The sequence below is a fragment of the Salinibacterium sp. NSLL17 genome, assembly GCF_015864935.1.
Classification (GTDB): domain Bacteria; phylum Actinomycetota; class Actinomycetes; order Actinomycetales; family Microbacteriaceae; genus Rhodoglobus.
The window spans coordinates 1,024,623-1,082,293 of record NZ_JADYWH010000001.1; the positions used below are offsets into that span (position 1 = coordinate 1,024,623).

Consider the following 57,671-nt stretch of genomic DNA (forward strand, 5'->3'; position numbering starts at 1 on the left):
GTCGGCGCCCAATTGCTTGGAGCCCATGACGATGTAGGCCCCGCCGTACGCCTTGCGAGTGATGACGGTGACGAGAGGCACTGTTGCTTCGGCGTAGGCGTAGAGGAGCTTGGCGCCACGGCGAATAACGCCGGTCCACTCCTGGTCGGTGCCCGGCAGGTAGCCGGGAACGTCGACGAGCGTGAGGATCGGGATGCTGAACGCGTCGCAGAAACGCACGAAGCGCGAAGCCTTCTCGCCAGCCTCGATATTGAGGGTTCCGGCCATCGCCTGCGGCTGGTTCGCAACGATGCCCACCGAGCGACCTTCAACGCGACCGAAACCGACCACGATGTTGGGGGCGAACAGCGGCTGGGTTTCCAGGAAGTCCCCGTTATCGACAATGTGCTCAATGATCGTCTTCACGTCATAGGGCTGGTTGGGGCTGTCGGGAATGATCGAGTTGAGTTTGCGGTCCTCATCTGTGATCTCGAGCTCAACTTCACTCTCGTAGATGGGAGCATCCGACATGTTGTTGTCGGGCAGGAAGCCGACGAGGGTGCGGGCGTAGTCGAGGGCATCCTCTTCATCGCTCGCCAGGTAGTGGGCAACGCCCGACACCTTGTTGTGGGTGAGCGCGCCGCCGAGCTCTTCCATGCCGACGTCTTCACCCGTAACGGTCTTGATGACGTCGGGGCCGGTCACAAACATTTGGCTGGTCTTGTCGACCATGATCACAAAGTCGGTGAGCGCGGGGGAATACACGGCGCCACCGGCGGCCGGGCCCATGATGATCGAGATCTGGGGGATGACACCCGAAGCCTGAGTGTTGCGGCGGAAAATCTCGCCGTACTTGCCGAGAGCAACAACACCCTCCTGGATGCGAGCTCCACCGGAGTCGAGCATGCCGATGATCGGAACGCCGGTCTTCATGGCGTGATCCATGACCTTGATGATCTTTTCGCCGGCAACCTCACCGAGCGAACCACCGAAGATCGTGAAGTCTTGGGCATACACGGCAACTTGGCGGCCGTGAATGGTGCCGACACCCGTGACGACAGCGTCACCGTATGGACGCTTCTTTTCCATGCCGAACGCGTGGGTGCGGTGGCGAACGAACTCGTCGAGTTCCACGAACGAGCCGTGATCGAGCAACTGCTCGATGCGCTCGCGGGCGGTCATCTTGCCCTTAGCGTGCTGCTTTTCGATGGCCGCATCACCGCTGGCGGTCACGGCCTCGTGATAGCGGTTCTTAAGATCGGCGATCCGGCCGGCGGTCGTGAACATGTCTGGAGTCGAGTTGTCTTCGGTCACTGTGTCACTTTACCCACCCATCCACCGCTTGTGTGGTTGGCGGAACCCACAAGTTTCAGGCCGGTTTCATTGAGGAAACACTAGAGACGGCATCCGCAGGCGCCTCGGCGCTCTACGCTGAAGCGATGCACTTGCCATTGAGTACCGCCGTTCTGCCGCTGCTTGAGCATGTTGATGAAATCGGCTCGACCAACCAAGAACTCTTGGCGCGCGCCACCCGGGGCGAGACTGAACACCTTTCGGCTCTCGTGACCGCCAATCAGACGGCCGGTCGCGGACGCTTGGGGCGAGAATGGGTGGCCCCTCCGGGGAAAACATTCGCCGTTTCAGTGCTGGTGGCGCCCGAGAATGCGCCCATTGAAGCACTGTCCTGGATGCCCCTCATCGGCGGGCTGGCGATGGCCCGCGCCGTGCGCAGCTTCGTCACCGACCGCGAGGTGACCCTCAAATGGCCCAATGACGTGCAGATCGAGGGTCTGAAAGTGTCGGGGTTGCTCTCGGAACTCGTGGCGGGCGGCACCGGAGTGATCGTGGGAGCGGGATTGAATCTCACCATCGAGCGCGACGAGCTGCCGACATCCGTCTCCAGTTCTCTTGTGTTGGAAGGCGCCGAGCCTAGCCTCGATGAGGCGCTGAGTCGCTATTTGGCCGAACTCGCCCAACTTGTCGAACAATTTATCGCTGCTGGACTCGATCCGGTACGAAGCGGTGTCGCGGATGCCGTGCGGGCCGAGTGCGGAACTATCGGTCGTCGAGTGCGTGTCGAGTTGCCCGGCGGCGCCCGAATCTTTGGGACCGCCGAAACCGTCGACGATCAGGGCCGACTCGTGGTTAAGGATGATGCGAACGGGCTGCTGCAGCACGTCGCGGCAGGTGACGTCACTCACCTGCGGTATGAATGATCTATGCCGAATGAGATGAGCGTTCAGCGCGAGGCTATTGTTGCCCGCGTTCGCTCTCACGCGCGTGCACTGACGTTCCCCGGCATCATTTTTGTGGCGACGGCGGGTACTCTCGGCTATTTCTTCGGCAGTTTCCCAGAGGATTGGCAGAATCTCGCGCTCCTCACCGCTGGGCTGCTCCTCATTGTCGTGGCGTGGTTCTTGCCCTTCTTCGGCTGGCTTGCCCGCAACTACACGATCACGACGCGGCGCGTGGTGCTCTCGAGCGGAGTCTTTGTGCGCATCCGGCAAGAGCTCTTGCACAGTCGTGGCTACGACGTCACCGTGCGTCAGTCCTGGATTCAGCGGATGTTCGGCAGCGGTGATCTGCTCATCAACGCCGGTCACGATCACCCCGTCGTGCTGCGCGACATTCCATCTGTCGCGCTCACGCAAGCAGCCCTGCACGACCTTATGGAGAACAACCAAAACGTGGTTTCGCTGCGTCGGCAACGGGAAGAATCGCAGCCGTCTGACGAGACCGCCGTGTGGGGAACCCGCTAAAACGCAGCCTTTGCGGCGACGTTAGCGCGGCATCCTCGTGAGCAAGTTACTCGGCGTCAACTCTCATCAGATAGGCTGCCCGGCGTGAAGATTTCTGTAATCGGTTGTGGGTATTTGGGCGCCGTTCACGCGGCATCGATGGCAAAGCTTGGTCATGAGGTTGTCGGTATCGACATTGATGCGGCAAAAGTCGCGTCTCTGTCGCAAGGACTAGCTCCTTTCTATGAACCCGGATTGCCGGAGTTGCTGAGCGAGACCGTTGCTGCTGGCTCGCTCGAGTTCTCAACGGAGATGTCTCGCGCTGGTGATGCGCTCGTGCATTTTATTGCGGTGGGAACGCCGCAGAAGGCTGACTCCAACGCGGCCGATCTACGTTTCGTCGATGCAGCTTTTGAAGCATTGTTGCCGTTCATCGGTCCGGGTCACGTTGTTGTGGGCAAATCGACTGTTCCCGTGGGCACCGCCCAGCGACTGGCCGATCTGGTTGAAGCCACCGGCGCACGCCTCGCCTGGAATCCAGAGTTCTTGCGTGAAGGCTTCGCCGTCCAAGACACGATTGCACCCGATCGACTCGTTTACGGCGTTCGTGACGGCGACGAAGCGACGGCGAATGTTCTTGATGAGGCATATTCCTCCATTCTGGAACGCGACACTCCCCGAATCGTGACCGACTTTGCAACAGCGGAACTCGTCAAAGTGGCCGCCAATGCATTCCTCGCCACCAAGATTTCGTTCATCAACGCGATGGCTGAAGTGGCCGAAGTCGTGGGCGCCGATGTCACTCAGCTCGCTGACGCCATCGGGCACGACCAGCGCATCGGCCGTCGTTTCTTGAACGCCGGCCTCGGTTTCGGCGGTGGCTGCCTGCCTAAGGACATCCGTGCTTTCATGGCGCGCGCGTCAGAGCTCGGTGCTGGCGAGGCCCTCAGCTTTTTGGGCGAGGTCGACGCGATCAATCTTCGCCGCCGCGAACGCATGGTCGATCTGTGCCGCGAAGTGCTCGGCGGAACCATCAAGGGCGCACGAGTCGCCGTCTTGGGGCTCGCCTTCAAACCGGATTCCGATGACGTGCGTGATTCGCCCGCGCTCGATGTTGCAGCCAAGCTCGCGGAGCTGGGTGCTCACGTGCGGGCCACTGACCCTCAAGCAATCGAAACCTCGCGTCGAGTACGTCCCGGTCTTGACTACGTCGAGACCGTGGAAGAAGCGGCGAAGGATGCCGATGTCGTTCTCGTACTCACCGAATGGCCCGAGTACCGTGCCATTGATCCGAGCACGCTTGACTCAATCGTTTCGGTGCGCGCGATCCTCGATGGGCGAAACTGCCTGGACCCGGTGCAGTGGCGAGCGGCCGGCTGGACCTACCGCGCGCTCGGTCGTCCCTAGCGCGGCGTCTGCCGCGGCATCCACTGCGATGTGAGCGGCATGGGTTGCGGCTCGTGCTGACTGCGCGGCGGCGTGCTCGGCAGCAAGAACACCGCGGCTGGGGCTGAATACCCACCAGCGGTAGAGCGCAAAACGGAATACCGCACCGAGAGCGAGACCGACGACGTTGGTCGCGATGTTGTCGGCGAGCAACGATGTGAAGCCGAGCACGTAGTGCGACACCCACAGGCACAGCAGGCCGATTCCCATTCCGGCGACGCTCACTACCGCGAACTCAGCACCTTCGCGCGTGGCGCCAGTGCGGCCGGTCGTGGCGAATGTCCAGCGACGGTTACCGATCCAGTTCGCGCCGATGGCGAGAGTGGTGGAAATCACTTTGGCGACCACAGGGCCTTCGTGCAGCACATCAGGTGAGAGAATTGTGAGCCGCAACAGATTGAATACTGCGACATCGATCACAAGCCCACCGAGGCCCACTACGCCGAAACGTAGAAACTGGCCGAGCAGCTTTCGCATGTGATCTCTCCAGTAGACAAGAATGGGGCAGGGCGGTTGGAAGTCTAACGCGCCAACCTAAGCCCGAAACTGGGCATCATCTTAGATAGTGCAGGAGTCACGAATGCGACCTATCGTCGGCGTCATTGGCGGAGGCCAGTTGGCCAGAATGATGATCCCGCGTGCCATCGAGCTCGGTTTCGAGCTGCGCGTACTGGCAGAGACCGAAGGAATGTCGGCCTCCCTCGCCGCCACAGCGGTCGGCGATTACACGGATGCCGCCACGGTTCTTGAGTTTGCCCGCGACGTTGATGTGATCACCTTCGACCACGAGCACGTGCCTCAGGATGTGCTTGCTGCTCTCGTGGAGGCTGGCGTTGCCGTGCACCCGGGGCCCGCTCCGCTCGCTGTCGCTCAAGACAAGATTCTGATGCGCCAGGAGCTGACGCGCTTGGGGTTGCCGGTTCCGGTCTGGGCCAGTGTCTCGAACGCTGCCGAGCTCGACACTTTTATTGCGGATAACGGTGGTCGCGTCATCGTGAAGACACCGCGTGGCGGATACGACGGCAAGGGCGTCCGCATCGTGGCCGCAGCCTCCGAGGTGGCTGACTGGTTCGAGGCGGGCAACCCGCTGCTGGCCGAAGAACTTGTCTCGTTCACTCGCGAGCTTGCCCAACTGGCTGCTCGAAGCCCCAGCGGAGAAGTAGCGCTCTGGCCTCTCGTGGAGTCGATCCAACTCGATGGCGTCTGTGCCGAAGTGATTGCACCGGCTCCCCGAGCACAAGCGTCCCTCTCCGAAGCCGCCGCCGCCATTGCTCGCGCGGTCGCTGAGAAACTTGGCGTCACGGGTGTGCTTGCCGTGGAGCTCTTCGAAACGACCGACGGTGAATTGCTCATCAACGAACTCGCAATGCGCCCGCATAACAGTGGACACTGGACGATGGATGGCGCGATCACGAGCCAATTCGAACAGCACGTGCGTGCCGTGCTCGATCTTCCTCTCGGCGCGACAGCCGCGCGCTCACCGTGGACGGTCATGATCAACGTTCTCGGCGGCCCCACTTCGGGCACTATCGCCGAGCGTTACCCGCTCGCTCTCGCCAACCAACCGACAGCAAAGTTCCACGAATACGGCAAAGCGCCGCGCCCCGGCCGCAAGGTGGGGCACGTAAATGTGAGCGGCGACGACCTCGACGACGTCATGTACCGAGCGCGTGCCGCAGCAGCATTTCTGAAGGATTGAGACCTAGCATGGGTTCCGTGACTCAACCGCAAGTAGCTGTCGTAATGGGATCAGACTCCGACTGGAAGGTCATGGTCGACGCTTCGGCGGCGCTCAAAGACTTCGGGATCGAGCACGAGGTCAGTGTCGTTTCGGCGCACCGCAGTGCTGAGAAGATGATTGCGTTCGGCAAAGAGGCTGCTAGTCGCGGCATCCGGGTGATTATTGCCGGTGCTGGTGGGGCAGCTCATCTTCCGGGCATGCTCGCTTCGGTCACGACGTTGCCGGTGATTGGTGTTCCTGTTCCGCTGTCGCGTCTCGATGGCATGGATTCGCTGTTGTCGATTGTGCAAATGCCTGCCGGTATTCCGGTGGCCACGGTGTCCATCGGTGGAGCGCGCAATGCGGGCATCCTCGCCGCTCGCATTCTTGGTTCAGGCGATGCCGAACTCACGACGAAGCTTGCGGACTACGCTGCCGGGCTTGAAGCCATGGTGGCTGAGAAAAACGCTGCATTGAACGCGAGCCTGTGAGCGCAACAAGTTCCCTTCGTCAGCCCGCCGATCGCTCAGCGGCCACGATGACGAAGCGCGCGTGGTGGTTGCTCGGGCTCAACATTCTCATTCCCGGTTCGGCCCAATTGTTGGCCGGAAACCGCAAACTTGGGCGCTTTGGTGTCGTCGCCAGCTTGATCTTTGTGTTGCTGGTAGTGGTGGGGCTTGTGCTCTCGGTAGCGTCACCGGGCACGCTTTTCACGATCGGCAGCAGCACGATCGGTCTCTGGGCGATTGCTCTGGTCCTCGTCTTTTATGCCGTGTTGTGGATCGTGCTGACTCTCAACGCGTGGAGTATTTCTGGACTTGGTCGCGCGACGCCGAGTGGTCGCGCGATCGTTGCCGCCTTCAGCGCGCTCGTGCTCGTCGCCATCGCCGGGACCGCAGGCTACGGCGCCTATGTTGCGACCACGGCGAGCACTTTCTTGAGTGATGTCTTCGTCGCAGCGCCGACCAAAGAACCCATCGATGGGCGCTACAACATTCTCTTGCTCGGCGGAGACGCCGGAGCAGACCGCGACGGGCTTCGACCTGACAGCATCACCCTCGCGAGCATCGACGCCGAAACCGGCGAAGCGGTACTGATCGGTTTGCCCCGCAACATGGAACGCACCCCGTTCGTTGAGGGGTCGCCGCTGGCGGCTAAGTATCCAGACGGCTACGGAGTCTACGGCTGCGACGTCGACGTGTGTCTGTTGAATTCGGTCTACACCGAGGTTGAACTCAACACCCCTGAGTTATATCCGGATGCCGTAGCGAACGGCAGCACGCCCGGAATCGAAGCAATGCGAGACGCTGTCGAAGGCATCACCGGTCTCAGCATCCAGTACTACGCCCTCATCGATATGCAGGGCTTCTCAGACCTCATCGATTCACTTGGCGGAGTCACGATCAATGTCGAAGAGGCCGTGCCGATTCATGCGGATGCGGAATTCACGATCGTTGCCGAATGGATCCCCGCTGGCGTGCAAGTCATGGACGGCTATCACGCCCTCTGGTACGCCCGCTCGCGCCACGACACCACCGATTACGACCGGATGGAACGCCAGCGTCAGTTGCAGCAGGCAGTCGTCGAGCAGTTCACGCCGTCGAATGTGCTCACCAAGTTCCAGGCCATCGCGTCGGCGAGTTCGCAGGTCGTCACGACCGATATCCCGCAGGGAAGTCTGGGCTACTTTGTGAACCTGGCCTCTAAGACGCGCTCGCTGCCGATCGGTTCGCTCGAGTTGGTTCCTGCCAACGACATCGACCCCGAATACCCCGACTTCGAGTACGTGCGCGAACTCGTTGCCGGTGTCACCACCTCGAGCGTGCCTGAGGAAGGCACCGAGTAGCGAGCGCTACTCAGCGGCGTCGTGTTGTGCGGCCCTTAGAGGTCAGCGTGGAGCTGCCAGACCTTCTCGGCTGACATGCGCCAGCTGAAGGCCCGCGCGCGGTCCTGGCCGGCGTAGAACAAGCGCTCAGCGAAGGGGGCATCGTTGAGCACTCGGTTGATTCCCTCGGCGAGAGCTTCGGGGTATCCCTCGGCTGGTTCGCGCTCGATAACCACTCCCGCATCGGCGGCGAGTTCGAGCAGAGCGGGCGCATCGGAATGTACGACAGGGATGCCGAACGAGAGTGCTTCAAGCACGGGCATGCCGAAGCCGACATCGAGATTGGGGTAAACGAAGGCCGCGGCGTGGTCGAAAATCACCGAAAGATCGTCGTTGCTCACGGTTCCCATGCCACGAACACGTTCGGGGCTGATCTTTTCGGCGGCGAGAAAGTCGGCGATGCTTTCGTCATCGGGCTCAGGGCCCACCAGGAGCAGCACAACGTCTTCATCGATTTCTCGGAGGCCCCGGATGAGGTGGTCGATTCCGCGGTGCGGGTCGAGGCCACCGATCGCCAGCAAGAATCGCTGCGGGAGGTCGAGTTCGTTGGCGCGTTCGTCGATGTTCTCGGGAATGCGCAGGCTTGCGCTTGCTGCACCGCTGATGACGCGCACGCGGTCACCAAAGTTGGCAATTCCTTCGAGTTGCTGCGCGACGGTGTGGCTGGGCACCACGATCGCGTCGGCATACTTTTCTGCGCGCTTGAGCATTGCGCGGGCCCACCCGGCTTGCCTGCTGCCGAGAGATTCGGGACGCGTCCAGGCGACAACGTCATGCACGGTGACGGCGATTTGTTCGCCACGGTTAAGGCGGTCGTGGCGGCGTAACGGAGCCATCAGGCTGGGGGCATGCAGCATCCCGTGGCCGGGAATCTTCGTGAAACCGTGATGCCACGACGCGCGCAGCTCTCGGCGACTGAGGGCACTCTTGTGCAGTTTCGCCAGATTGGGGAGGCGGTCAGCGATGAGGTCATACTCGGTCTCGGTCGACGCTGAGACGAACGCTTCAACCGTGCAGTTGGCGGGGGCGACGTTGATGAGTTCTCGAGTCAACTCTTCGGTGTACCGGGCAACACTGCCGGGGGTCGGCGAGAGCATCTCATCGATGATGACGCGGAGAGTGGTCATTCGGCAGTCAACGCTCCTGATTCAAAGGCGGCTTTAAGGGCCTGCTTCCAATCACGCATCGGCTCGATCCCCGCATCGAGCCATGCATGGTGACTCAAAACAGAGAAGCCCGGTCGCGGAGCAGGCCGCGTGAAAGCTGAACTGTCGGTCGGCTTGACCCTATCAGGATCGAGCCCAGCACAGACGAATACGGCTTGAGCAAGATCGAACCAGCTAGCGCGGCCCGAGTTGGTGCCGTGGAAGATGCCAGCGGGCGTGCCAGCGTCGACGAGAGTAACAAGTTGAGCGGCGAGATCGCCCGTCCACGTGGGTTGGCCGTGCTGATCGTTGACTACCTCAAGAGTGTCGCGGTCAGCGGCCAGCTTCAGCATGGTGCGCGGAAAGCTGGAGCCGTTCTTGCCATACAGCCATGCCGTGCGCACGATTGCCGTGCGACCAGGGTTGTGCTCGAGTGCGAGCAACTCGCCGGCCGCCTTCGTGCGACCGTACGCCGATACCGGATGCCTAACCGCGTCTTCGGCGTAGGGCTCAGTAGCCGTGCCGTCGAACACGTAATCCGTGGAGAGCTGCACGAGGCGTGCTCCGTGCGTTGCCGCGGCGAGGGCAAGATTGTGGGGGCCGACAGCGTTGACGAGGTGAGCGTTCTCTTCGTCAGCTTCAGCGTCATCCACCCGGGTGTATGCGGACGCGTTGATGATGACATCGAAACCGCCCAGTACATCGAGGGCTGCGGCAGCATCGGTGATGTCGAGTTCGGCTCGCGTGAATCCGGTTGCATCGTGCTGCGCGAGAGCGAGCATGAGGTCGGTGCCGAGCATTCCGCCCGCACCGACAACAGCAACTCGGGTCACAACGCAGCCTTTTCCTTGAGGGGTTCCCACCACTGGCGGTTATCCCGGTACCACTGCACAACGTCAGCGAGGCCCTGTTCGAACGGCACTTGGGGTGCGTAGCCGAGCTCTGACTGGATCTTGGAAATATCGACGCTGTAGCGCAGATCGTGGCCGAGGCGGTCCTCAACGCGATCAACCGACGACCAGTCAGTGCCGGTGTGGTCGAGCATCATCTGAGTGAGCTCCTTATTGGTGAGCTCAGTGCCGCCGCCAATGTTGTAAATTTCACCTGCGCGGCCGCCAGTGACGACGAGCGCGATGCCGCGGCAGTGGTCGTCGACGTGCAGCCAGTCACGGATGTTGTTGCCCTCACCGTAGAGAGGCACGTGCTTGCCGTCGATCAAGTTTGTGACGAACAGCGGGATCAACTTTTCAGGGAAGTGATACGGGCCGTAGTTGTTCGAGCACCGTGTGATCGACACGTTGAGACCGTGCGTGCGGTAGTAGCTGCGCGCCAACAAATCGCTGCCCGCTTTCGACGCGGAATACGGGGAGTTGGGCTCGAGCGGCTGGAGTTCATCCCAGGAACCTTCGGCAATCGAGCCGTAGACCTCATCCGTCGACACATGAACGAATCGAGGCGTCTTCGCGCGGAGTGCAGCGTCGAGCAGGCGTTGGGTGCCGAGAACGTTGGTCTCGACGAATGCGCTCGCATCGCGCACCGAGCGGTCAACGTGAGACTCGGCAGCGAAGTGAACGATCGCGTCGATGTCGCCGAGAAGAGTGTCAAGAAGGTCGGCATCACGGATGTCGCCCTCGACGAAGCTGAAGCGAGGGGAATCGGCGACAGGAGCAAGATTTTCTAGGTTGCCGGAATAGGTGAGGGCATCGAGCACCACAACATCGGCGCCAGCGAGCCCGGGGTACTCATCCTGAAGGGTGCGGCGAACAAAGTTCGAGCCAATGAATCCGGCGCCGCCGGTCACGAGAAGCTTCATGAAGGGTTCCTGTCGTTTGAGGGCGTGGAGCCAGTGGTGGATGCCGAAGCGCCCCTGTGGGGAAACTCCGACGCGAGCGTGCGCTTGAGCGCATCTTGCAAGGAGTACGTCGCCGTATAGCCAGAGCTGCGCAACCGATCGGTGTTCACCGTGGTGTCGGCCGCAAACTTACGAATACGCACCGCACTGATCGGAAATGTGCGTCGGGTGATCTTAGCCGCAGCATCGAAGACATAGCCTGCAGCTATCCCCAAGGGCAGTGGCAAGCGCAGACCGCTCGCGGCGTGAACGTCCATTTCGTCGCGCAGGATCGAGATGAGTTCCTTGGTCGAGAGGTCGGGCTTGTCAGCAAAGTTGCGGATCTCGATGCCGGTCGGCGCCTCAAGGCGGCTCGCGATGTACCCAACGATGTTGCCGACATACGACATCGACTTCTTGTTGTCGCCCTTGCCGACCATGATGAAACGGCCAGACGAAACCTGCTTAGCGAGGTTGTACACGTTGCCACGGTTGCCTTCGCCGAAAACAACGGAGGGGCGCACGATCGCCAAGGAGCGTGCGGCATCCGCGTTCGCCCAAGTGCTGAACACACCTTCGGCGGCCAACTTGGAACGGCCGTATTCGTTGAACGGTTCCGGCACAGAATCTTCGGCTGCATCATTCTTATCGAGGCCATATAGCGCAACGGTGCTCGTGAAAACGATGCGCTGGATGCCATTAGCTTCCGCGGCAGCGACGAGGGCGTGCGCGCCTCCGACGTTCACCTCGGTGTAGAGGCTCAGCGGGGAGACATCGTCACGGTGTTCGGCGGCGAGGTTGATGATTGCATCGTGACCGACACTGGCTGCCGTGAGTTCATCCGCCGAGCGAACGTCGCCCGTGACGGACTGTTCAGGAAAACGCGCAGATACCAGGCGGTCGAAGTTCGTGAATTGGTGCCCTTGCTCGTGCAAGGTTTCGAGCAGGCGAGTGCCGATAAAGCCACTACCGCCGACGACGAGAATCTTCATATTGTTGCTTTCTCTCTTTGCGACAGATTGTTTGTTCACCAGACACCCGAGCTGATCAACAGCGCAATTATCCACTGATCTCTTGGGCGTCGCCTGAGTTGGGACGCGCGGCGTGCCAGAGCATAGCGGGCTCGCAGGTTTGTTTTTTCGACCAGCTCACTCATCCGTTCGAGTTCTGGGCGATGAGCGTCGTCAGCTACGCGGAGGGCGATGCTCGCCAAAAGCCGCGCTTGACCGCGGTGCCACTGCTCGCGCACGAGTGCTAGACGAGAGAATGCGGAACGCGCACCGACGTTGGCGCCCATGACGTTGGCGTCGTGCTGGCGATACTCCACGGTTGGCACCGCATCGATGTGCCAGATCCAGCCCTTGGCTCGGGCCACAACGTAGAGCAACCAGTCGTGATACTGCGGCAGCGGGCCCGCGCCAGCAATGTCGGCAGCATCGAGCAGCTCACGCGTCACGGTAATGAGGCGGTTCGACATCAGAAATGTGGAGCCGGGGCCGGGGCTTTCGAGGAGGTAGTCGAAACGGCGCTGCGGAAAGTCCTTCTTAACAAGGCTACGTTCGCCCTCGGCCGTAAACGACGTGACGTTCGACGAGACTCCATCGGCACCCAACTCTTGGCTCAGGCGCACGTGGGTCGCAAGCTTCGTAGGAACCCAAATGTCATCTTGATCGCAGAATGCGTAGAACTCGCGGTCGGCGGGGGCCAGCTGTACGAGGCGGTAGAAGTTCGCGGCGGCACTGCCCGACGCGCCGTCACTCGGGATGACGGTCAGGCGCGGATCGGACGCGGCGCGTTCAGCGAGCCACTCGGCGGTGCCATCCGTTGAGGCGTCATCGCGGGCGAATACTTCGACCTCGACACCCTGTTGTGCGAGCACACTATCGAGCTGCTCGGGAAGCCAGCGACGACCATTGTGGGTCGCCAGCAGTACTGCGACGCGGGGGAGCACCCCTGGGGTGAGATCGGCAGGCATAACTCACCAATGATAGTTGGCTTGGCGCTGCGCGCTACTGCAGGCGGCGCACCTTAAGCTGGAGCAATGAGCGCGCCTGAGCCAACCCCCAGCATCTCGGTGGCCCTGTGCACCCACAACGGCGCCGCTTATATCGAAGAACAACTCGTCAGCATCCTGGAACAACAGCCAGCGCCGAAGCAACTTGTTGTGTCGGATGACGCCTCAAGCGACGACACAATTGCTCGTGTTCGACACACTGCAGCCCGCTATCCCGCTGTGCAGCTCGTGGTCTTCGAGAACACTCCGCCGCTGGGAGTGACTAAGAACTTTGAGCAGGCGATTCGGGCGTGCACCGGGGATCTCATTGCGTTGAGCGATCAGGATGATGCTTGGCACACTGGTCGGCTTGCGCTCTTTGCCGCTGAGTTTGCGGCGCATCCGGCCGTGTCTCTGATCCACAGTGATGCACGTCTCGTCGATGGGGGGCGAGCCCCGCTCGGGCACACACTGTCGGGAGCGCTCGGAGTGAGCGGTGGCGAAGTGGCGAGCATCCATTCTGGTGACGCATTTTCGGTCTTGCTGCGGCGAAATCTCGTGACGGGCGCCTGCACCGTTTTTCGTCGAAGCCTCGTGGAATTTGCAGCACCCTTCCCGCCGTCGTGGGTTCACGACGAATGGCTCGGCATTATTGCGGCAGCCGTCGCCTCGACAGACTTCATTGAGCAGCCCACTATCGACTACCGGCAACACGGCGCTAACCAAATTGGCGCGACCAAGCTGACCCTGTCGGGAAAGTTCGGGCGCATGATGGAGCCCCGTCGCGACCGCAATGCCCGCCTCGAGACCAACATGACTGTTCTCGTCGATCGCTTACAACGGCTTGGAACGCGGGTGAGCGACGACAAAGTCAATCAGGCGATAGCCAAGCTCGAGCACGAGCGGATGCGCAATTCGCTGCCCGAGGGCCGCCTGCGCCGCATTCCTTTAGTGGCCCGCGCCTTCGCTGCTGGCCAGTACGGCCGCTATTCGCGCGGCCCGCTCGACGCCGTGCGAGACGTTCTTCAACCCGTCGACTAACTCTCTGAGCATCCTGAACCGCCCGCTAAGGCTCGCCGGGTAGGATTCCGGGTGTGCAGATACGTGAACTCTCGGTGCCTGATTCCTACGAAATCACCCCTAAACAATTCGCTGACGACCGCGGCGTTTTCTTGGAGTGGTACCGCTTCGACAAGCTTGAAGAGGTAGTGGGGCACCCGCTCGACCTTCGGCAGGCCAATACTTCGGTCTCTCAGCGTGGCGTTGTGCGGGGCATCCACTATGCGGACGTTCCTCCCGGGCAAGGCAAGTACGTCACGGTCACGCACGGCCGCGGCATCGATTTCGTGGTCGACATCCGCGAAGGATCGCCGACCTTTGGCCAGTGGGACTCGGTCATCCTCGACACCGTCGACCGTCGTGCCGTTTATGTGGCTGAGGGCCTTGGCCACGCGTTCATTGCACTCACCGACGATGCCACTCTCACCTACCTCGTGAGCGACGTGTACAAGCCAGGAGCCGAACACGACATCAACGTGCTCGACCCGGAGATCGGCTTGGTCTTCCCGCCCGAGCTCGGTGACCTCGTTCTCTCACCCAAAGACAAGATTGCGCCCACCCTTGCCGAGCGTCTCGCCGACGGCTCCCTGCCGTCGTACGCGGCCGTCAAGGAGTACTACGAGGCGAACCGAAAGGAACGCAACTAATGCGCGGAATCATTCTGGCCGGCGGTAGCGGAACGCGCCTCTGGCCCATCACCAAGGGCATTTCCAAGCAGCTCATGCCCATTTACGACAAGCCGATGGTGTACTACCCCTTGTCGACGTTGATGAGTGCGGGCATCCGCGAAATTTTGATCATCACGACTCCGGATGACCAAGCCCAGTTCCAGCGCCTCTTGGGCGATGGCAGCGAGCTTGGCATCGAACTGTCCTATGCCGTGCAGCCCTCGCCGGACGGGCTCGCGCAGGCGTTCATCATTGGTGAAGAGTTCATCGGTGATGAAAAAGTTGCCCTCGTTCTGGGTGACAACATCTTCCACGGCATGGGGCTCGGTTCGAACCTTCGCCAGCACAATGACATCGACGGTTCGCTGATCTTCGCGTACCACGTGCGCAATCCGCGGGCTTATGGCGTTGTCGAGTTCGACGAGAACTTCATCGCCCAGTCGATCGAAGAGAAGCCCCTCGAGCCGAAGAGCAACTACGCCGTTCCCGGCCTCTACTTCTACGACAACTCGGTCATTGAGATTGCCAAGTCGATCACGCCGAGCGCGCGCGGCGAACTCGAAATCTCGACCATCAACGAGCACTACCTCCATCGCGGTCAGCTCCAGGTCAACGTACTTGACCGTGGTACCGCGTGGCTCGATACGGGAACCTTCGAGTCGATGGTTCAAGCCACCGAGTTCGTGCGCGTCATCGAAGACCGTCAGGGTTACAAGATCGGCTGCATCGAAGAGATCGCGTGGCGCGCCGGCTGGATTTCGGATGACCAGCTCGCCGCCCTCGCCGCACCTCTCGTCAAGAGTGGCTACGGCGTCTACCTTGAAGGACTGTTGGCGGCAACCAAGTGACTCGCGTACTGATCATCACGGGTGACCCGATTGGTCCCCGGATGGCCGGCCCTGCCATTCGCTCGTGGAACATGGCTCTCGCGCTCGCCGAAGCGGGCAACGAGGTCACGCTCATGACCACGACGAAGCTTCAGCCGGTGGATGCTCCCTTCGAGCTCACGCTCGTGACGCCGGGGGAGAACGACGCCTTCGCGAAACTTGAACAGTGGTGCGACGTTGTGGTCTTCCAAGGCCACGCGATGCGCCAGTTCGAGGTGTTGCGTACGACAGACAAGATCACCGTCGTCGATATTTACGACCCCATGCATCTCGAAATGCTCGAGCAGGGACGCGAACTTGCGCGCGCCACATGGGAGCTTCGCGTCACGACCGCTACCGAGGTGCTCAACGAGCAGCTCGCGCTCGGCGACTTCTTCATGTGCGCCTCCGAGCGCCAGCGCCTCTTCTACTTCGGCCAGATGGCCGCCCTCGGGCGCCTCAGCCCCACCACGTACGAAAACGACCCGCACCTCGAGGGCCTCCTCAGCGTTGTGCCGTTCGGGCTCGAAGGCACCCCTCCCGCCCACGAGCGCGACACCCTCAAGGGTGTTCTGCCGGGCATCAATGCCGACGACAAGCTCATGATCTGGGGCGGTGGGGTCTACAGCTGGTTCGACCCCAAGACTCTGATCCGCGCTGTTGCGAAGCTGGCCGAAACGCGCGACACAGCCAAGCTCTACTTTCTCGGCACCCGGCATCCGGGAGTCGACCAGATGGGCATCGTGCGCGAATCACACGATCTGGCGAGCGAACTCGGCGCACTCGACACCTCGGTGTTCTTCAACGAGGAGTGGGTCGACTATGCCGACCGCCAGAACTACCTGACCGAAGCGGATGCTGGCGTCAGCACCCACATGTCGCATATCGAGACGACGTTCTCGTTCCGCACCCGCATCCTGGACTATCTCTGGGCTGGCCTGCCCATGGTGGTTACCGAGGGCGACAGCTTTGCTGACCTCATCGAGACCGAGGGCCTTGGCCTTACTGTTCCCGCCCGGGACGTGGATGCTCTCGCCGCAGCCCTCGACCGGGTGCTGTACGACGACGCCTTCATCGCCGAGTGCAAGCGCAACGTCGCGCGCGTTCGTGAAGACTTCTACTGGAAGCGCACCCTTGAGCCTTTGGTGAATTTTGTGGCGAACCCGCAGCACGCCGCAGACCACGCCGAAACGCGTCGTCGTGGGGTGGCACTCGGGGGCAAGGTTCGCAAGCCCTACGGCCTGCGGCACGACCTGCGGATGGCGTGGCATCATTTGCGTCACACCGGCGTAAAAGCGACGGTAGACAAAGCTGTCGCACGAGTGAGGCGCTAGCGCGTGCTCACAGCACTCTCCGGGTTTATACGCGTTAGCTTTGTCCCATGTTGACTGGTCTGCGTTCCGTGTTCTCGCGCCCAGACCGTCGTCTCGGGATGATCATTGCGCCGCTATTGGTGTTCGCCGCACTCGCGGCATGGGCGTTGTCATCGCCGGTCGGCGCAAGCCCCGACGACGATTTCCATTTGACGAGCATTTGGTGCGCGACAGGAGATTCGCAGTATTGCGCGGAGACTGATGACGCTGGCACGCGATTAGTCCCGCCCGCTGTCGCGAGGCCCGCGTGCTTCGCGTATGACCCCGAAAAGAGTGCTGGCTGCCAGAACAGCATTGACTTCACGGAGGGGCCGACCACCGAGACTGTCCGCGGAAATTTTGCGGGTGGCTACCCAGTTGTCTATTACGGCGCCATGAGCTTGTTCGTCGGGCCCGATGTGCACGTCTCTGTATTCGTGATGCGAGTCGTCAACATCGCGCTGTTCGTCGGTATTGGCGTCATCCTTTATTTGGCGTTGCCTACCAATCGTCGGCAGATTCTTGTCTGGCAGTGGGCGCTCACCACCGTGCCTCTTGGACTCTTTGTTCTCTCTTCTAACAACCCGAGTTCATGGGCGCTCATGGGTGTGGGCTATGGGTGGTTAGCGCTGCTCGGCTTCTACGAGTCTTGGGGGGTCAAGCGGATCGTGCTCGGCGCGCTGTTCCTGCTTGGTGCGGTGATGGCGTCCGGCTCACGCAGCGATGCCACTGTTCTTTTCTGCCTCGCAGTTTTTGCAGCGGTACTTCTCGTGATGAACAAAACGCGACGATTCTTGTGGTCCTCGTTCCTGCCTGTCGCGGGTTTCATCATTTGTGCGCTGTTGTTCCGGGCATCTCGATCGTCCGAAGCAGTGACCAGTGGTGTGCAAGATCAGCTCAGTTTTGGCGTTATCGTTCGCCGCGTCGCTCTAAACCTCACGGAAGTCCCCTCCATCTGGACTGGCATTTACGGGCAGTCGTGGGGGCTCGGATGGCTAGACACCTCAATGCCCGCCGTGGTGTGGGTCAGTTCACTCTCTGCCGTCATCGGTGTCGGTTTCGTGGCGGCACGCGCTAATTCAGTGCGAAAGAGCTTCGTGCTCGTGATTGGCGCTACAGCCCTCGCGATGATTCCGGTCACTTTGCTCGTTCTTGCGGGTAAAGATGTGGGCGACGACTACCAGCCGCGCTATTTGCTCCCGCTTGTCGTTGTTTTTGTCGGCGCGCTCTTTTTCACCTCAGGCGCGCAACTTGTGCGCCTATCGCGAGCACAGACGTGGATCGTCGTTGTCGCTCTTTCTGGAGCGCAATTCGTTTCGTTGTACCTCAACACCCGCCGCTACGTGACCGGTATTGATGCGCTCAGCCCTGACCTCGATGCAGGCAGGGAATGGTGGTGGAACCTCATCATCACCCCCAACGTCGTGTGGATCGTGGGATCGCTGTGCTTTGCAGCAGCGCTGGCGATTCTCCTCCCGGCGCATCGCGCCACCGCAGAGGTGGGGGAGCGAGACCTCTCGCCTGAGCCCACCACTGCTCGCGCACTCTGAGATAGCCTGTACGGATGGCACCCGGACGCTTCGAACCTATTGTCGCGTCCGCGCGTACCAATCCGCTGCGGCGGTTCCGGCTTATTGCCTTAGCACCCGTGTTGGCTCTCCTTGCGCTTTCGGCGTGGGCTTTTGCATCGCCGATGGGCGCAGCTCCCGATGATGATTACCATCTGGTGAGCATTTGGTGTTCAACGGATAACCCGGCGTACTGCCAGCCGGGGGCGACTGAGTCAACCCGACTCGTGCCACAAGCGCTCCTGAGTTCGCCATGCTACGCCTTCTTTAGTGAGGAAAGTGCCGCCTGTCAGGACCGGATCGACTTCGGCTCAACCTCATTAGTGGAGACGGACCGCGGAAACTTTGAGGGCGAATATCCGCCGCTTTACTATTCCGTCATGAGCGTGTTCGTGGGCGATGACACCACGTTCTCGGTTATGGCGATGCGCCTTTTCAATGTTTTCTTGTTCGTTGCCTTGACTGCGGCGCTCTATGTGTTGCTCCCCGTCCGCCGTCGACCTGTGCTGGTGTGGGGCTGGCTCGTGACGACGATGCCGCTTGGAGTCTTTCTGCTCGCATCGAATAACCCAAGCGGTTGGGCTGTCGCCGGGGTCGGATCAGCTTGGTTGGCATTGCTCAGTTATTACGAGGCACAGAGCCGCCTGGTGCGTGCCGCTTCTGCGGTACTCGTGGTCATCTCGGTTCTTATGGCGGCGGGGTCCCGCGGTGATTCTGCTTTGTACGTGGTCGGTGCGCTCGGCGTTGCGATCATCCTTGTATTCGAGAACACTCGTCGTTTTTGGCTGCTCTCGCTTCTTCCCGTTGCAATGGGTGTTGTCGCTGGAGTGTTTTTCTTTTCTGCCAGGCAGACTTCTGCCGGAATCAACGGTTTTGCGGGAGCAGAAGCCGGGCCAGCGGCGGCACAAGCGGCAACGGCGGCAGACAGCTTGGCGGGTTTCGGATTGCTTGCGTACAACCTTCTCAACGTGCCTTCTTTATGGATCGGCGCTTTCGGCGGGTGGGATCTCGGCTGGCTAGATACTCCGATTCCCGCTTCGGTGGTATTTTTCGGGATTGCGGCCTTCGTGGCGGTGGGCTTTGCCGGCCTCGGCGTGCTGAACTGGCGTAAAGCATTCGTGGTTGCGAGCGTCGGCTTCGTGCTCTGGATTCTTCCGACTTACGTGCTCACTCAGGGCGGGGACAAAGTGGGAGAACAGGTGCAGCCTCGCTACATTTTGCCGCTCATCGTGTTGATGGGTGGTCTGCTTGTGGTGCAAGCTGGCCGAAAGAGCGTCGCGCTCGGACGGGTGCAGACCGTCGCAGTCGTCGTTGCACTAAGTGCCGCTAACCTCGTCGCGCTTCACATGAACATGCGGCGCTACGTCACGGGCAACGATGTTCCCGGATGGAACCTCAACGCGGGCGCCGAGTGGTTCTGGTCAGGCGCTCCAGCGCCCATGGTGGTGTGGGTGGTGGGATCATTAGCATTTGCGGGCATGGTTGTCATTCTGGCAAGGGAAATCTATATCGCACCGTTGGTGGCAAATAAGAATGCCACCGGCGCAACTGCAGCTACAGACGCGGGTGCGGGTGCGGGTGCGGATTCCGGTGCACTTAGAGATGCAGAAGCAAGCGCAGCCCTGCTTGCTGCTTCCGGCGTTACTCACGTACCCGCGTGAGTCCTCAGACAATGGACTCTCTTGCCGGCAAACGCGTCGCGGTCGTCAGCCGGATTTACGTTCCTGAACCCGCCGCGGCCTCGTACCGTTTACGCGCGCTGGTTGCTGAATTGGTGGCCAATGGCGCTGCCGTAGATGTGCTGACCACGAACCCTCCCGCAGGGTTCGATGATGCTGACACGCCAGCACGGGGCGCGCGAGTGCGACGTATGTGGGTGCTAAGAGACCGGGCAGGGTACGTGCGTGGCTACCTGCAGTACTTGAGCTTTGACCTGCCCGTGTTCTTTCGTTTGCTGTTTATCGAGAAGCCACACCTTGTCATCGTTGAACCGCCGCCAACTACAGGATGGTTCACCCGAATTGTGTGTGGGATCCGAGGCATTCCATATCTGTACTACGCGGCGGATATTTGGTCAGATGCTGTGGGGAGCGCGGGCTATCCGCGTCATATTGCAGCGATTCTTCGCAACGTGGAACGTTGGGCGATGAGCGGCGCTGCCGCAGTCGTGTCTGTTTCGGTCGAGTTCACAGCGCGCATCCGAGAACAATTTCCTCGGGCGACAGTAACCACGGTTGGCAATGGCGTAGACACAACGATGTTCAGCCCGGTGGGGGAGAAGATCACCCTCGACGTTCCCTATCTGCTGTACGCGGGTACGGCCTCTGAAGTCCATGGTGCGCAGATCTTCTTTGACGCCTTCGAAGAGGTTCTCAAGACCCGGCCGGATTCAAAGCTCGTCTTTATCGGCCAAGGGTCAGATTTCGCATCGCTTGCTGAGCGCAGCAAGTCCTTGCCCGTCGGGGCTGTGGAGCTCCGACCCCGGATGAGCCCCGAAGAAGTCGCAGCTTGGATTCGGGGCGCTGTCGCGACGCTCGCGAGCGTTCATCCAGAGGGCTACGCTCGCGCTTTCGCCACCAAAATGTACGCCTCAGTAGCGTGCGGTGCGCCCGTAATCTACGCGGGAACAGGCCCTGGGGCCGACTTCGCGGCTCAAGAGGGGATTGGGCATGCTGTCGCGTATGACAAAGATGCGATCGCAGCAGTAATGCTCTCGGTCCTCAACGTCGAGGAGCCACAGACGAATCGTGCTGCCCGCTCGGAGTGGGCTGCTAACAACATCTCTCTGCGTGCGGTCGCTTCGCGGATCGTCAGTGAAGCCTGGCGAATCTTGACCCGATAAGTGCGGCTCCGGGTGAACTCGAAACCGGCACAAGGGGAGGTAGTGTTGTAGGGATTCAGATGAGTCACCTGATTGAAAAGAGAGTTGCGCGCGGATGCCAGACATCGTCAAAACAGTCGCAGTAGTCGGTCAAGGCTATGTCGGTCTACCAGTCGCGATGCGGGCTGTTGAGCAGGGCTATCGCGTTATCGGAATCGACCTTGACGAACGTCGGGTCGAAGGTTTGCGATCCGGTATATCTTTCGTCGAAGACGTCTCTGACGCTGACCTCGCCCGCGCGATCGCTTCCGGCAGCTACACGCCGACGACGGACTACGCTGACGTCGTCGGATTCGATTTCGCTGTTATTGCGGTGCCGACTCCTCTGCGTGAAAGCGTGCCGGACCTGAGCTTCATTGAGAGCTCCGGCGTTGCGTTGGCAGAGCGCATGAAGCCCGGAGCGACAGTCATTCTCGAGTCGACAACCTACCCAGGAACCACTGAAGAGCTTCTCGTGCCGATCTTGGAGTCCGGGTCGGGCCTCACTGCCGGTAGCGATTTCTACGTAGGGTACAGCCCGGAACGTATTGACCCGGGTAACCAGCAGTGGGGCTTCGTTACCACTCCCAAAATCGTGTCGGGAATCAACCCCGAGTCACTTGAGAAGGTTCAAGCGTTCTACGATTCGCTCGTCGACACGACTGTTCCTGTCCCCACTCCTAAAGAGGCAGAACTTGCGAAGCTTTTGGAGAACACCTTCCGCCACGTGAATATCGCATTGGTCAACGAACTCGCGATTTTCGCTCATCAGCTCGGCGTCAACGTGTGGGAGTCGATTGATGCAGCGAACACTAAGCCTTTCGGCTTTATGAAGTTCACGCCGGGCCCCGGCGTCGGCGGACATTGCTTGCCCGTAGACCCCAGCTACCTCTCGTGGCAGGTCAGAAGGAAGCTTGGTCAGAATTTCCGATTCGTTGAGCTGGCTAACGACGTTAACGACAACATGCCGCAGTACGTGACGCAGCGTGTCATGCACCTCCTCAACGCGTCTAGCCGCGCGTTGCGAGGCTCCAAGATCTTGCTTGTCGGAATGGCGTACAAGAAGAACTCCGGCGACATTCGTGAGTCCCCGTCGCTGCGACTTCTTGAGCTCCTCCACGACGAGGGCGCAGAAGTCTTTGCCGTCGACGATCACGTCGAAGCCCACCGCTGGCCTGCAAACGTAACGAAGGTATCTCTCACCGCAGAGACGATAGCCGGGATGGACATCGCGGTCTTGCTGACTGACCACGACACTCTAGAGCTCGAGCTATTGAACACTGCAGATGTTCCGGTGTTGGACACCCGTAATCGACTCAACGGACCGAAGGTCGAGATCCTCTAGTCTTTCCCTCGGAGAACGGCGAGCAGACTGCTAAGCGAGACCAGCCAAGCCTGCTTGCCGTGCGAACTCGGGCACTTTAGCCACGAGTTCGGAGAAGGTTCCCTGGGCGACAACTTTGCCATTCGACATGAAGAGGATCTGGTCTGCATGTTGGATCGTGGACAGTCTGTGCGCGACGGTGATGACGGTTTTCTCGCCGTGGAGGGCTTTGATCGCGTCGGTCACTGCGGCTTCTGTCGCAGTATCGAGGGCGCTTGTCGCTTCGTCGAGAACCAAAACGCGGGGATCCGCGTAGAGTGCGCGAGCAATTCCTAGGCGCTGCCGCTGTCCGCCCGAGAGCGCAAGGCCCCGTTCACCGATAACACCATTAATGCCGTCTTCGCGCTTATCCACGATGTCCAAGAGTTGCGCTTGTGCGAGTGCGGATCGCACGCGTTCCTCGTCGAAGTCATCGCCCCACGTGAGTGCAACGTTCTGCGCAATGCTGGAATCGAATAGGGCGACCTCCTGCGGCACGTAGCTGACTTGCTGTCGCCACGATTCCGTCAGCTTGTTCAGGTCCACCTGATCGATGGCCAGCCGTCCGCCAGTAGGTTCGATGAGGCCCAAAATCAGGTCGACGACGGTTGATTTCCCGGCTCCCGACGAACCGACCAACGCAACCGTGCTACCAAACGGAATGGTGAATGACACATCACTTATCGCATCGCCCTGATCGGCGGCATACCTAAAGCTCACGTTCTCAAAGCTCAGCGCACTCGATGGCTCGGGAAGCGTTAAGGTTTCGCGCCCGACGCGGTATTTGACCGAACTTTCAGCGCTCCGAATTTCGGCGAGCACGGCGCTTGCGTGGGGCATGTTCGCCGTGACTTGAGACACGACCGCTTGGAACCTGACGACCGAAGGCGCCATGCGGAAGCCAGCGAGTCCGAAAAGCGCTACCGCGGTTATTGCTTCTGTGACTCCGCCTGTGGCATATCCCGCAATCCCCACGAGCACGAAACCGCCCACGATCCCGGATTCGAGTACATAGCGAGGCACCTGGCCGAGGAACTGAATGTTGGAACGCGCGCGCGTCGAATGCACTCGATTGGAGCGGACGACGTCTGCGACTTCGTGTGACTTCCCGCGAAGCGTGACTTCCTTGAGCGCGCCGATCATCTCGGTAATGAGCCGAGAGCTTCGGAGCGTGTACTTAAGGTTGACGCGGCCAGCCTCACGCGCACGTTTCGCGACCCAGAAGTACAGGATCGCTCCTAGGAGACCGAGGTACCCCAGTGCGATGGCAGCAACCAGCGGCTGAACTACGGCGAGCACTACGACAATAGTGAGGAAGCTAAGAGCTTCTCCGAAAAGTGTGGAAAAGGGGAGCAGGAAGCCCGACACCGTCACGCCAACGCTGCCGTCAGTCAGCCGGACCACGTCTGCGGAGTTTCGCTTGAGTCGCTCGACCCACGGGGCGTCGATGTAGCTCGCGAAGAGTCGCGAACCAATGTCAAGTTCGTATTTTGCGAACCGCCGAGTGGCCCCCCACAAAAGGGCGACAGCAAGAATGCCCTTCGCAACGATCATGAGACACACGAGCCCCAGCATGAGCAGAAGGCCCAGCTCTCCGACCTCGCCAAGCACAGGAAGCGAAAGTGTGGTTCCAGACAGGATGGGGGAGATGACGAGAGCAAGCAATCCGAGTGCCAACGCATCGAGGATCGAGAGCAAGCCCAGAGTTACCGAATACACGATGAGGTAGCGCCGCGCTCCGGCGGGCAAAATGGAGAGCACCTCGTTGACGAGGGCAATTGCAGACTTCATCTATTTCTCCAGGTCGAGGCCGAATCCTACCGAAGTCTACGTGGTCTTTGATGGGGCCCGATTGAGCGGGAACCACGACAGAGACTTCTCGGTGCCGGGGTGATTCAACGCCCGGCGGGATCCACCCACCGGCGTCAGAGCCGTATTGTGAAAGCTCTATATCAGCGCGACTGATCATCGGAAAGTTCATGCGTATGGGAGACTGAGCATATGGGAAGAACTTGGGTCATTATCCCTATGTATAACGAGGGTGCGGTCATCGGCGAGGTGGTCGCCGAAGTGCGGAGAACGTTTCCGTACGTGGTGTGCGTAGACGACGGGTCGAGCGACGACTCTGCGGAGTTCGCGCGCGCTGCCGGAGCTATTGTGGTCGAGCATCCGATCAACCTCGGCCAGGGCGCCTCGTTGCAAACAGGCTTTGACTACGCCCTCTCCGACCCGGCCATGACCGAAGTCGTTACGTTCGACGCAGACGGTCAACATCAAGTGGCGGATGCCGCGGGCATGGTGGAGAAGCTCCATGCGAATAACTTGGATGCCGTCATCGGCTCACGATTCCTTGATGACCGTACAAAGGTCAGCCGCTCTAAACGCATCGTGTTACGCACTGCGGCGTGGTACACGCGAGTGACAACGAATATGGCTCTTACTGATGCGCATAATGGCCTCCGGGTGCTTAGCCGCACTGTGCTGGAGAATATTCACATCACTCAGAACCGGATGGCCCATGCCTCCGAGCTTGTAGATCTCATCGGCGGTCTCAAAATTCAGTGGTCTGAGTATCCCACTCATATTGTCTACACCGACTACTCAAAAGCCAAAGGCCAGTCCCTTCTCAACTCTGTCAACATTCTCGTTGAACTGATCTTTAGGTGAGCTCATGACCGTTATTTTTCAGACCATCGTCGTTTCGATTGTCATCGTCATCGCGGTAGTGATGATGCGCAATGGGGGAGCGCGGCATCAAGCGGTTCGTCGCATCCTCATGATGCTCTTCGTCGTCGCTGCCGCTTCGTCAGTATTCTTCCCTCAGATTTGGACGACGATGGCGAAATTGGTGGGGATCGGCCGGGGTGCTGACCTGCTGCTTTACCTCACGGTTCTTTTCTTCTTGGGGCTCGTGATGAGCACCTACCGGCGTTTTCGCCAGATGGATACTCAGATCACTGAGCTGGCTCGACAGCTGGCATTGAGTCAACAGCCGAAACCCGAGGAACTAGATTCGGGAGCCAATCACTCCGCTTAGGACCTTGCGGAATCGAGAATTGCACTCTTTCTGGGGGTGCGCCGTCGCGCATTTAAATGTTGTTCTGCTGCGGTTTTTGGGGGGAGTGAATTACCCTTGGTGCAGTACGTGCAAATTTAGGGGGCTCGAATGCGCTACAGGAGCATAAGAACGTCGGTTTCAGTCTTTCGTGGATTGGCCGTCACGGTCTTGGCGTCGCTGCTGTTCACTGTTGGCGCTACGAATGCAGTACCGGCCTCAGCACAAGCCCCTGTCGAGTCAGCACAATCTGCCGTGTCGCAACTGGCTGATTCTTCAGTGGTGCAATCGAGCCTATTTCAAGCTAATTCTGGAAGTAACTTTGACCCGGGTTACATCATTAGCGATGCCTATTTCTATAAATCGGGTGACATGTCTCAGTCTCAAATCCAGGCCTTCCTCGATTCGATGCTGGACTCCTGTGACAACTCAAACTGCCTGACGATTAAGCGCACCACCACTTTTTCGCGCGATGCGGATCGCACGGTGTGCGGGCCTTACGCGGGGGCGAGCAACGAGCGGACCTCGGCCATTATCTATAAGGTGCAACAAGCCTGTGGCATTAGTGCCAAAGTTCTGCTCGTGATGCTGCAGAAAGAACAAGGGTTGCTCACGAACGATGAACCGAGTGATTCGCGCCTGGCTCGTGCGATGGGCTACGGCTGCCCCGACAACGTTGGCGGAGTATGCGACGCCGAGTACTACGGCTTGTACAACCAGCTGTACAACGCGGCGTGGCAGCTCAAGCGCTACAGCACTCCGACTGCGTGGGGCTACTACCAGCCCGGAGTGAAGTCGATTCTCTATCACCCCAATACCGCGTGCGGTTCAAAGTCAGTAAACATTCAGAACAACGCGACTGCGGCGTTGTACAACTACACCCCGTACGTCCCCAACGCGGCCGCTCTGGCTAATCTTGGCGGCTATGGTGACTCGTGCTCGTCCTATGGGAATCGCAACTTCTGGGACTACTTCACGGCATGGTTCGGTTCTACCACTGGGGCTCCCGTCTACACGGTCGACGACCCAGACATCGCTGCGTATTACGAGACTCGAACCACCGCGTTGGGTTCGCCCACTTCGACAACCAGCACGTACGAGACTGTAAATGGCGATGGCGCTGTCCAGCACTTCGCTAAGGCCCACGTCTATTCCAGTGACGCCGGTGTATTTACGGTTAACCTCGCGTTCCGAGATGAATCCGTCGCGCAAGGTGGCATCAGGGGAATTCTCGGCTGGCCTATCGGGGAACAATTGTGTGTTTCCGGTAGCTGTTCGCAGCAATTCCAAAACGGCGCCTTGTATCAGGCCTCGTCGAGCACAGCGGTCTACTCGATTCTGGACTCAGCGATCGTCGATTACTACGATGCGCAGCCCACTGCGCTCGGGTGGCCGGCCGCGGACACTGTGTTCTATGACACCGTCAATGGCAGTGGTCTTGTGCAGCGGTTCAACTACGCCCAGGTTTACTCAAGTGATGCGGGCGTGTTCGCGCTGAGTAAGGCCTTCCGTGACGCTTCGGTTGCTCAGGGTGGCATTAACGGAGTCATGGGCTGGCCCGCGGCTGAAATGGTCTGCGTTTCGGGTAGCTGTTCTCAACAGTTCCAACACGGTGCCTTGTACCAAGCCTCATCGAGTTCGGCTGTCTACGCGATCACGGATTCCGCGATCTCGGCGTACTACAGCACACGTATCGCCACTCTGGGCAAACCCACTCTCGATACCCGCTCCTACGAGACGGTGAACGGTAGCGGAACTGTCCAGCGGTTCGAGAATGCTCAGGTGTATTCGACTGATGCAGGGGTGTTCTCGCTGAGCAAGGCCTTCCGCGATGGATCGGTTGCTCAGGGTGGCATCAATGGTGCTCTTGGGTGGCCTGTTGCTGAGATGGTCTGTGAATCGGGTAGCTGCTCGCAGGAGTTCCAACACGGCGCCCTGTATCAGGGCTCGTCGAATTCGGCTGTCTATGCGATTTCAGATTCGACTATCGCTGACTACTACGGTGCTCGCATTTCAGAACTGGGGCTGCCGACGCTTGATACTCGTTTCTATGAGACGGTGAATGGCAGTGGAGCTGTTCAGCGCTTTGAGGATGCTCAGGTGTACTCGAGCTCCGCTGGCACGTTTGCTCTTAATTGGGATTTCCGCGGGGGATCGGTTGCTCAAGGTGGCATCAATGGTGCTCTTGGGTGGCCTGTTGCTGAGATGGTCTGTGAATCGGGTAGCTGCTCGCAGGAGTTCCAACACGGCGCCCTGTATCAGGGCTCGTCGAATTCGGCTGTCTATGCGATTTCAGATTCGACTATCGCTGACTACTACGGTGCTCGCATTTCAGAACTGGGGCTGCCGACGCTTGATACTCGTTTCTATGAGACGGTGAATGGCAGTGGAGCTGTTCAGCGCTTTGAGGATGCTCAGGTGTACTCGAGCTCCGCTGGAGTATTTACGCTCAACTGGGATTTCCGGGCGGAGTCAGTTGCTCAGGGTGGCATCAATGGTGCTCTTGGGTGGCCTGTTGCTGAGATGGTCTGTGAATCGGGTACCTGCTCGCAGGTATTCCAACACGGCACAATCTCACTGCCCGCGGCACCGTAGTGGAGTTCTGCTGAGTCCTCAGTCGGAGAACCCCGCCGCGAAAGCTGTCGCGAAGACTGTGCGATTTCTGTGACGAAGTACTAAATGACTGATGGGTTTGCCTGCGCGGAAATGCCGGGGGCGACGCGGCGCTCATCGAGTGAATCGCTCGCCACCAAGCGTCGACGCCCCATTCCGATCGCGATGATCAGGTAGAAAACTGCAAGGGGAAGCAACTGGATCCACATTCGGTTGAGCGAATCTCCCGCGCCGACGCGATACGCAGCCTCGCGCAGGTAAGCGAGCAGGAACGCCACGGGAATGAAAGTGACGATCGGGAATCGCATCATCTCGCCCCTGGGCAGTTTTGCGAAGAGTGCAACCGCGACGACGATCCCCAGCAGGAGTAGAGAGTATCCCCACGAGCCTGCTCCGAGCACCGCGTTGTCCACGGTCGCACGCAGGCTGTCGATCAGCACATCGGGCTGCCTCATTGCGAGGATGGCGAGTGCAACCCAGAGCAGAGCCTGTGCGGAGACGAGGAAGATGCTGCGCTTGCGGGTGAGGAGCTTCAACCGCAAAAGTGGGACTCCGCCAAGCGCTGCGATGCCTAAGGCGAGCAGCCCGAGAACAGACACCGGCACTCGCGAATCTCCGGCCACGTACATTATCGCTACGAATGACTGCCAAGCAATCGTCGAGATCCCGAACAAGCCCAAGAGTAGCGAGCGTTCACGCACCGAGAACTCTTGATTCAGAAGCACGGGGAGAAGAGCGAGCGCAACTGCTATCGGCGCTTCAGCACGAATCACCGATAGCGCGACTATGGACAGCGCCATGAGCGTAATGAGAGCAGCGCGGTTTACCTCAGTCTTCGTCGCAATGAGCCATCCGCAGCCGACTAGGACCACTATTAGCATCCCGAACAAGAGATGTCCGTTGACATAGAACGCGTTGAACACGTAGCGATTTACCGTCACGAGCGCCAACAAACACGACACGATGACGACTGCGGCAATCCGGTGATCGATCCGCGGTGCGAGTGCCACCCAGGCCAGCCACACGATAACGGCAATAGTGAGGCCAGCGATCAACGGCGTGATGGCGGGAAGGTAGTGTTCGCCGCCGAGGTTCGCAGCGGCATGCAACAGGGGAACCCCAATAAGTCTTTTGGGGAGTAGGTCAAGGGAGGCGGCATCCAGATGATTGTTTGCAATGAGCGATGCATTCACCAGATACTCAAAGCTATCTTTTGACCACGCGACGAGTCTGGCCTGACGAAAGAGAGCGACTGCCGCAACGACGCCGAGAACTGTTGCCACGCTTGGGATGATCCGCACGCCAACATCCGCGCCGCGAAGCGCTTGCCACGCCACCGCTGCGAGGGGGAGCCCGGCGGTAAGCGAGATCGTCACTACGGGGCTTGTCGTAATGGGAGTAAACACTTGCAGCATTCCGACAACGAGATACAGCGAGATTCCGGCCACTGACCCCACAATGGGCAGTGCCCAACCGCGGATTCCAGTGATGCGCATGAGGGCGCTGCCCCCCACCACCATGGAGAGTACTGTCACAACCTCGATAATCATCCGACCTCCTCCATAGACGGCAGTATGCAGGTTTCAGTCGCCGAGAGGAGCGGCGTGAACGCTTCCTGGTCGAAGGCCACCACAAATACTCGAGGCGCGTCGGGATCTGTAGTCTCATCGCACTCCCGAGTAATGATCTGCCACGGGATGTTGTAGGTGTCTCCAAAGCTTCCGTTGCCGCTTGCCGCGACGAGAGTGCTTTCGAGCGTTTCGTCGGCGAACGGGTTCGCGTTGCTCAGTTCTGCGGCTTCCACGCGGGAGGCCTCTCCAAGGCTCAAGGCGTAGTTGCGCATCTCTGGAAGTGTGAAACCGTTCGACTCCTCCAGCAGGAGATGAGCCCCCGGTGCGATTCCTGACAGTTCCAGATAGAACTGGTACTCCCGCGCAATTTCTCCGGTGCCCACTCCGAGCTGCATGATGTCGGAGGTGGCCTTCCGGTCGAGCGCACGGTAGCGTCCCGACGTTTCACTGTCGATCGCGGAAAACTGCACAATGTTCACCACTGCGATGATCAGAACGATGCTGATGAGCGCCAAGCGCGACTTGTGAACCACTCGAACAGTGTAGACGCAACGGTGTCATTGAGACGGGCGCGCGACGGGCGGATGCGCTTGCCTCTCGAGGGCGGCGCTGAGACGTGATGACAACCCCGCCCGTATACTTGCCTCGGAAACCACTCGGCTGTCGTACACACAGCCACGGCCCGTAACGAAGAGAGCACATGAGTTCGCGTCCCAGCCTTTTGATCATCTCGTTTTCCACGCTAATTTCAGATCCGCGGGTGACGAAGCAGATCGAGATCTTCAAGGACCGCTACGATCTGTACACCTGCGGCATGGGTCCGGCGCCAGAAGGTGTCGTCGAACACTTCGAAATTCCGTTCGGAATCCGTGCCTGGGTTAACGATCGATTCGCCATGATCGCCCGAAGCTACAAGCGGGCCTACTGGAATCTGCCTGCAGTGCGGCTCGTTAGCGAAATCCTGCCCGTCGGTAAGTTCGACGCTGTCTTTGCCAACGATATTGAGGCAGTCCCAGTCGCCCTTTCGCTCGGAGCGAAGAAGGGCGTGCACGCCGATCTTCACGAGTACTTCCCTGAACTCAAAACTAACAACTGGCAGTGGCGAATCTTTGTGGCTCCGTACATGATGTGGCTGTGCAAGACCTACGTGCCCCAGACCACCTCTCGAACGGCGGCGTCGTCAGGTTTTGCGCGCCGCTACCAAGAGGACCTCGGAATTGACTTCGGCACGGTGACCAATGCCGCTCCCTTTGCCGATCTGCAGCCCACCCCAGTTGGCGACGTCATCCGCATCATCTGCACGACTGCCGGTGCTCGTGCACGCCGCATCGAGCTCATCGTCGAAGCGATGCGTGACGCGCCGCCGCATATTGAGTTGGACCTGATCGTCATGCCCAATGAGCCTGATTACGTTGCGAGCTTGAAAAAACTTGGCGCAGACATTCCGCAGCTAAAATTCCGTGAACCGGTTGCGTACACCGAGCTCGTCAACACCGTGGCCGAGTACGACGTTGCGCTGTCCTTCATTCCTCCCACGAACGCTAGCAAGGCCCTCGCGCTTCCCAATAAGTTCTTTGAGGCGATTCAAGCTCGCGTGGGTGTCATCATCGGCCCAGGCCCCGAAATGACACCTCTTATCGAGCGCTACGGCGTAGGCGAAAGCACTGATGACTATTCAGTGGAGTCGCTGCGGAAGACGCTTCATGGGCTCGACAAGCAGCGAGTTGAAGCATGGAAACAAGCGGCGCACCGCGCGGCTCCTGAACTGTCCTCAGAAGAACAAGTGAAAATCTGGTTCGACGCCGTTCACGACATTCTGGGCTGAACGCGCGTCAGTGGAGCACTGTTGCGATCATGTAGCGCAACGGTGCGTCGGGCGCGAAGAAGCTCCGCAAGTCATGGGTCAGCACCGTCGCGGGGCGTCCAAATGCTCGTCTTTTTGCCATGAGCGTTGATAGTTCTGGAGCATCGGACGACGTGCTAACGATGGACCGACATAGTTGAACATCGGCAATGGATAGCGACTTCAGGTATCCGGGGGCGACGTTGTGGAGTAGGCGGATAAATTCTGCTGCAGCTTCCTTCGACTCGGCAGACCACAAGCGAGTATGGAGCCGTCGGTCGACGCCGCCGAAGAGCTGCAGGCGAACGAACTTAACTGCGATTGCGCGACGCGAAGTCACAGGAAGCGCTGCAAACCACGGCGAGGCTAGCAGATCACGGGTAGCTTTAAGTTCGCCGGCGAGTGGTTGCATTTGTGTGGTGACGCGTGTTTCGGCGTCGCCTCCCACGATGTAGCCGGGGCCTCCACGGGCGAACCGTACCGCGTTGCTTCCAAACCACAGCATGAGCGCAAAGATTTGATCTGACCCGTTTCGCACGCCGCTCCCAAACTCAATGCCTAGCCGTTCGATCGCCGCTCGGCGAATGAGGCCAAGCGGTGCCGTGCGATAGCTCACGCGATCACGAACAGCATCGAGATTGCCCCTCCGGAATCGTCGAACGGGCGGGGTGCGAATGGTCTTTCCCGTGTCGTGGCGTTCTGGAGGGATGACGGCATCAAGAGCATGTTTGTCTGCGAGGGCTACCCACGCCGCTAGGGCGTGAGGGTCCAGCGTGTCATCCGAGTCGACGAACGAGATGTATCGGGCTGTGGATTGCGATAGTGCAAGCGCTCGAGGGCCGGCGGGGCTGGGGAGGTTGTCGTGGCACTCAATCAGGCGCACAATCTCGCGCAATTCTGGAGTCAGATTGGCGGCAATATCAGCTGCGGAGATGTTGTGACACGCAACCGTGATCTGAAGTTCTGTCCCGGGTGTAAGTCCCGATGCCAGCAGTGATTCGAGAGTGCGCTCAAGCGGCCGTTTCGAATCGTGGATGGGAATAATGACATCGACGATCGGGGCAGAATTCACTTCGTCACTTTAGCAGCAGGCTCGCGTGACTCGAAGAAGCACGTGCTGCGGGACTGGTTCGAATGACCCGGCTACTATGTGGAAGGTTGAGTACTGGCAAGGGATGGGAGGACGGACGAATGAGAGTTGCACTGACTACAAACGTCCTAGCTGTCCCGCCGACGTATTTCGTCGTCAGCCATGCTCAGTTGCTTGCTGATCGACACCACTTCGAAGCCTTCTCATTGCTGGCGGATGTGCGCGACCCGTCCGTCACTCTGCCCGTTCACGATTTTGCCCCGTTTGCGCAACTGGATCCCACGCGACGCCTATACCTCGCACCGTTCGCTGGATCTGCGATGGCGAAAGGGCTCATTCAGTACCGGCCTGACCTCATCCATCAGCACTTTGCGACGTGGTCTGGGCCCGCAATCCGTGCAGCTGGCACTCTCGATGTGCCATTGCTCACGACGCTCCACGGGTACGACGTGAGGGCCCTAGCTCGTCCGACACGCAGTGCAATGAATGTGTGGCATCGCCGAAATGTGCGCGCGATTCAGAAGGTGAGCGATCGCGTTCTGAGCGTGAGCAAGTATCTCGCGGATGAAGCCATCGCGGTCGGCTTCGCTCCTGAACGCCTAGAAGTTCACTACCAGGGCATCGATACCGCGTTTTTTACGCCCGCTAGCGACGACGCTCCCGCGATCGAGGCGCCGCTGATTAGCTTTGTAGGGGCGCTGAGCTCGCACAAAGGCCCGCTCGATCTCGTCAGGGCGTCAATTTCCCTCATCGCTACCCATGATCACCGACTGCGCCTGATCGGGGCAGGACCGCAGGAAGGCATCCTCCGGGAGCTAGCCGACCAGCACCCGCACATAGAACTTCTAGGGCGCGTGCCTAAGGCTGTGGTTCGTGACACTCTGCGGGCTTCTCGGGCAATGGTGCTGCCGTCGCAAGAATCTCAGGGGGGACGCGAAGCTGCCGGCCTTGTTCTTTTGGAATCTCAAGCGTGCGGCACGCCGGTCATCGCCTACAACAGCGGTGGAATCTCCGAGATGATGGATGCTGGAACGACGGGAACGCTAGTGCCGGAGCGTGACGTTGAGGGGCTCACCATCGCGGTACGCGAAATGCTGCAGATGAGCAACGGCGAGCGCGCTCGGCTAGGGGCTGCTGCGCGGGATTTCGTCGTAAAAAAACGCAGCCTGACCCATAGTGCTGCCGAGCTCGAGCAGCACTATTCAGAGGCGCTGCGAACCCGATTGTGACGTGACGACGCTGTCGTGCAGTCTCCGTGAGGCAAAGCACACGACAGCGATCGCGAATCGCTCTCCTAGACTGTCATTATGAGAGTTTTGGTCACCGGCGGTGCAGGCTACATTGGGGCACACACGTCCCGACTATTGGCTCAACGGGGTGACTTTGTTCTCGTGATCGACGATCTTGTTACCGGAAATCGAGAGCGAATCCCTGGGCTTCCCGTGGTGCAATTCGATATTGCCAGCGGTTCTGCCTCACAGCTCGCGGATCTCATGCGTGAGCACCGTATCGAAGCCGTTATTCACTTCGCTGGGCAAAAGCAGGTTGCCGAATCTGTGGCGAAACCGGCGTGGTATTACGAACAGAACGTGGGGAGCGTTGCGCAACTGCTGTTGGCGATGGAGTCTGCCGGCGTCGCGAAACTTGTGTTTTCTTCGTCTGCTGCCGTCTATGGAGACGCTTCGGGGGCAATCGGCGAAAGCGCGCCCACGACGCCCATCAATCCGTATGGCGCCACGAAACTTGTCGGTGAGCAATTGATTACCGCCTCGGCGCAGGCGTGGCCTCTGCGGGCTGCAAGCCTGAGGTATTTCAACGTCGGCGGGGCAGGGGCGCCGGAGTTGGGCGACACCCAAGCTCTCAACCTGATTCCGATCTGTTTTGAGCAGATAGCTGCGGGCAAGCCGCCACCTATATTCGGTAATGATTACGACACTGCGGACGGCACGTGCATTCGAGATTACGTTCATGTGAGTGATGTGGCAGATGCACACCTCGCGGTGCTTGACGCGTTGCCGCAGGCCCCAGGGAACACTGTGCTCAATATCGGTACCGGTGTTGGCACGTCCGTGCGTGCAATGGTTGACGCGATTCTGGCTGTGAGCGGTAGCGATTTGCCCGTCGAGGTTCTTGATCGTCGTGCCGGCGACCCCGCCGCAGTTGTAGGAGTCGTCGATGGCATTCACCAGCTGACTGGCTGGCGCGCACGCTACGGGGTAACTGACATTGTGGAATCAGCGTGGCAGTCACGGCAGTACTTTTCCGCGCAGTCCCATGAGGAAAGCTAAGCCGCTACGGACCCCATGCTGTGAATCTGTCTTCACCGACAGTGGCATGCAGAAACCAAAGTTCGCAAATGACTACACTTTAGGTGCGGGCTCGGTCCCTATCGGCGGCGAAGTTAACGTGGCGTGTGGGCTGTCGCTTCGCGCGACCTGAGGCGCGGCCTCATTCCCACGCGGGCCGCTGTCTTGAGTCCCCACGTGTTAACCGGAGGCGAAAGTGGCACGAACGGATTCAGTCAAACGGGCGACGCCTCCGTTTGTGCGCGCAGGGTTCCGAGCGGATATTCACGGATTGCGCGCGCTCGCCGTTCTTGTTGTTCTGGTCTATCACGCAGGTTTGCCGCTCTCGGGAGGGTTCGTCGGAGTCGACGTCTTCTTCGTCATTTCCGGATTTTTGATTACGAATCATTTATTGAGCGAGCTCGCCAGGTCGTCGAGGGTGCGCTTCGCTGACTTTTACGTGCGTCGTGCCCGGAGAATCCTTCCCGCCTCGCTAACGGTCGCAGCGGCGACTGTTGTACTAGCTTTCATCGTTCTCCCTTCGGAACTCGTCAAGTCCGCAGCAAAAGACGCAGTCGCAACGGTCTTCTATGTGCCGAACTTTCTGTTTGCGGTGCGGGGGACCGACTACTTGGCCGAGACTGCAGCGTCGCCTTTTCAGCATTACTGGTCGCTCGGCGTCGAGGAACAGTTTTACTTGCTGTGGCCGCTTGTCTTGCTTGGCTTATGGAAGCTCGCCAAGTCAGCCTCGGCGCGAGTCGCGCTTGTGGCAAGCATCGTCGTCGCATCATTGCTGACGAGTGCCTTCTTAGTCGAAACGAGTGGCCCCTGGGCGTATTTTTCCCCGGCATCGCGCGCCTGGGAACTGGGGGTCGGTGCGCTAGTCGCGCTCGCGTTCAGTCGCATCACGCTTCTTCCCCGCGCCATCTCCGCGGTCATCGCGTGGCTCGGCATTGTAGCGATCGTGCTTGCCGCGATTCTCTACGGGGATACGACGCCGTTTCCGGGCTTCGCCGCGTTATTGCCTGTGCTCGGCGCCGCTGGAGTGATCGCTTTCGGTGGTAAGGCAGGCGATGCCGGACCGCTTCGGCTTTTGCGGTTGAAACCGTTCCAGTTCCTCGGAACTATCTCATATTCGTTGTATCTGGTGCACTGGCCACTCATCGTTTTTGTCGATTACTTAGGCTGGGTGCCTTCCGAGGCGAACGCCATGGCTAAGGTGTTGGTTGCTCTCGTGTCCGTCCCGATCGCGTGGCTGATTTATCGCTTTGTAGAGCGACCGTTTATTCGTTCGGACTCGCGACGAGCACGGACACCGCGGCGCACGGTTACGTGGGGTATCGCGGCGTCAACCACCGTTGCAGTCATGGCGCTGTCTGCTTTTGTGCTCGTCGATTCAAGGCCAACGGATGCCGGACGTGAAGCAGCTGCGATAGTGGAACCTAGCCTGTATCCAAGTTTCACTAGCTACGTACCATCTAACCTCGAACCCTCGTTGGCTAATGCGAGTGAGAGCATTCCGGTGCTCTATGTGGACGGCTGTCACCTCAGGTCAGCCGAGCAAACTGAGAATCCTGAATGCAAGTTCGGAGATTTATCAGCGACCCGCACGATTGCGCTCTTCGGCGACTCGCATGCTGCCCAGTGGTTTCCAGCTCTGGAGCAAGAGGCGAGCGAGCAGTCGTTCGCTTTGTATTCTTTCACCAAGTCCTCGTGCCCTTCCGTTGCGGTGAAAGTGACACGCTACAACGTGCGAGATGACGCATGCGAACAGTGGCGCACGAACATGACCGACAGGCTCAATGAAATCAAGCCTGAACTCGTTGTGATCTCAAACCTCTCTAACTACACCGCGCTGGACGGCGACCCGGTAACTACCGCCGCGTGGAAAAAGGGCTATTCAGAGCTACGTGCCGCGCTGGATCCGTCGATCGAGCTCGCGGTTATTGCGGACACACCCCATTTTGACGAAACGCCGACGCTGTGTCTCGAGGTCCATCTCGAAAGTGCAGAGGAATGTGCTTCTCCCCGGACTCAGGCAATTTACGGACCCTTTGCCGCGGCAGACGCGGAGGCGAGCGCCGCATTGGGCGCAACATTCGTCGACCTGACGGACTACTTCTGCGACGCCGATTCGTGCGGAGTCATTATTGGCTCAACTCTCGTCTACCGCGATTCACACCACGTCACTGTCGAATATTCGACCACGCTGTCAGCAGCGTTGTGGGAGTCGCTCCCGTTGTCGTGAGTGCGCTGCGATAGTTGGCAGCGCACAAGCGCTCGCGCAGCGCTCCTAGACCCCCGACTGAGGCTTGGTGTCGAGGGCGTTTCGCCAGCTGAGCTCACGGGCTGCTTTGACACAGCACACGACGAAGGTGAGCCAACCGAACTCGATCAGCAGCGAGCTCTCTGCGAAGGCGCTCACGATCAGCGCAAGCAGTACAAGAGCCGGCCAAGCAAAGACAATGCTGCGCCGGCGCGAGGCGAGCAACCACGAGCGCATAAAAGCCAGACCGAGGAGTCCTAAGAAGATCAGGAATCCCACGAGGCCGAGCTGGAACCACACGTCGAGATACGCGTTGTGGGCAGAGTCGGGAACACGCCCACCGAAGTTGCCGAACGCGGTGAACGGCGCAAGCTCGTCATTCCACGGACCGATCCAACCCCAGCCTTCGAGGCGGTGGACTTCTCCGAGATCCCAGAGCTGTCGCCAGACCCGCAGTCGGTAGGTCAGGTCGCCACTGGCGTCGAAGGACGCGACGATGGCAACTCGCGAGACCCAGCTGATAATCGCAACGGTCGCCACGAATCCGATGAGCACAATTTGCCAGTAGCGGCGACGCCCGGATGGAACGCGACGGAGGGCGTAGAGCGCTGCGCTCGCCGCGAGGATGACGAGGGCGACCCCGAAAGCGAGGGGCGATTGTGAGAGCAACAAAACGACGCTCGCGAGAACGAGGGAGCCGATCGCGAAGCCGCGTTGCAAGGATTTGGTTCGCAATTCTGTCGCGAACGTAATGAGAGCAATCACGGCAATGATGCCGAGTTGGTTACGCGCTCCAAAGATTCCTTGGATGGGGTCGGTAGTCCCCAGATTTCCGGCAATCGAGAGAGCGTTGAGGGAGGTGTCAAATACGAGCCCGGTCAGGATCTCAAGCCCGATGGAGACCACGAGGACAAACCTCAGGACATCGCCAAACGCCCGAACGATCTGGATCGTGTCCCGTACCAAGGCGATGTAGATGCCGAGCACAGTGAAGATGAGCATGTAACTCACCGCACCGACCGACTCAAGTGTGTACTGACTCCAGAAGACAGACAGCCAGGCCCAGACAGTGAACGCCATGAGCGAGATAGGAACGAGCGCGCGCCAACCGATATTGCGCCATTGGGCGGCAAGAGACGTGGCAACAAGCACAACGAGGCTCAGCACGATAGCGAGGAGCCCCGCATTGCCAGCGGTCTGGCGAAGAGCGAAGGCACACAGGGCGGTTCCCACGCTCGCGGTAGCGAGTACTGAGGAGACGCGGGGGGATCCGAGGATGGCGGCACCGGTGTCGATGGCCACTCGATAGCGCGGGGGAGGCTGAATCATGATGAGCGCACCATCCAATCGGGCCGTTTGGTCTTGACCGCAATAATCACCAGCAGAGCGAGAGCATACTCGCCGATGAGCCTGCTTTCGGGGATGCTCTGCACGACAAGCGCCACCATCACGAGAATAGGCAAAAGCGATAGCGGCGAGTAAGGCTCAACGCCAGTGGCCACCTTCTGGGGCGGGTCGATCGCGGTGAACCACGCCCGCACCAGCGTTGACGCCACAAATACGGCGAACACAACGACTCCGACGATCCCGAGTTGTAGCCACACATCAAGCCAGGTGTCGTGCGCTTGAAGCTGCACGACTCCGTTGCGGATGACGCGGTCCTTGAACGGTTCGACCCACGGCATCCAGAAACTGATCCAGCCCCACCCGAAGGCCGGACGCTGCTGGGCGAGCCCAATGACGGTCTGCCAAATTTCGGCACGCCCAGTGAGGTCGCTGCTCTTGCCGAGCAACCCGAAAATAGTGTCACGGAGGGCGAATGCGGTTGCCGCTGCGGCAACGGCGAGCGCAACGAAGCCAACCGCGGTGCGGTGTCGGGCGCGTTCGGTGCGGCGACGGCGGATGATGAGAAGTCCGAGAGCGGTGAGGGTGACGGCTGCCAGCGCCACGGTTACGGTCGCCGAGCGGGTGAAGAACAGGGTGAGCGCCGCGAGGGCGATCCACGTTATCGACCAGCGTTTGCTGACACTGCCGGTTGCCCATTGGATCGAGAAGGCAATAACGCCGAGCAGTGCCAAGAATCCCAGATGGTTGGCGTTGCCGACGATGCCTTGGATGCGCCCAGAGTCGAAGGTCTCAAACAGTTCGTTGCGCGACCAGTAGAGCATCTTGGGGATGGTGTCGTAGCCGGGCACTGCCACCGCTGGCTGGGCTGTCCACGGCAGGATAGGGCCTCGGACGATCGTCGCAATGATGAGCTCGAACAGCAGCGAGAGTGCAATCAGGATGCGCAGCACGCGGGCGAGCCCGTCGAGCAATTCTTGCCAGCTGAAACTGATGGCGAGCGTGAGTGCCCCCAGCACGGTCATCCAGGTCGTTGCGAGGCCGAGTGCTGTCGCTGCCGGGTATTGTGACCACGCCAGTGACACTGTGGCGAGCGCCATGAAGACGACGAAGGGGTAGGGCAGTCCGCCGATGCTCCAGCGGTGCCGAGACTGAACCAGAATCACGACAGACGTGACAACGATTCCGGCCGCGGCAGCGCCCCAGACAACCCAACCCACCGAGTATCGCCAGGCGTCTCCACCAAAAAGAATCAGTAGCGACAGCGTGAGAAACCAGGTGCGCGCCCGTGGGTGCTCAATCAGTCGCATGACGCAAGATTAGACGAATGCTGCCTTGCCTGTGATGGCGCGACCCACGATGAGCGTGTTCATCTCGCGAGTTCCCTCGTACGAGTAGATCGCTTCTGCGTCCGCAAAGTGGCGCATAACTCCGTAGTCGAGAACGATTCCGTTGCCGCCGAGCACTTCGCGGCACCACGCGACGGTCTCGCGCATGCGGCTTGCTGTGTATTCCTTGGCAAGGGCGGCGTGCTCATCCTTCTGGGTGCCCTCATCGAGCATTTCGGAGACGCGGGTAACCATGCCAATGGATGCGGTGATGTTGCCGAGGCTCTTGGCGAGGTGTTCTTGAACGAGTTGGTGGCTGCTGATGGTCTTGCCGAATTGGATGCGCTCGCCCGTGTATTTGACGGCGGCTTCGTAGGCGCCGATGGAGTTTCCGACCGCAGCCCACGCCACTTCGGCGCGAGTGAGGCGCAGCACGGCTGCGGTGTCGCGGAACGAGGTGGAATTCTGCAGACGGTTGCTCTCCGGCACGATGACGTCTTCGAGCACGATGTCGGCATTCTGCACGATGCGCAGTGCTTGCTTGTTTTCGATGCGGGTGGCCGAATAGCCAGGGGTGCTCGTGGGAACGATGAAGCCCTTGACCTGATTGTCGGCTTCGTCGCGTGCCCAGATGATGGTGACGTCGCTGATGGAGCCGTTGCCGATCCAGCGCTTGGCGCCGTTGATGATCCAATTGTCGCCTTCGCGCTTGGCGACGGTCTGGAGGCCTTGGGCGGTGTCAGAACCCGAGAGGGGCTCGGTCAGGCCGAAAGCACCAAGCAGTTCGCCTGAAGCAAACTTGGGCAGCCACTCATCGCGCTGTTCTTGCGAACCGGCAACACCAATGGATCCCATGACGAGACCGTTTTGCATGCCAACGAGGGTGGCGGCGCTGGCGTCGACACGAGCGAGCTCTAGCGCCACCCAGCCACGGAAGACGGCTGAGTTGGGAAACTGCTGGGTTTCGGCCCAGGGGAGTCCGAAGAGTCCGAGGTCGGCGAGTCCCTTGACGACAACGTCGCGGTCGAAGAACTCCGCTTTAGCCCACAGATCGTTGGCAATCGGGCGCACCTCTTTGTCGAGAAATGCGCGCAGCTTCAGGATGGTGTCTTTCTCCTGATCGGTCAGCGCATTCTCGTAGCCGTAGAAGTCGCTGCTGAGGGTCTCAAATGACATAGTCGTCGCTCCATTGCTTATCGAAATCACTGCGATCCTAAAGCGTGAGTACACGTCGCTTCTAGACGGTTGGTACTTTGGGCTAAGGCTTCGAGAAGAGTGGACTGAATGTTTGTAGGCATCACTAATACGCCCCGTGATTACGCGTGGGGCTCCGCTGGCGAAATCTCTGCGCTTCTGGGCACGGAACCGACGGGAAAGCCTGAAGCTGAGCTCTGGCTTGGTGCGCATCCGGGGAGTCCCAGCGTCATCCTCGACCCGACTCTGGCCGGCGGCGCCCGTGATCTGAACGAGTGGATTCAGCGCGATGGTGCGCGAGTTGTGGGCGCGGGAGTCGAACGGCTTCCCTTCTTGTTGAAGGTGCTTGCCGCCGGTGCGCCCCTCTCCCTTCAAGCTCACCCCACTCCCGAGCAGGCTGCGGAGGGCTTCGCGCGTGAAAACGCAGCGGGCATTCCGTTGACCGCGCCGTACCGCAACTACAAAGACGCGTCCGCTAAGCCTGAACTCATCGTTGCGGTGAGCGACACGTTTGAGGCGCTGTGCGGTTTTCGATCCATGGGCGACACCCGAGCATCCATCGAGCGCCTTGCTGAATTGGATGCCGCCAGCAGCGCCCCTCGCCCGGCCCTGTTCGCCGAGTGGTTGGCTTTCGCTCGCACTGACGCCGACCTGCGTGCGATGTTCGAGTGGCTCATTTCGGCCGCAGCCCCGGTGCCGGAGCTCGTGCAGTGCGTCACGGCGCTCGCCGAAGCCGACCATGCCAGTGATGAGTTCGCCCTCGTGCGCACGCTTGCCGGCTACTACGCTGGCGACCCCGGCGTGCTCATTTCGCTGATGCTCAACCATGTGACGCTCGCCAAGGGTGAGGCGCTGTTTTTGCCTGCGGGCAACATCCATGCCTATTTGCGCGGCCTGGGCATTGAGCTCATGGCATCGTCAGACAACGTGATGCGTGGAGGGCTCACTCCGAAGCACGTAGACGTTCCTGAGCTGTTGCGCGTTCTGGATTTCTCGGCGAGCCCGGTGCCGTATCTCGCGCCCGAACCCGTCGGGGCAACAGCCCGAGTGTTCCGGCCACCCGTGCGGGACTTCCAACTGCTCGAAGTGACTGAAGATGCGTCGCTCGAGCTGCACAGCGCGGCGATCGTGTTGTGCACGGCGGGGCAATTCGTTGTCGGTGGCAGCGATCACTCGACGTCGCTCTCACGCGGCGAATCAATTTTTGTGTCCGGCGACGAGAGCACGCTCACAGTGCGGGGCGCCGGTCAGTTGTTTGTGGCGGCAACGCAATAGTGTTGCTCTCATGACCGCACGAGGAGGCTTCGCTAAACGCATCCTCGGTTTTGCTGGCCTGCCGTTTCTGTCGCTGATCACGCCCTTCCTGTTTCTGCCGATCTTGGCGAGGGTTGCGGGTGCTGATGCGTGGCTCGCCATCGCGGTGGGGCAATCGAGCGGTGGATTCTTTGCGCTCATTGTTGCGCTGGGCTTCAACACGGTTGGCCCGCCGCTGATTGCGTTGGCTGCTCCGAGCATCCGTCCCCGCATTTTGGTGACGAGTTTGCATGCCCGCGTGCTGGTGTGGCTGCCGAGTGCGGTGCTGGCTGCGGTAATCGCCGCGCTGGTGTCGCCGAGTGACTACCGGGTGGATGCCGCGGTGATGGCGATCGCGATGACCCTCACGGGGCTCTCGAGCGCGTGGTTCATGATCGGTCTTGGCCGCGCGAGCCTGATTGCGATTTACGAGATCTCTCCGCGCATTGTCGCGACAATCATTGCCGCCGTCGTGGTGCTGAATGCGGGGGATGTGCTCTGGTATCCGGTGCTGCTCGTGGCAGCCTCTCTGGTGAGCGTCGTCTTGTTTGCCCTGCGCACAGCCGGGGTGGCCGAACTCGTTCGCCGCGATGGACACGAGGTGCGCGAAGTGTTTCGCGCGAACCGTTCGGCGGTGACCACCGAGGTTGCCGGTGGCGCCTACAACTCGCTGGCCGTGACCTTTGTCGGAGCGACAGCGGCGAGTGCTCAAGCAGCCGCGTACGTCTCGGGAGACAAGCTTTATCGCATCGGCCAATACTCGGTATCTGCGCTGGGTAATGCACTTCAAGGCTGGGTCGTCGAGGAAGGCAATGCCGAATTCGGGCAGCGCATCCGCCGCTCCTTCGTCGTGCACGCCAGCCTCGGCCTGACCGGACTTGTCATGTTCGCCCTGCTCGGTCCGTGGCTGTCTGAGCTGCTCTTTGGCGCCGAAGTGGCGATCAACGAAGCGACGGCGCTCGGGCTCGGTGTTGCCACCCTCGGAATTGCGCTCGGCACAACGCTTGGTCGCATCACCCTCGTGGGAATGGGCGCGCGGCGCCAGTTCATGCTCAGCGTGCTGCTGGCTGCCACCGTGGGTGTCCCGTCCATTCTGTTGCTCAGTGCCGCCTACGGGGCTGCTGGAGGCGCGTGGGGGCTCGCAATTGGCGAGACTGTCTCGGTGTGCACGCAAGCGCTGTTCGTCTGGCGGTTGCGCGTCAAGGCCGGCGCGTTCATTGTGGCGACGACGAAGCCGGATGCTGCGCCTACCGAGCTCTAGGCCACACGGTCATCCCCGACCTCTGCACGACCGTTCAAGTTCCAGTAGCGTTACTTCGGCCGACGTGTTGGTTCGGAACCTAGGCAGAACCGACCGCAAGCAAGAGAGATCACTATGAAGCGCGCATTCATTACCGGAATCACCGGCCAAGACGGGCTGTACCTTGCCGAGCTATTGCTCTCGAAGGGCTACACAGTTTTCGGCCTCATGAGAGGTCAGAACAACCCGAAACGCGAAATGCTCGAGCGAGTGATTCCGGATGTCGAAATTCTTACGGGAGACCTCACCGACCTGTCGAGCCTCATGCGCGCCATGAGCGTTGCACAGCCCGACGAGTTCTACAATCTCGGCGCGATTTCCTTCGTCGCCTACTCGTGGGAAAACGCGCACCTCACCAGCGAGGTCACCGGCATGGGCGTGCTGAACGCCCTCGAAGCGGTGCGACTGCACACTGCCGCTACCGGCCAAGAGGTTCGGTTCTACCAGGCATCCAGCTCTGAAATGTTCGGCAAGGTGCAAACCGTTCCGCAAGACGAAGACACGCTGCTCTGGCCGCGCTCGCCGTATGGCGTTGCCAAGGTCTACGGCCACTACATGACCATCAACTATCGCGAGTCGTACGGCATGCACGCCTCGTCTGGCGTGCTGTTCAACCACGAATCCCCGCGCCGCGGCCCGGAGTTTGTGACCCGCAAAGTTACCCGCGCCGTAGCGCGAATTTCGCTCGGGCTCCAAGACACTCTCACTCTCGGCAATATCGATGCTCAGCGCGACTGGGGTTTTGCCGGTGACTACGTCGAAGCAATGTGGCTGATGCTGCAGCAGGATGAAGCAGACGACTACGTCATCTCGACGGGGGAGACCCAGAGCATCCGCGTGCTCCTCGATTTCGCGTTCGCCGCGGTGGGAATCGACGACTGGACAAACTACGTCACCTTCGACGAGCGCTTCATGCGCCCCGCAGAAGTTGACTTGCTGGTGGGAGACTCCTCGAAGGCGAAGGAGAAGCTCGGGTGGGAACCGCGAGTCAAATTCCCCGAGCTCGTCGCGATGATGGTCGAAGCCGACCTCGCTGAACAGAAAGCGCTCGCCGGTCTCGCATGACTCGTGCACTGATCACCGGAGTCACAGGCCAAGACGGTTCGTATCTGGCTGAGCTTCTGCTCGCGCAGGGCTATGAGGTGCACGGTGTCACCCGCGATGCCGGTGAACTGGTGACACCGGGAGTCGTCGCCCACGAGCTCGACCTCGCCGCGGATAGTGCAATCGGTGAACTCATCGAAGAACTGCAGCCGAACGAGATTTACAATCTGGCGGCGCTGAGCTCCGTGTACCAGTCGTGGCAAAATCCGACCCTCACCGCGCGGCTGAACGGCGCGGTCGTGGCAGAAATGCTCGCAGCGGTCAAGAAGATTCACGACCGCGGCGACGCCGACATCCGCTTCGTTCAAGCCTCGAGCGCAGAGATCTTTGGCGCGCCAACCGTCTCTCCCCAGAACGAGAGCACCCCAGTGCGCCCCACAAGCCCCTACGGCGCCGCTAAGGCCTATGCTCACGGACTCGTCGGCGCGTACCGCACAGCGGGCGTTGCAGCCTCTTCTGTGATTCTCTACAACCACGAGTCGCCGCGTCGCCCCGAAACGTTCGTGACCCGCAAGATCACCGCGGCCGCTGCGCGGATTTCTCGGGGGCTGCAAGACACTCTCGAACTCGGAAATCTGGATGCCCGCCGCGATTGGGGCTGGGCACCCGACTACGCGGATGCGCTCGTTCGAGCAGCGCAGCATCCACAAGCCGACGATTTTGTGATTGCGACGGGAGTTTCTCACTCCGTGCGGGATTTCGTGGCCGCTGCATTTGGACGGGCGGGCGTCGACGACTGGTCTGAGCGCCTCACGGTCTCCGATTCTTTGCTGCGCACGGGGGATGCCGCCCTACAACTGGGGGATGCGAGCAAGGCTCAGCAGATTCTAGGTTGGTCTCCGCAGGTTAAGTTTGATGAAATTGTAGGAGCGATGGTCGATCACGATCTCGCTTTGCTGAGTTAATTTAAGTCACGGCGCGCCATAACCCTTAACTCGTAGTCGAGGCAATTATGATCTGCGACTTGACTCTCGCGAACTACACCGGTGTAATTATGTAACGCGATTTGATGCGAAGCATTAAAGGCGGAGGGGAGAAAGACCAGATGGGCAACAGCGGATACCGCGCGGGAGTTCCGGACGACTGGTTTGTTGACCCCGTACGACTTGGGGTTCCCGGAGTTCGTCAACCTCTCGCCGATGAAGACGGCAATGCGCTGTCCTGGCAAACAGACTCCCTCTGCGCACAAACAGATCCCGAAGCGTTCTTCCCTGAAAAGGGCGGGTCAACTCGTGACGCAAAGAAGATTTGTTCCTCGTGTGAAGTTCGCAGCCAGTGCCTCGAATACGCTCTCGAAAACGATGAGCGTTTCGGAATCTGGGGCGGTCTCTCTGAGCGCGAGCGTCGCAAGCTCCGCAAGCGCGCGAGCTAGTTGTCCGAGCGGAGCCATAACCCCGAATTGGGGCGGCTCTCAGACTCGCGGCTCTGCAGCGCGTCGAGTGCAAAACTGCGCTAGCGGCACATAGTCTCAAACAAATGCAGCCGAGAGTCACCGCAGTACTAGTCGCCCGAAACGGTGCGAAGTATTTGCCACGAACACTTGCCGCGATCGCGGCCCAATCTCGACGACCCGATTCGGTCATCGTGGTTGATGCTGAGTCCAGTGATGAGTCGCTGGCTCTCATGGCAGACTCCGCCCCGGCGCAGATCGCGGACGCTCACGCGCACAAGACTTTTGGTGGCGCGATCGGCGCTGCGCTCTACACTGCTGCTCCTCAGGCCACAGAAAACGAGTGGTTGTGGTTGCTCGCGCACGACAGTGCGCCAGATCCGAATGCGTTGCGTGCACTGTTGGGAGCGGTCGAAATTGCGCCATCGGTTGCAGTCGCTGGCCCCAAATTGGTGCGCTGGGATGATCCCGCCGTTATCTCGAACTTCGGCGAAACGCTGACGCCTCTTGGGCGATCTGTCGGTCTTGTCAATGACGAACTCGACCAGGCCCAACATGATGTGCAAACGGACGCGATGGGCGTGGCCGGCGCTGGCATGCTTGTGCGTCGCCAAGTGTGGACGGCGCTCGGCGGCTTTGACCCGAAACTTACCTCGGTGGATGCGGCACTCGACTTCTGTATTCGTGCCCGTTTGGCTGGCCACCGTGTCGTTGCTGTCGCGGATGCTCGCGTCGCAAGCTCTGGTGGCCCGGAACTATTCGGCAAGCGCACGATCTCGGCGGCGGCTCATAACCGCGTGCAACGTTTTGCGCAGCTTCACCGTCGACTCGTATACGCGCCCGCTGTCGCGGTGCCGTTGCACTGGCTGACGCTCTTGCCCCTCGCGATCTTGCGGTCGCTCGGTCATCTCATCGCAAAACGTCCCACGGCAATCGCGGGTGAATTTGCCGCAGCCTTCGCCGCGATCTTCGACGGCGGCGTTGTTGCAGCCCGCCGCAACCTCCGACGCAACAAAAAGGTGGGGTTTGCGGCCGTTGACCCGCTACGGATGTCGTGGGCAGAGTTGCGCGAAATGCGGGCCCATGAACGTCACGGAGCGGCGCCCGATGCCGCGTTCGAAGTTGAGCGACCCAAGTTCTTTGGAAATGGCGGCGCCTGGGTCGTGCTGCTGGCTGGCATCCTCGGCATGATCAGCTTTTCCCGCTTTGTGGATGCTCACGCCCTCATCGGTGGCGGACTCCTGCCACTCTCGACAACCGTTTCTGAACTCTGGGCTCATGTCGGCTACGGCTGGAACGATCTTGCCCAGCAGGTAGTAGCGGCGGATCCGTTCGCCGCCGTTCTCGCAGCCTTGGGGTCGCTCACATTCTGGAATCCCTCGTTCAGCATCGTGATGCTGTATCTCTTGGCCTTGCCGCTGGCGGCGCTGGCGGCGTGGTTGTGTGCGGCAGCCATTTCGGAACGCACCTGGGCGCCAACCCTCGCTGCCGTTGCGTGGACGGTCGCTCCGAGCTTCTTGGTCGCTCTCGGCGAGGGGCAACTAGGCGCTGTTCTTGCTCACATTCTGCTGCCGTGGCTGATTCTCACCGCGTTGCGCGCTGCCCATAACTGGGCGATGGCCGCACTGGCCGCTCTGCTCTTTGCCGTAATCACGGCCTCGGCGCCGAGCCTGATTCCCGCTCTCGTGATCGGGCTCGTAGCGTGGATTGTGCTTCGCCCCAAGTCGACTCATCGTCTGATCTGGATTGTTCTTCCCGCCGCTGCGCTGTTTGCGCCGCTCGTGATTCAACAGTGGGGTCGCGGCGCCCTTCTCGCCATTTTTGCCGACCCCGGACTGCCGGTAGCCCGCGTTGCCTCAAGCGGCTGGCAGTTGGCGATCGGCAGCGTCGTTCCCGGAACCAACGGGTGGAGCGAACTCCTTGCGACCCTCGGTCTCAACGATCGCTATGGCCCGCTCCTCGTAGCGCTACTGCTGGCACCATTCGCGGCCCTCGCCCTCATGAGCCTCTTTGTTCCCGGCACACGCCGCGCTGTTCCCGCTCTCGCACTCGCTCTGTTGGGCTTCGCGACCGCCGTCGCCGCGACGCACCTGACGGTGAGTGCTTCCGGCGAATCCGAAGTCACGGTCTGGGCCGGTGCCGGTCTTAGCCTGTACTGGCTCGGTCTCAGCGGCGCCGTGATCGTCGCGATCGATAGTCTTGGCCGTCATGCCGCCCTGCCAGCAGTGGTCGCCCTCGTCGGTATCCTCGGAATTTCTGCTGCACCGCTGTGGTCGCTCGCCTCGGGCAACGTGCCCGTCACGACGAGCAATGGGCGACTGCTTCCCGCCTTTGTCGCAGCAGAGTCAACACAGCGCGACGGACTTGGCACTCTCCAACTCACGGTGACCTCAGACTCCACTATCGCGGTCGATCTGCACCGCGGCCGCGGCTCAGGACTCGACGAGCAATCGACGCTCGCCGCAACAAGCACCGAACTTTCGGACGCCGAACTCGTCAACGCAACGCTCGCCGGCAACATTGCCTCACGCAGTGGTTACGCGATTGCGAACGAACTGAACGACCTTCAGGTCGCGTTCATCGTACTTACACCGGCAACTGATCCAGAGACCTCCGAAACACGTCAGCGCATCATCGAAGCCCTCGATGGCAACAGCCTCTTGAACCCCATTGGCGATACTGCCCAGGGCTACCTCTGGCACTACCCCGAACTGCGCGAAGCCGAGATTCCCGTCGGCGCAAGCAACACGGAGACTCGCTGGGGACAGATTGTGCTCGCCGGGCAGGCCACTGTCTTCGGTCTGACGCTTCTGCTCGCCATTCCGACAACTCGTCGCCGCCGTCTCAAAGCGGCCAAAGCGGAGAGCGCCGTCACCGTGATTGAGGCGAACCAATGATCGACAACGAACTCACCCCCGACGAAGCCGCCGCGCTGCCCGACCAGCCCACTGGCGAAGAATTTGATGATGACCACGAACTCACGGGAGCTCCTGAGCCAGAATCGAGCGCAAAACGGCCGGTCTCGGCGAAAGCCGCTGCTGCCGTCGGCGCGCGAGTCGTCGTCGGAGTACTCGGTATCGGAATTGCCGCCGCTGCGGTGCTCGGTTCGAGCTTTCTCGATCTTCCCTCGTACACAGCGACACCGCCAAGCGAGCTCGTTGTTCCGGTGCCCACAGCGCAGCAGCTGACGTGCCCCGGGCCACTCTTGCGGCTCTCGGACGAATCAGGAGCAGCGGCATCCGCCGTATTCACTCTCGGGCAAGCCCTCACACGTTTTTCGTCGAGCACGGGAACTGTTGAACAGTCCAGCATTTCCGCCTCGGATGCCCAAGCCGGTGAAGCCGTCGCGGAACCGTTGGTGTTGAGTGCTGCCCCTGACTCGCAATCTCCCGACTCGCTCGTGCGACTGAGCGGCGCGCAATCGCAATATGTGAACATCGGTGACTATGTTGGCTTCGCGGCTGCTGGCTGCCGTGCTGTCGGCGGCGATAGTTGGCTCGTTGGCGGTTCGACAACCACGGGGCGCACGACACTGATTTCGCTGACGAACCCCACCGAAGTTGCCTCGACAGTCACCCTCGACATCTTCGACGAGCGGGGGATCGTGTCAGCGGCCGGTACCACCGGAATCGTGGTCCCGCCCAATGGACAGCGCGTCTTGTCGCTTGCCGGGTTTGCGCCGGGCATTTCTTCTCCCGTCGTGCACGTGACGAGCACTGGTGGCCAGATCACGGCAGAACTGCAGCAGTCAATCGTGCGTGGGCTCGATGCTGGCGGTGTGGAGATCGTGGGCGCAAGCCAACCGTCATCTCGCTCGGTCGTAATTCCCGCGATGGTAGTGACCAGCCTCGAAGCCATTCAGGCTTTGCGCGGCACCGCAACCGAAACGGATGACGTGATTGCGGCGATCCGGGTGTTCGTGCCCGGTGAGGCACCGGCGACCATCACCACAACGCTGACACCGACGGATGCCGAGCGTGACCCTATTGAGTTCACTCTCGACCTGAGCGCTGGTGTTGTCACCGACATCCCGATCGAAGAACTCGCCACCGGAACCTACGCGGTTCAGATCGAATCGGACGAGCCCATCGTTGCCGCCGCCCGCACGACCTCGGCCGTAATCAGCGCGAGCGAAAAGATTTCGGCGACAGACTTTGCCTGGTTTACCTCGAGCCCGGCGCTCAGCGGTGACACCCAGTTCACGGTTGCTCCGGGGCTGGATGCCACCGTCAACGTGACCAATGCCGGCGAGACTGCAGTTGATGTTGCTCTCACCGCCGACGCGGGTTTCAACGAGGAGTACACGATCGAGGCGGGCACCAGCGTAAGCGTGCCGGTGTCGAGCGGACGAACGTTCACGCTCACCCAGAGTGGGCCGGTCTATGTGAGTGTTACGCAGGCGGAGAACGGCTTCATTGCGGCGTATTCGATTGACCCGCAGACGCCAGGTTCTTCACCGCTGACGGTCTTTCCCTAGCGGTTAGAAATTGCGGAACCGCTCCGGAGCGAGTTCCCACGGTTCTTTGCCAATGTATTCGGCGACGGCCTGAAAAACACAACTTTCGATGAGCATCCGCTTATGGAGTTCGTCATCGCGGTGCAGCCTGGCCATACGTTCGATGGGCAAGCGGTAGAGGATGATGCGCTTCTCATCGGGCAGGGCAGTCCAGCGCACGATCTTGCTGCCTTCGGGGCTGCTGCCGGGCATGAGCCCGAGCTCGAAGCGGGCATTAGCTAGCTCGTCTGGCCACATTTCTTTCAAGTACTGCGCGGCAGAAGCAACCGTGAGTTCAAAGTTTCCATTGCGGCTGCTCAGCAGCGGAAGGTGCGGACCAGTAACGGCGGAGCGGATGCCGCGACCATGACGGTCGCGCCAGTTGCCCCGCACAGAGCGCGTCGACGCTCGCTTCGATGATCTAGCCACGTGCTCATTGTACGACCGCCAGTTGCCCATCTGTGGGCGCAGAGTCGTAGGCTAGGGCTCACAATGATCCAGCGCCCGTGCAGCAAGGTCGCCTGCAACTCCGAAGCAGTCGCCACTCTCACCTATGTCTATGCCGACTCGATGGCCGTTTTAGGGCCGCTGAGCTACAGCGCAGAACCGCACACCTACGATTTGTGCGACCGCCATGCTGAACGACTGTCCGTGCCTCAGGGTTGGCAGGTCGTTCGCCATGTAGTTTTGGGGCATGAGCAAAGCTAACCCCATCGATCTTGCACCGTTCATCAAGGCGTACGACGTTCGTGGCTTGGTAGGTTCGCAGCTCACCGACGACGTTGTTGAAGCGCTCGGCGCTGCTTTCGCTGACGAAGTGGATGCCGCCGGCCACGAGATCATCGTCGGCCACGATATGCGCGACTCCTCTCCGGGATTCGCTGCAGCCTTTTCGGCGGGCGCGCGCGCTCGCGGCGCCAACGTTGTTCTCATCGGGCTTTGCTCGACAGATGAAACCTATTTCGCTTCCGGTTCGCTCAATGCTCCGGCCGCCATGTTTACGGCCAGCCACAATCCGGCGACGTACAACGGCATCAAGTTCAGTCGCGCGGGAGCTCAAGGGATCAGTTTCGCGACCGGTCTGAAGTCCATTCGTGACCGTGCCCAGCAGTACCTCGCTACGGGGATCGACGCGGTTTCCGCGGTCGGCGCCCAGCGAGAGCTCGATGTGCTTGGCGACTACGCCAGCTACTTGCGTGAACTCGTTGATCTCAGCGGCATTCGCCCCATTCGCGTCGTAGTAGATGCCGGCAACGGCATGGGAGGCATGACAGTTCCTGCTGTGCTCTCGACCGCTGCCGGTTTGCCGGCGCTGCCCGTCGAGATCATCCCGATGTATTTTGAACTCGACGGCACCTTCCCGAACCATGAAGCCAACCCGCTTGAGCCCGCCAACATCGTTGACCTGCAAAATGCGGTGCTCGAACACGGTGCGGATCTCGGGCTCGCGTTCGATGGCGACGCCGACCGTTGCTTCGTGGTCGACGAGCGCGGAAACCCTATGAGTCCCAGTGCTGTTGCCGCGGTCGTGGCCCTGCGGGAAATCCAGCGGGTGCGCGCACTGCAGCCGGAGGGCGACATCCGGGTTATCCACAATCTGATCACTTCGCGCATCGTCGCCGAAACGATCGAAGCCGCTGGGGCGATCCCGGTGCGCACCCATGTTGGCCATTCGCTCATCAAGGACCAGATGGCGGCGACCGGCGCGATCTTTGGCGGCGAACACTCGGCGCATTACTACTTCCGCGATTTTTGGGGCGCCGATAACGGGATGCTCGCCGCGATGCACTTGCTTGCCGAGTTCGGTTCGCAGCAGGAGCCCCTCTCGGTGCTCTCCGATCGCTATTCGCCCTATGCGGCGAGCGGCGAAATCAATTCGGTGGTGGACGACGTTCCGGCAGCCACTGCTCGCATCCGTGAGGCCTTCGAGGGCGAGGCAGAGTTCGACGATCTTGATGGCCTCACCGTCACCGGCACCACGGTGGCGGGCGAACCCTTCTGGTGGTTCAACGTGCGTCCTTCGAACACTGAGCCATTGCTGCGACTCAACGCCGAAGCCGGCGATCAGGCAACGCTAGAGATCGTTCGCGATCGCGCGCTTGCGTTGATTCGCGCTTAGCCGCGGTCGCTTGGAAAGCCGCGCGGAACACCCGTCAGCGCGGGGGAGAGGGCGGCAAGCCGTGCCTTCTCGCTGGCAAGCGCGACAGTCTCGCGCTCTCGCCGCACAGCGCTAACGGCGCTGAGCAGCACTTCTGGCTCCACGGCGGGTAGCGGCGACACGTAGGCGGAGGCCTCGTGCGCAAGGTTCAGGGCGTGCTGGTGGCGCGTCATCGGCGTATAGCCGGGCGCGGCGACCAGAAAGTGCGAGATGCGCCGGGCCAGAGCATCCGGCATCTTGGCAACATCGGCGGTGCGAGCCCAATCAGCCAACTGGCCGGGCAGCTGCACCACGGGGTTCGAGAACTTCGATACGCGTTCGTACTGGGCGTAGGTGCCCGCGACAAGGTCGCCGAGGCGCTGTGCGCGAGTGTTGAGCAGCGCCACGATGGCGGCCAAGCCACCCGCGGTCATGAAGATTTCGAGCACACCGATCAGGGCGCGGATGAAGGCATGGCGAAAGCCGATCGCGCCGCCATCGTTGCGAACGATGCGGGCTCCGATCGCAAGCTTGCCGAGGGACTTGCCGCGGCTGAGTGTTTCGACGGCGGTGGGGATGACCACGAGGCAGATCACGGTCGCGCTGACGGTAAGCGCCGTGGCGATTGCTTGGTCGAGACCGGCAGCGGTCGCGAAGGCGAATGCGCCGATCAGGAGGCCAATGAGAGCGGCCGCGTAGACCAGAAAATCGATCATGGTGCCGGCCGCACGCAAGACAAAACTGGTCGAATGCAGCTCCAACGCAACAGCTTCACCGGTGATGAGCTCATCGGGTTCGTCACCATACGCAAATGTGTTGGTCGTTTGTGGGCTCGGCATGACATCATTTAAGCAGATGGATCTCGACTCTTACTCAGCCGCGCACCGCGAAGAATGGGATCGCCTTGCCGATTTGGGCAAGCAACGACGACTTTCCGGCACTGATGTCGACGAATTGATCGATCTTTACCAGTCCGGCGCCACTCAGCTGTCAGCGATGAAGACGAGTTCGGGCCAGTCTGCGCAGGCTGATCGACTCTCGCTCACCCTCAGTCGGGCGCGTCTGCGATTCACCGGGGCCTCGGCAAACCTGCTCAGTCAGCTCCCACAATTCTTTGTTGTTCAACTTCCGGCGGCGCTCTACCGGGTGCGCTGGATGTCGCTCATCCTCGCCGCCGCAACCTTCCTTGTTGGTTTCCTTTTCGCGTGGTGGGCAATTTCAAACCCGCAGGTTCTTGCGAACTTCGGAACGTCGGCAGAGCGTGAAGCTCTCGCTCAAGATGACTTCGTCGGGTACTACTCCGAATACTCCGGCGGATCGTTCACCGGGTTCGTCTGGACCAACAACGCGTGGATTGCCGCACAATCTGTCGCGTTTGGAATCATCGGCCTCTACGTTCCCTACCTGCTGTTCAACACGGCCCAGCAGCTGGGATTCACCGCGGCAATCATGAACGAGTTCGATCGCCTCGACGTGTTCTTTCTCTACATCGCTCCGCACGGCCAGCTTGAGCTCTACGCCATCTTTGTGGCAGGCGCGACCGGAATGATGATCTTCTGGTCGTGGGTCGCCCCAGGGGCACGCACGCGGGCTCAGTCGCTTGCTCACGCTGGTCGCTCGCTCTTCACGATCGTCGTCGGGCTCATCCTTGCGCTGCTCGTGTCCGGAGTGATCGAGGGCTATGTCACGCGCCAGGACTGGCCGTGGCCCATCAAGATCGGCATCGGCACTGTCGCGCTCGCCGGGTTCTTGGCATACCAGTGGATCCTCGGTGGGCGCAGCGCTCGCGCCGGCAACACGGGAGACCTCAGCGAGTTCGACGCGGGGGCTACCCACATCGTCGCCAACTAACGCCCAGCCGCACTGACGCCCAGCCGCACTAACGCCTAGCCGCGCTGACGCCCAGCCGCGCTGTGGCAGCACTGGCGCAGCACAGAGGAGCTCGTAGAGAGGCTCTGCCGTGGTCTCGTGCCGCTACAGCTTTCCGGCGGCCTTGAGCGCGATGTAGTGGTCGGCAAGAGCCAGTGGCAGTTCACTGGGGCGTCTCGAGACGACGGATGCTCCGAGCTGGTTGATCGCGGCGGCAACTCGCGACTGATCGAGGAGAGCGCGCTCGGCAGCCCCGGCGAGATAGACGGCGTCGCGCGTGGACCGGTCGAGCGTGGCATCCGCAATGGATGGATCGGTGACGGAAGCCACCACAACAGTGTGTTTCGCGGTGAGCTGGGGGAGCATGGCGAGCAGCCCGAGGCTTCCGCCCGGCGATTCGGCTGTTGTGGCGAGAACGACGAGCGCGCGTTGGGTGGTGGCCTGACGCACGAGGCCCGGCACCGAGTTCCAATCCATCTCAATGAGTTCCGGCTGCACCGGCGCCATGCTGTTGACCATTTTCGAGAGCAGGTCGGGGCCGCTTGCGCCCTGCACTCGTGCGCGAACGCGGCGGTCGTAGATCATGAAGTCGACGTGATCGCCGGCGCTTGACGCGAGAGCGGCGAGCAGCAACGCTGATTCGAACGCGGTATCGATGCGGGGCTCGTCTTCGATTCGTGCGGCTGAGGTGCGACCGCTGTCGACGACGATGACAACGCGGCGATCACGTTCGGGGCGCCACGTGCGCACCACAAGTTCAGAACGGCGGGCGGTGGCACGCCAATCGATGGAGCGCACGTCGTCGCCGCGCACGTAGTCGCGCAGGCTGTCGAATTCGGTGCCTTGACCACGGATCATGACGCTCGTTGCGCCATCGAGTTCTCGCAAGCGAGCGAGCCGTGATGGCAAGTGCTTGCGAGAGTTGAACGGCGGTAGAACGGTGAACGTACTCGGCACGCTCACCGTAGTTTGACGCGCAATCAGTCGCAGCGGGCCGTACGACCGCACCGTGACGTGCACGGCTTCGCGGGTTCCTCGCCGCACTGGTGTGAGCACGGTGCTGAGTTCCCGACGTTCGCGCGACGGCACCGTCAGCGGTACCCGGTTGGTGTGAGCACCAGCGGATGGTTGCCAGCCATCGCGCACGACGGCACGCAGTCGGCGGCGGGTCGGGTTGGTGATGCGCAGGGTTGAGCTCGTGGTCTCGCCGAGGCGCACCCGGTCGGGAGGTGTGCGATCGAAGCGCAGCGAGCGCACCGACACCGCCAGCAGCAGGTCGATGGCTCCGACGACGATGACGAAAATCAGCCACAGCGTGAGCACAAAGGGCTCGCCAGTCAGGACGATCGGCACAATGCCGAGCGCCAATAATGCGACGAACCATCCAGAAAGCGCCATCGTTAGATCGGAACCTGCACTTGCTGCACGATCGATCGCAAAATTACGTCAGACGAAACGCCTTCAAGCTCGGCCTCCGGGCGGAGCTGGATGCGGTGGCGAAGCACCGGCAACACCATGCTCTGGATGTGGTCGGGCGTGATCGCGTCGGCGCCGGTGAGCCACGCCCAGGCCTTGGCTGCCGAGATGAGCGCGATTGCACCACGAGGGCTGACCCCGAGCTTCACGGACGGGCTTTGACGAGTGGCGCGAGCGAGGTCGACGGCGTAGGCAATCACGTCGGGGCTTGCGCCGACTTTTGCTACGGCATCCTGAGCGGCGGCGAGCATGGTCGCATCGAGCACGGGGGTTACTCCGGCGGCGGCGAGATCGCGCGGGTTGAAGCCGGCAGCGTGGCGCGTGAGCACTTCGATTTCAGTGTCACGTTCCGGCAGATCGAGCACGAGCTTCAGCAGAAAGCGGTCGAGCTGAGCTTCGGGCAGCGTGTAGGTGCCTTCGTATTCGATGGGGTTCATCGTGGCCGCGACCATGAAAGGTACGGGCAACTTGAGTGTCTTTCCATCGACCGAGACTTGGCGTTCTTCCATCGCTTCAAGCAACGATGACTGAGTCTTCGGGGGTGTGCGGTTGATCTCATCCGCGAGCAAAATGTTGGTGAAGACGGGGCCTTCGCGAAACTCGAACTCGCCAGCCTTGGCGTCGTAGACGAGCGAACCGGTGACGTCACCTGGCATGAGGTCTGGGGTGAACTGCACGCGCTTGGTGTCGAGCTGCAGTGCGCGGCTGAGGGTGCGCACGAGAAGGGTCTTGGCAACGCCGGGAACACCTTCGAGCAGCACATGGCCGCCCGTGAGTAGCGCAATGGTGAGGCCGGTGACGGCCGCATCCTGACCAACGACGGCCTTGCCTACTTCAGTGCGGAGTTGAGTGAATGCGTGCCGCAGTTGCTCGTCAGTCATATCTCGATTCTTCTCTATCTCTGGCTCGGTGGGGCTGAGGTTGTTAGGCGGGGCGGATGACGGCGTGCACTCGATCTTCGAGAGCAAGCAATTCATCGGAAAGCGTGATCAGTTCGTGGTCGGAGGTCGGCTCGCGATCGATGAGCAACTGTCGCAACGGCTCAATCGGCTGACCGACCAGTGGCGAAATCCGGTTGATGACATCGTCGATGGATGCTGTGGTCGGCATACCGCACAGTACGGCGATGCGGCGAATGGTTCCAATGCGCAGCGAATCGAGGGTGTGGAGTCTCGCTGTGGAGCGCTCATAGAGCCGCGCCCGCCCCTGCATCGTTTCGCTTGAGCGCACGGTCACGGGCAGTTTTTCGATCACGAGCGGGCCGAATCTGCGACCACGCCAGAGTGCGCCAGCCAGAAGTGTCAGCATCGTAAGCCAGACACCGGGCAAGACCCATCCGGGGGCGAGTTCAGCGGGCGTCTTGGCGTCACCGGAGTTGGCGAGGTCGAGGAAGCTTGGCGTGTACCAGACGAGCGTTTCGTGCTCGCCGAGGAGCCGCAGAGCGAAGGCCGCGTTGTCGGCTGCCGTGATGTCGCCATTGCTGAGCGCATCAGTGGCGCCAAGAATCCGAAGTTCAGTATCGCCACGGTCGAGCACGATCAGCCC

The 57,671-nt window shown here is 60.6% G+C and carries 50 protein-coding genes (2 of these 50 cut by a window edge); 31 read left to right on the forward strand and 19 right to left on the reverse strand.

All coding sequences use genetic code 11. The annotated features are described in order from the left end of the window. On the reverse strand, positions 1 to 1,266 hold the 5' portion of the coding sequence (locus I6E51_RS04980; RefSeq protein ID WP_197107163.1) for an acyl-CoA carboxylase subunit beta. The gene continues 306 nt to the left of window position 1, outside the view; 1,266 of the gene's 1,572 nt are visible here — the first part of the coding sequence; its start codon is at positions 1,264 to 1,266; its stop codon lies off the left edge, out of view. A gap of 59 nt (positions 1,267 to 1,325) precedes the next feature. Here I6E51_RS04980 and I6E51_RS04985 point away from each other — a divergent pair, with 59 nt between their 5' ends. From I6E51_RS04985 to I6E51_RS04995, 3 genes are all read left to right on the forward strand, one after another. Further along, on the forward strand, positions 1,326 to 2,195 hold the full coding sequence (locus I6E51_RS04985) for a biotin--[acetyl-CoA-carboxylase] ligase (protein WP_197109603.1): 870 nt from the start codon (positions 1,326 to 1,328) through the stop codon (positions 2,193 to 2,195). Between the two features lie 3 nt (positions 2,196 to 2,198). Next, on the forward strand, positions 2,199 to 2,738 hold the full coding sequence (locus I6E51_RS04990; RefSeq protein ID WP_197106214.1) for a PH domain-containing protein: 540 nt from the start codon (positions 2,199 to 2,201) through the stop codon (positions 2,736 to 2,738). Between the two features lie 84 nt (positions 2,739 to 2,822). Beyond that, entirely contained in the window at positions 2,823 to 4,124 is a 1,302-nt protein-coding gene (locus I6E51_RS04995) for a UDP-glucose/GDP-mannose dehydrogenase family protein (RefSeq protein ID WP_197106213.1), read from the forward strand. On the opposite strand, the gene I6E51_RS05000 is transcribed toward I6E51_RS04995, so the two are convergent. Then, a complete protein-coding gene (locus tag I6E51_RS05000; RefSeq protein WP_197106212.1) occupies positions 4,023 to 4,640 on the reverse strand; it encodes a GtrA family protein in 618 nt (205 codons plus the stop codon). The two genes, I6E51_RS04995 and I6E51_RS05000, sit on opposite strands and share 102 nt — an antisense overlap. Before the next feature lie 103 nt (positions 4,641 to 4,743). Here I6E51_RS05000 and I6E51_RS05005 point away from each other — a divergent pair, with 103 nt between their 5' ends. From I6E51_RS05005 to I6E51_RS05015, 3 genes are read left to right on the forward strand one after another with little or no spacing between them, the layout of a single operon-like run. Continuing rightward, a complete protein-coding gene (locus I6E51_RS05005) occupies positions 4,744 to 5,862 on the forward strand; it encodes a 5-(carboxyamino)imidazole ribonucleotide synthase (protein WP_197106211.1) in 1,119 nt (372 codons plus the stop codon). 8 nt (positions 5,863 to 5,870) lie between these two features. After that, positions 5,871 to 6,374, forward strand: coding sequence for a 5-(carboxyamino)imidazole ribonucleotide mutase (gene purE / locus I6E51_RS05010; protein ID WP_197106210.1), 504 nt, complete (start codon positions 5,871 to 5,873; stop codon positions 6,372 to 6,374). After that, entirely contained in the window at positions 6,371 to 7,729 is a 1,359-nt protein-coding gene (locus tag I6E51_RS05015) for an LCP family protein (RefSeq protein ID WP_307783817.1), read from the forward strand. The genes purE and I6E51_RS05015 overlap by 4 nt, the downstream gene beginning before the upstream one ends. Positions 7,730 to 7,764: 35 nt before the next feature. Here the strand turns inward: I6E51_RS05015 and I6E51_RS05020 are convergent, their stop codons facing one another. From I6E51_RS05020 to I6E51_RS05040, 5 genes are read right to left on the reverse strand one after another with little or no spacing between them, the layout of a single operon-like run. Next, on the reverse strand, positions 7,765 to 8,895 hold the full coding sequence (locus tag I6E51_RS05020; protein ID WP_197109604.1) for a glycosyltransferase family 1 protein: 1,131 nt from the start codon (positions 8,893 to 8,895) through the stop codon (positions 7,765 to 7,767). Beyond that, positions 8,892 to 9,746: a dTDP-4-dehydrorhamnose reductase gene (gene rfbD, locus I6E51_RS05025; RefSeq protein ID WP_197109605.1), complete on the reverse strand. Its 855-nt coding sequence runs from the start codon at positions 9,744 to 9,746 to the stop codon at positions 8,892 to 8,894. Before rfbD ends, I6E51_RS05020 begins: the two co-directional genes overlap by 4 nt. Continuing rightward, entirely contained in the window at positions 9,743 to 10,726 is a 984-nt protein-coding gene (gene rfbB, locus I6E51_RS05030) for a dTDP-glucose 4,6-dehydratase (RefSeq protein ID WP_197106207.1), read from the reverse strand. The genes rfbD and rfbB overlap by 4 nt, the downstream gene beginning before the upstream one ends. Continuing rightward, a complete protein-coding gene (locus tag I6E51_RS05035) occupies positions 10,723 to 11,736 on the reverse strand; it encodes an NAD(P)-dependent oxidoreductase (RefSeq protein ID WP_197106206.1) in 1,014 nt (337 codons plus the stop codon). The genes rfbB and I6E51_RS05035 overlap by 4 nt, the downstream gene beginning before the upstream one ends. 35 nt (positions 11,737 to 11,771) lie before the next feature. Next, positions 11,772 to 12,719 carry a glycosyltransferase family 2 protein gene (locus I6E51_RS05040; RefSeq protein WP_197106205.1) on the reverse strand — a complete coding sequence of 316 codons (948 nt, stop codon included), beginning with the start codon at positions 12,717 to 12,719 and terminating at the stop codon, positions 11,772 to 11,774. A 66-nt stretch (positions 12,720 to 12,785) separates the two neighbouring features. On the opposite strand from I6E51_RS05040, the gene I6E51_RS05045 reads away from it, so the two are divergent. The 8 genes from I6E51_RS05045 to I6E51_RS05080 all read left to right on the forward strand — a co-directional run bounded on the left by I6E51_RS05045 (position 12,786) and on the right by I6E51_RS05080 (position 22,455). Beyond that, positions 12,786 to 13,778, forward strand: coding sequence for a glycosyltransferase family 2 protein (locus I6E51_RS05045; protein ID WP_197109606.1), 993 nt, complete (start codon positions 12,786 to 12,788; stop codon positions 13,776 to 13,778). Positions 13,779 to 13,831: 53 nt separating this feature from the next. Beyond that, positions 13,832 to 14,443, forward strand: a complete 612-nt coding sequence (locus I6E51_RS05050; protein ID WP_197109607.1) for a dTDP-4-dehydrorhamnose 3,5-epimerase family protein — start codon at positions 13,832 to 13,834, stop codon at positions 14,441 to 14,443. Beyond that, entirely contained in the window at positions 14,443 to 15,312 is an 870-nt protein-coding gene (gene rfbA / locus I6E51_RS05055; protein WP_197109608.1) for a glucose-1-phosphate thymidylyltransferase RfbA, read from the forward strand. The genes I6E51_RS05050 and rfbA overlap by 1 nt, the downstream gene beginning before the upstream one ends. Beyond that, on the forward strand, positions 15,309 to 16,664 hold the full coding sequence (locus I6E51_RS05060) for a glycosyltransferase family 4 protein (protein WP_197109609.1): 1,356 nt from the start codon (positions 15,309 to 15,311) through the stop codon (positions 16,662 to 16,664). The genes rfbA and I6E51_RS05060 overlap by 4 nt, the downstream gene beginning before the upstream one ends. Before the next feature lie 47 nt (positions 16,665 to 16,711). After that, positions 16,712 to 18,232 (forward strand): DUF2142 domain-containing protein, encoded by a 1,521-nt coding sequence (locus I6E51_RS05065; RefSeq protein WP_231599655.1) that lies wholly within the window; start codon positions 16,712 to 16,714, stop codon positions 18,230 to 18,232. Positions 18,233 to 18,246: 14 nt separating this feature from the next. Next, positions 18,247 to 19,911: a DUF2142 domain-containing protein gene (locus I6E51_RS05070; RefSeq protein ID WP_197109610.1), complete on the forward strand. Its 1,665-nt coding sequence runs from the start codon at positions 18,247 to 18,249 to the stop codon at positions 19,909 to 19,911. Next, on the forward strand, positions 19,908 to 21,092 hold the full coding sequence (locus I6E51_RS05075) for a glycosyltransferase (RefSeq protein ID WP_197106199.1): 1,185 nt from the start codon (positions 19,908 to 19,910) through the stop codon (positions 21,090 to 21,092). Before I6E51_RS05070 ends, I6E51_RS05075 begins: the two co-directional genes overlap by 4 nt. 94 nt (positions 21,093 to 21,186) lie before the next feature. Continuing rightward, positions 21,187 to 22,455: a nucleotide sugar dehydrogenase gene (locus I6E51_RS05080; protein WP_197106198.1), complete on the forward strand. Its 1,269-nt coding sequence runs from the start codon at positions 21,187 to 21,189 to the stop codon at positions 22,453 to 22,455. 30 nt (positions 22,456 to 22,485) lie between these two features. Here I6E51_RS05080 and I6E51_RS05085 read toward each other — a convergent pair whose 3' ends face one another. Continuing rightward, positions 22,486 to 24,264 carry an ABC transporter ATP-binding protein gene (locus I6E51_RS05085; protein ID WP_197106197.1) on the reverse strand — a complete coding sequence of 593 codons (1,779 nt, stop codon included), beginning with the start codon at positions 24,262 to 24,264 and terminating at the stop codon, positions 22,486 to 22,488. 210 nt (positions 24,265 to 24,474) lie between these two features. Here I6E51_RS05085 and I6E51_RS05090 point away from each other — a divergent pair, with 210 nt between their 5' ends. The 3 genes from I6E51_RS05090 (at position 24,475) to I6E51_RS05100 (ending at position 28,123) form a co-directional block, all read left to right on the forward strand. Further along, the gene (locus tag I6E51_RS05090; RefSeq protein ID WP_197106196.1) at positions 24,475 to 25,140 is read left to right on the forward strand and encodes a glycosyltransferase family 2 protein; all 666 of its coding nucleotides are present in this window, start codon (positions 24,475 to 24,477) and stop codon (positions 25,138 to 25,140) included. A gap of 4 nt (positions 25,141 to 25,144) precedes the next feature. Further along, positions 25,145 to 25,510 (forward strand): DUF2304 domain-containing protein, encoded by a 366-nt coding sequence (locus I6E51_RS05095; RefSeq protein ID WP_197106195.1) that lies wholly within the window; start codon positions 25,145 to 25,147, stop codon positions 25,508 to 25,510. Positions 25,511 to 25,900: 390 nt separating this feature from the next. Next, positions 25,901 to 28,123, forward strand: a complete 2,223-nt coding sequence (locus I6E51_RS05100) for an LGFP repeat-containing protein (protein WP_197106194.1) — start codon at positions 25,901 to 25,903, stop codon at positions 28,121 to 28,123. A gap of 80 nt (positions 28,124 to 28,203) precedes the next feature. On the opposite strand, the gene I6E51_RS05105 is transcribed toward I6E51_RS05100, so the two are convergent. Then, positions 28,204 to 29,691, reverse strand: coding sequence for a hypothetical protein (locus I6E51_RS05105; RefSeq protein WP_197109611.1), 1,488 nt, complete (start codon positions 29,689 to 29,691; stop codon positions 28,204 to 28,206). Next, positions 29,688 to 30,245, reverse strand: coding sequence for a hypothetical protein (locus I6E51_RS05110; protein ID WP_197106192.1), 558 nt, complete (start codon positions 30,243 to 30,245; stop codon positions 29,688 to 29,690). The genes I6E51_RS05105 and I6E51_RS05110 overlap by 4 nt, the downstream gene beginning before the upstream one ends. Positions 30,246 to 30,472: 227 nt before the next feature. On the opposite strand from I6E51_RS05110, the gene I6E51_RS05115 reads away from it, so the two are divergent. Then, positions 30,473 to 31,537: a glycosyltransferase family 1 protein gene (locus I6E51_RS05115; RefSeq protein WP_307783819.1), complete on the forward strand. Its 1,065-nt coding sequence runs from the start codon at positions 30,473 to 30,475 to the stop codon at positions 31,535 to 31,537. A gap of 7 nt (positions 31,538 to 31,544) precedes the next feature. On the opposite strand, the gene I6E51_RS05120 is transcribed toward I6E51_RS05115, so the two are convergent. Continuing rightward, on the reverse strand, positions 31,545 to 32,627 hold the full coding sequence (locus I6E51_RS05120) for a glycosyltransferase family A protein (RefSeq protein WP_197106190.1): 1,083 nt from the start codon (positions 32,625 to 32,627) through the stop codon (positions 31,545 to 31,547). A gap of 119 nt (positions 32,628 to 32,746) precedes the next feature. Here I6E51_RS05120 and I6E51_RS05125 point away from each other — a divergent pair, with 119 nt between their 5' ends. The 3 genes from I6E51_RS05125 (at position 32,747) to I6E51_RS14525 (ending at position 37,178) form a co-directional block, all read left to right on the forward strand. Further along, positions 32,747 to 33,874 carry a glycosyltransferase gene (locus I6E51_RS05125; protein ID WP_197106189.1) on the forward strand — a complete coding sequence of 376 codons (1,128 nt, stop codon included), beginning with the start codon at positions 32,747 to 32,749 and terminating at the stop codon, positions 33,872 to 33,874. A gap of 78 nt (positions 33,875 to 33,952) precedes the next feature. Then, a complete protein-coding gene (galE, locus tag I6E51_RS05130; protein WP_197109612.1) occupies positions 33,953 to 34,933 on the forward strand; it encodes a UDP-glucose 4-epimerase GalE in 981 nt (326 codons plus the stop codon). Between the two features lie 214 nt (positions 34,934 to 35,147). After that, entirely contained in the window at positions 35,148 to 37,178 is a 2,031-nt protein-coding gene (locus I6E51_RS14525) for an acyltransferase family protein (RefSeq protein ID WP_197109613.1), read from the forward strand. Positions 37,179 to 37,223: 45 nt separating this feature from the next. Here I6E51_RS14525 and I6E51_RS05140 read toward each other — a convergent pair whose 3' ends face one another. Genes I6E51_RS05140 through I6E51_RS05150 form a run of 3 tightly spaced genes read right to left on the reverse strand, consistent with a single transcriptional unit; the run spans position 37,224 to position 41,044 of the window. Further along, the gene (locus I6E51_RS05140; RefSeq protein ID WP_197106186.1) at positions 37,224 to 38,525 is read right to left on the reverse strand and encodes an O-antigen ligase family protein; all 1,302 of its coding nucleotides are present in this window, start codon (positions 38,523 to 38,525) and stop codon (positions 37,224 to 37,226) included. Beyond that, entirely contained in the window at positions 38,522 to 39,850 is a 1,329-nt protein-coding gene (locus I6E51_RS05145) for an O-antigen ligase (protein WP_197109614.1), read from the reverse strand. Before I6E51_RS05145 ends, I6E51_RS05140 begins: the two co-directional genes overlap by 4 nt. A gap of 9 nt (positions 39,851 to 39,859) precedes the next feature. Continuing rightward, on the reverse strand, positions 39,860 to 41,044 hold the full coding sequence (locus tag I6E51_RS05150; protein ID WP_197106184.1) for an acyl-CoA dehydrogenase family protein: 1,185 nt from the start codon (positions 41,042 to 41,044) through the stop codon (positions 39,860 to 39,862). 108 nt (positions 41,045 to 41,152) lie between these two features. Between I6E51_RS05150 and manA the strand changes: the two genes are divergently transcribed. From manA to I6E51_RS05185, 7 genes are all read left to right on the forward strand, one after another. Further along, positions 41,153 to 42,337, forward strand: coding sequence for a mannose-6-phosphate isomerase, class I (manA, locus tag I6E51_RS05155; protein WP_197109615.1), 1,185 nt, complete (start codon positions 41,153 to 41,155; stop codon positions 42,335 to 42,337). Between the two features lie 10 nt (positions 42,338 to 42,347). Continuing rightward, positions 42,348 to 43,616 (forward strand): polysaccharide biosynthesis protein, encoded by a 1,269-nt coding sequence (locus I6E51_RS05160; protein WP_197109616.1) that lies wholly within the window; start codon positions 42,348 to 42,350, stop codon positions 43,614 to 43,616. 114 nt (positions 43,617 to 43,730) lie between these two features. Then, a complete protein-coding gene (locus I6E51_RS05165) occupies positions 43,731 to 44,720 on the forward strand; it encodes a GDP-mannose 4,6-dehydratase (protein ID WP_197106181.1) in 990 nt (329 codons plus the stop codon). Next, positions 44,717 to 45,664 carry a GDP-mannose 4,6-dehydratase gene (locus I6E51_RS05170; protein ID WP_197106180.1) on the forward strand — a complete coding sequence of 316 codons (948 nt, stop codon included), beginning with the start codon at positions 44,717 to 44,719 and terminating at the stop codon, positions 45,662 to 45,664. Before I6E51_RS05165 ends, I6E51_RS05170 begins: the two co-directional genes overlap by 4 nt. Before the next feature lie 140 nt (positions 45,665 to 45,804). Further along, a complete protein-coding gene (locus I6E51_RS05175) occupies positions 45,805 to 46,131 on the forward strand; it encodes a WhiB family transcriptional regulator (RefSeq protein WP_197107160.1) in 327 nt (108 codons plus the stop codon). A gap of 104 nt (positions 46,132 to 46,235) precedes the next feature. Further along, a complete protein-coding gene (locus I6E51_RS05180) occupies positions 46,236 to 49,046 on the forward strand; it encodes a glycosyltransferase family 2 protein (protein ID WP_197109617.1) in 2,811 nt (936 codons plus the stop codon). Next, positions 49,043 to 50,626, forward strand: a complete 1,584-nt coding sequence (locus I6E51_RS05185; protein ID WP_197106178.1) for a DUF5719 family protein — start codon at positions 49,043 to 49,045, stop codon at positions 50,624 to 50,626. Before I6E51_RS05180 ends, I6E51_RS05185 begins: the two co-directional genes overlap by 4 nt. A 3-nt stretch (positions 50,627 to 50,629) precedes the next feature. On the opposite strand, the gene I6E51_RS05190 is transcribed toward I6E51_RS05185, so the two are convergent. Then, positions 50,630 to 51,073 carry a metallopeptidase family protein gene (locus tag I6E51_RS05190; protein ID WP_197106177.1) on the reverse strand — a complete coding sequence of 148 codons (444 nt, stop codon included), beginning with the start codon at positions 51,071 to 51,073 and terminating at the stop codon, positions 50,630 to 50,632. Between the two features lie 63 nt (positions 51,074 to 51,136). On the opposite strand from I6E51_RS05190, the gene I6E51_RS05195 reads away from it, so the two are divergent. Then, entirely contained in the window at positions 51,137 to 51,352 is a 216-nt protein-coding gene (locus I6E51_RS05195; protein WP_197106176.1) for a DUF3499 family protein, read from the forward strand. Beyond that, the gene (locus I6E51_RS05200) at positions 51,339 to 52,763 is read left to right on the forward strand and encodes a phosphomannomutase/phosphoglucomutase (RefSeq protein WP_197109618.1); all 1,425 of its coding nucleotides are present in this window, start codon (positions 51,339 to 51,341) and stop codon (positions 52,761 to 52,763) included. The genes I6E51_RS05195 and I6E51_RS05200 overlap by 14 nt, the downstream gene beginning before the upstream one ends. Here the strand turns inward: I6E51_RS05200 and I6E51_RS05205 are convergent. After that, positions 52,760 to 53,620, reverse strand: coding sequence for an RDD family protein (locus I6E51_RS05205; RefSeq protein WP_197106174.1), 861 nt, complete (start codon positions 53,618 to 53,620; stop codon positions 52,760 to 52,762). The genes I6E51_RS05200 and I6E51_RS05205 overlap by 4 nt on opposite strands. Positions 53,621 to 53,636: 16 nt before the next feature. Here I6E51_RS05205 and I6E51_RS05210 point away from each other — a divergent pair, with 16 nt between their 5' ends. Further along, entirely contained in the window at positions 53,637 to 54,632 is a 996-nt protein-coding gene (locus I6E51_RS05210; RefSeq protein WP_197107159.1) for a stage II sporulation protein M, read from the forward strand. Positions 54,633 to 54,755: 123 nt separating this feature from the next. On the opposite strand, the gene I6E51_RS05215 is transcribed toward I6E51_RS05210, so the two are convergent. The 3 genes in view from I6E51_RS05215 to I6E51_RS05225 are tightly spaced (at most 43 nt apart) and all read right to left on the reverse strand, a layout consistent with a single transcriptional unit that may run on beyond the window. After that, complete coding sequence (locus I6E51_RS05215) at positions 54,756 to 56,048, reverse strand: DUF58 domain-containing protein (RefSeq protein ID WP_197109619.1); 1,293 nt, start codon at positions 56,046 to 56,048, stop codon at positions 54,756 to 54,758. A gap of 2 nt (positions 56,049 to 56,050) precedes the next feature. After that, positions 56,051 to 57,007: a MoxR family ATPase gene (locus I6E51_RS05220; RefSeq protein WP_197106172.1), complete on the reverse strand. Its 957-nt coding sequence runs from the start codon at positions 57,005 to 57,007 to the stop codon at positions 56,051 to 56,053. 43 nt (positions 57,008 to 57,050) lie between these two features. Further along, on the reverse strand, positions 57,051 to 57,671 hold the 3' portion of the coding sequence (locus I6E51_RS05225) for a DUF4350 domain-containing protein (RefSeq protein WP_197109620.1). It continues 579 nt past the right edge of the window; only the last 621 of its 1,200 coding nucleotides appear in the window; the start codon falls outside the window, past its right edge; the stop codon is at positions 57,051 to 57,053.

Bases quoted from the DNA above. Each gene is read 5' to 3' on its own strand.
- I6E51_RS05145 (WP_197109614.1), bottom strand. From the start codon at position 39,850: ATGCGACTGATTGAGCACCCACGGGCGCGCACCTGGTTTCTCACGCTG.
- I6E51_RS05065 (WP_231599655.1), top strand. From the start codon at position 16,712: ATGTTGACTGGTCTGCGTTCCGTGTTCTCGCGCCCAGACCGTCGTCTC.
- I6E51_RS05125 (WP_197106189.1), top strand. From the start codon at position 32,747: ATGAGAGTTGCACTGACTACAAACGTCCTAGCTGTCCCGCCGACGTAT.
- I6E51_RS05040 (WP_197106205.1), bottom strand. From the start codon at position 12,719: ATGCCTGCCGATCTCACCCCAGGGGTGCTCCCCCGCGTCGCAGTACTG.
- I6E51_RS05100 (WP_197106194.1), top strand. From the start codon at position 25,901: ATGTCTCAGTCTCAAATCCAGGCCTTCCTCGATTCGATGCTGGACTCC.
- I6E51_RS05195 (WP_197106176.1), top strand. From the start codon at position 51,137: ATGATCCAGCGCCCGTGCAGCAAGGTCGCCTGCAACTCCGAAGCAGTC.
- I6E51_RS05200 (WP_197109618.1), top strand. From the start codon at position 51,339: ATGAGCAAAGCTAACCCCATCGATCTTGCACCGTTCATCAAGGCGTAC.
- I6E51_RS05180 (WP_197109617.1), top strand. From the start codon at position 46,236: ATGCAGCCGAGAGTCACCGCAGTACTAGTCGCCCGAAACGGTGCGAAG.
- I6E51_RS05165 (WP_197106181.1), top strand. From the start codon at position 43,731: ATGAAGCGCGCATTCATTACCGGAATCACCGGCCAAGACGGGCTGTAC.
- I6E51_RS05140 (WP_197106186.1), bottom strand. From the start codon at position 38,525: ATGATTCAGCCTCCCCCGCGCTATCGAGTGGCCATCGACACCGGTGCC.
- I6E51_RS05085 (WP_197106197.1), bottom strand. From the start codon at position 24,264: ATGAAGTCTGCAATTGCCCTCGTCAACGAGGTGCTCTCCATTTTGCCC.
- I6E51_RS05210 (WP_197107159.1), top strand. From the start codon at position 53,637: ATGGATCTCGACTCTTACTCAGCCGCGCACCGCGAAGAATGGGATCGC.
- I6E51_RS05090 (WP_197106196.1), top strand. From the start codon at position 24,475: ATGGGAAGAACTTGGGTCATTATCCCTATGTATAACGAGGGTGCGGTC.
- I6E51_RS05070 (WP_197109610.1), top strand. From the start codon at position 18,247: ATGGCACCCGGACGCTTCGAACCTATTGTCGCGTCCGCGCGTACCAAT.
- I6E51_RS05020 (WP_197109604.1), bottom strand. From the start codon at position 8,895: ATGACCACTCTCCGCGTCATCATCGATGAGATGCTCTCGCCGACCCCC.
- I6E51_RS05175 (WP_197107160.1), top strand. From the start codon at position 45,805: ATGGGCAACAGCGGATACCGCGCGGGAGTTCCGGACGACTGGTTTGTT.
- I6E51_RS05205 (WP_197106174.1), bottom strand. From the start codon at position 53,620: ATGCCGAGCCCACAAACGACCAACACATTTGCGTATGGTGACGAACCC.
- manA (WP_197109615.1), top strand. From the start codon at position 41,153: ATGTTTGTAGGCATCACTAATACGCCCCGTGATTACGCGTGGGGCTCC.
- I6E51_RS05160 (WP_197109616.1), top strand. From the start codon at position 42,348: ATGACCGCACGAGGAGGCTTCGCTAAACGCATCCTCGGTTTTGCTGGC.
- I6E51_RS05220 (WP_197106172.1), bottom strand. From the start codon at position 57,007: ATGACTGACGAGCAACTGCGGCACGCATTCACTCAACTCCGCACTGAA.
- I6E51_RS05035 (WP_197106206.1), bottom strand. From the start codon at position 11,736: ATGAAGATTCTCGTCGTCGGCGGTAGTGGCTTTATCGGCACTCGCCTG.
- galE (WP_197109612.1), top strand. From the start codon at position 33,953: ATGAGAGTTTTGGTCACCGGCGGTGCAGGCTACATTGGGGCACACACG.
- I6E51_RS05045 (WP_197109606.1), top strand. From the start codon at position 12,786: ATGAGCGCGCCTGAGCCAACCCCCAGCATCTCGGTGGCCCTGTGCACC.
- I6E51_RS05000 (WP_197106212.1), bottom strand. From the start codon at position 4,640: ATGCGAAAGCTGCTCGGCCAGTTTCTACGTTTCGGCGTAGTGGGCCTC.
- I6E51_RS05095 (WP_197106195.1), top strand. From the start codon at position 25,145: ATGACCGTTATTTTTCAGACCATCGTCGTTTCGATTGTCATCGTCATC.
- I6E51_RS05185 (WP_197106178.1), top strand. From the start codon at position 49,043: ATGATCGACAACGAACTCACCCCCGACGAAGCCGCCGCGCTGCCCGAC.
- rfbB (WP_197106207.1), bottom strand. From the start codon at position 10,726: ATGAAGCTTCTCGTGACCGGCGGCGCCGGATTCATTGGCTCGAACTTT.
- purE (WP_197106210.1), top strand. From the start codon at position 5,871: ATGGGTTCCGTGACTCAACCGCAAGTAGCTGTCGTAATGGGATCAGAC.
- I6E51_RS04990 (WP_197106214.1), top strand. From the start codon at position 2,199: ATGCCGAATGAGATGAGCGTTCAGCGCGAGGCTATTGTTGCCCGCGTT.
- I6E51_RS05105 (WP_197109611.1), bottom strand. From the start codon at position 29,691: ATGATTATCGAGGTTGTGACAGTACTCTCCATGGTGGTGGGGGGCAGC.
- I6E51_RS05150 (WP_197106184.1), bottom strand. From the start codon at position 41,044: ATGTCATTTGAGACCCTCAGCAGCGACTTCTACGGCTACGAGAATGCG.
- I6E51_RS05215 (WP_197109619.1), bottom strand. From the start codon at position 56,048: ATGGCGCTTTCTGGATGGTTCGTCGCATTATTGGCGCTCGGCATTGTG.
- rfbA (WP_197109608.1), top strand. From the start codon at position 14,443: ATGCGCGGAATCATTCTGGCCGGCGGTAGCGGAACGCGCCTCTGGCCC.
- I6E51_RS05080 (WP_197106198.1), top strand. From the start codon at position 21,187: ATGCCAGACATCGTCAAAACAGTCGCAGTAGTCGGTCAAGGCTATGTC.
- I6E51_RS05005 (WP_197106211.1), top strand. From the start codon at position 4,744: ATGCGACCTATCGTCGGCGTCATTGGCGGAGGCCAGTTGGCCAGAATG.
- I6E51_RS05170 (WP_197106180.1), top strand. From the start codon at position 44,717: ATGACTCGTGCACTGATCACCGGAGTCACAGGCCAAGACGGTTCGTAT.